This is a genomic window from Butyrivibrio sp. WCD2001, from assembly GCF_000424485.1.
In the GTDB taxonomy this organism is placed as follows: domain Bacteria; phylum Bacillota; class Clostridia; order Lachnospirales; family Lachnospiraceae; genus Butyrivibrio.
The window spans coordinates 1-49,209 of record NZ_AUJZ01000021.1; the positions used below are offsets into that span (position 1 = coordinate 1).

The 49,209-nt window shown below is 42.4% G+C and carries 62 protein-coding genes and 3 tRNA genes; 8 read left to right on the forward strand and 57 right to left on the reverse strand.

Annotation, left to right across the window (positions count from 1 at the left end):
• Positions 1-327: 327 nt before the first annotated feature.
• On the forward strand, positions 328-738 hold the full coding sequence (locus tag G630_RS0114700) for a hypothetical protein (protein ID WP_196805800.1): 411 nt from the start codon (positions 328-330) through the stop codon (positions 736-738).
• 24 nt (positions 739-762) lie between these two features.
• Positions 763-1,365 carry a hypothetical protein gene (locus G630_RS25440; RefSeq protein ID WP_022762672.1) on the forward strand — a complete coding sequence of 201 codons (603 nt, stop codon included), beginning with the start codon at positions 763-765 and terminating at the stop codon, positions 1,363-1,365.
• A gap of 3 nt (positions 1,366-1,368) precedes the next feature.
• On the opposite strand, the gene G630_RS0114710 is transcribed toward G630_RS25440, so the two are convergent.
• The 22 genes from G630_RS0114710 to G630_RS0114825 all read right to left on the reverse strand — a co-directional run bounded on the left by G630_RS0114710 (position 1,369) and on the right by G630_RS0114825 (position 20,481).
• A tRNA-Tyr gene (locus tag G630_RS0114710) sits at positions 1,369-1,451 on the reverse strand.
• A gap of 4 nt (positions 1,452-1,455) precedes the next feature.
• Positions 1,456-1,528 (reverse strand) — tRNA-Glu (locus G630_RS0114715).
• A gap of 92 nt (positions 1,529-1,620) precedes the next feature.
• A complete protein-coding gene (locus G630_RS25105) occupies positions 1,621-1,797 on the reverse strand; it encodes a hypothetical protein (protein ID WP_196805803.1) in 177 nt (58 codons plus the stop codon).
• A 349-nt stretch (positions 1,798-2,146) separates the two neighbouring features.
• Entirely contained in the window at positions 2,147-2,407 is a 261-nt protein-coding gene (locus tag G630_RS0114725) for a hypothetical protein (protein WP_022762673.1), read from the reverse strand.
• A 134-nt stretch (positions 2,408-2,541) separates the two neighbouring features.
• Positions 2,542-4,212, reverse strand: a complete 1,671-nt coding sequence (locus G630_RS0114730; protein WP_022762674.1) for an AAA family ATPase — start codon at positions 4,210-4,212, stop codon at positions 2,542-2,544.
• A gap of 186 nt (positions 4,213-4,398) precedes the next feature.
• Positions 4,399-4,581 (reverse strand): hypothetical protein, encoded by a 183-nt coding sequence (locus G630_RS0114735; protein WP_026499017.1) that lies wholly within the window; start codon positions 4,579-4,581, stop codon positions 4,399-4,401.
• Between the two features lie 176 nt (positions 4,582-4,757).
• Complete coding sequence (locus tag G630_RS0114740) at positions 4,758-5,018, reverse strand: hypothetical protein (RefSeq protein WP_026499018.1); 261 nt, start codon at positions 5,016-5,018, stop codon at positions 4,758-4,760.
• Between the two features lie 150 nt (positions 5,019-5,168).
• On the reverse strand, positions 5,169-5,696 hold the full coding sequence (locus G630_RS0114750; protein ID WP_026499019.1) for a hypothetical protein: 528 nt from the start codon (positions 5,694-5,696) through the stop codon (positions 5,169-5,171).
• A gap of 134 nt (positions 5,697-5,830) precedes the next feature.
• Positions 5,831-5,977 (reverse strand): hypothetical protein, encoded by a 147-nt coding sequence (locus G630_RS24785; protein ID WP_022762679.1) that lies wholly within the window; start codon positions 5,975-5,977, stop codon positions 5,831-5,833.
• Entirely contained in the window at positions 5,977-7,440 is a 1,464-nt protein-coding gene (locus tag G630_RS0114760; RefSeq protein WP_196805801.1) for a leucine-rich repeat domain-containing protein, read from the reverse strand. The genes G630_RS24785 and G630_RS0114760 overlap by 1 nt, the downstream gene beginning before the upstream one ends.
• A gap of 64 nt (positions 7,441-7,504) precedes the next feature.
• Entirely contained in the window at positions 7,505-7,747 is a 243-nt protein-coding gene (locus G630_RS0114765; protein WP_196805239.1) for a hypothetical protein, read from the reverse strand.
• 512 nt (positions 7,748-8,259) lie between these two features.
• Positions 8,260-9,093 (reverse strand): deoxyribonuclease IV, encoded by an 834-nt coding sequence (locus G630_RS0114775; protein ID WP_026499021.1) that lies wholly within the window; start codon positions 9,091-9,093, stop codon positions 8,260-8,262.
• 36 nt (positions 9,094-9,129) lie between these two features.
• Complete coding sequence (locus G630_RS0114780) at positions 9,130-10,554, reverse strand: AAA family ATPase (protein ID WP_026499022.1); 1,425 nt, start codon at positions 10,552-10,554, stop codon at positions 9,130-9,132.
• A gap of 219 nt (positions 10,555-10,773) precedes the next feature.
• A complete protein-coding gene (locus G630_RS24790; RefSeq protein ID WP_155831998.1) occupies positions 10,774-10,932 on the reverse strand; it encodes a hypothetical protein in 159 nt (52 codons plus the stop codon).
• Positions 10,933-11,008: 76 nt separating this feature from the next.
• Positions 11,009-11,947, reverse strand: coding sequence for a phosphatase PAP2 family protein (locus tag G630_RS0114790; RefSeq protein WP_026499023.1), 939 nt, complete (start codon positions 11,945-11,947; stop codon positions 11,009-11,011).
• 45 nt (positions 11,948-11,992) lie between these two features.
• Positions 11,993-12,391: a (deoxy)nucleoside triphosphate pyrophosphohydrolase gene (locus G630_RS0114795; protein ID WP_026499024.1), complete on the reverse strand. Its 399-nt coding sequence runs from the start codon at positions 12,389-12,391 to the stop codon at positions 11,993-11,995.
• 73 nt (positions 12,392-12,464) lie between these two features.
• A complete protein-coding gene (locus G630_RS0114800) occupies positions 12,465-13,739 on the reverse strand; it encodes a hypothetical protein (protein WP_026499025.1) in 1,275 nt (424 codons plus the stop codon).
• A gap of 641 nt (positions 13,740-14,380) precedes the next feature.
• Entirely contained in the window at positions 14,381-14,893 is a 513-nt protein-coding gene (locus G630_RS0114805) for a nitroreductase family protein (protein ID WP_026499026.1), read from the reverse strand.
• Positions 14,894-15,517: 624 nt separating this feature from the next.
• Positions 15,518-17,332 (reverse strand): leucine-rich repeat protein, encoded by a 1,815-nt coding sequence (locus G630_RS0114810; RefSeq protein ID WP_026499027.1) that lies wholly within the window; start codon positions 17,330-17,332, stop codon positions 15,518-15,520.
• A gap of 152 nt (positions 17,333-17,484) precedes the next feature.
• Positions 17,485-18,702 (reverse strand): RNA-splicing ligase RtcB, encoded by a 1,218-nt coding sequence (locus tag G630_RS0114815; RefSeq protein ID WP_026499028.1) that lies wholly within the window; start codon positions 18,700-18,702, stop codon positions 17,485-17,487.
• A 69-nt stretch (positions 18,703-18,771) separates the two neighbouring features.
• On the reverse strand, positions 18,772-20,229 hold the full coding sequence (locus G630_RS0114820) for a DUF2828 family protein (RefSeq protein WP_026499029.1): 1,458 nt from the start codon (positions 20,227-20,229) through the stop codon (positions 18,772-18,774).
• 188 nt (positions 20,230-20,417) lie between these two features.
• Positions 20,418-20,481, reverse strand: a tRNA-Ile gene (locus G630_RS0114825).
• Positions 20,482-20,718: 237 nt separating this feature from the next.
• On the opposite strand from G630_RS0114825, the gene G630_RS0114830 reads away from it, so the two are divergent.
• The 3 genes from G630_RS0114830 (at position 20,719) to G630_RS0114845 (ending at position 22,717) form a co-directional block, all read left to right on the forward strand.
• Positions 20,719-21,705, forward strand: a complete 987-nt coding sequence (locus G630_RS0114830) for a WYL domain-containing protein (protein ID WP_026499030.1) — start codon at positions 20,719-20,721, stop codon at positions 21,703-21,705.
• Between the two features lie 456 nt (positions 21,706-22,161).
• Positions 22,162-22,425 (forward strand): hypothetical protein, encoded by a 264-nt coding sequence (locus G630_RS0114840; RefSeq protein ID WP_022762696.1) that lies wholly within the window; start codon positions 22,162-22,164, stop codon positions 22,423-22,425.
• A gap of 49 nt (positions 22,426-22,474) precedes the next feature.
• The gene (locus G630_RS0114845; protein ID WP_026499031.1) at positions 22,475-22,717 is read left to right on the forward strand and encodes a hypothetical protein; all 243 of its coding nucleotides are present in this window, start codon (positions 22,475-22,477) and stop codon (positions 22,715-22,717) included.
• Here G630_RS0114845 and G630_RS0114850 read toward each other — a convergent pair.
• The 12 genes from G630_RS0114850 to G630_RS0114910 all read right to left on the reverse strand — a co-directional run bounded on the left by G630_RS0114850 (position 22,710) and on the right by G630_RS0114910 (position 29,964).
• Positions 22,710-23,225 (reverse strand): O-acetyl-ADP-ribose deacetylase, encoded by a 516-nt coding sequence (locus tag G630_RS0114850; RefSeq protein WP_026499032.1) that lies wholly within the window; start codon positions 23,223-23,225, stop codon positions 22,710-22,712. The genes G630_RS0114845 and G630_RS0114850 overlap by 8 nt on opposite strands.
• Positions 23,222-23,383 carry a hypothetical protein gene (locus G630_RS24795; RefSeq protein WP_022762698.1) on the reverse strand — a complete coding sequence of 54 codons (162 nt, stop codon included), beginning with the start codon at positions 23,381-23,383 and terminating at the stop codon, positions 23,222-23,224. The genes G630_RS0114850 and G630_RS24795 overlap by 4 nt, the downstream gene beginning before the upstream one ends.
• A gap of 23 nt (positions 23,384-23,406) precedes the next feature.
• The gene (locus G630_RS22150; RefSeq protein WP_049946242.1) at positions 23,407-23,619 is read right to left on the reverse strand and encodes a hypothetical protein; all 213 of its coding nucleotides are present in this window, start codon (positions 23,617-23,619) and stop codon (positions 23,407-23,409) included.
• A complete protein-coding gene (locus G630_RS0114865) occupies positions 23,609-24,958 on the reverse strand; it encodes an MATE family efflux transporter (protein ID WP_026499033.1) in 1,350 nt (449 codons plus the stop codon). Before G630_RS0114865 ends, G630_RS22150 begins: the two co-directional genes overlap by 11 nt.
• Before the next feature lie 11 nt (positions 24,959-24,969).
• Positions 24,970-26,397 (reverse strand): Ig-like domain-containing protein, encoded by a 1,428-nt coding sequence (locus G630_RS0114870; protein ID WP_026499034.1) that lies wholly within the window; start codon positions 26,395-26,397, stop codon positions 24,970-24,972.
• A gap of 33 nt (positions 26,398-26,430) precedes the next feature.
• Positions 26,431-26,790, reverse strand: a complete 360-nt coding sequence (locus G630_RS0114875; RefSeq protein ID WP_026499035.1) for an oxidoreductase — start codon at positions 26,788-26,790, stop codon at positions 26,431-26,433.
• 130 nt (positions 26,791-26,920) lie between these two features.
• On the reverse strand, positions 26,921-27,607 hold the full coding sequence (locus tag G630_RS0114880) for a Pr6Pr family membrane protein (RefSeq protein ID WP_026499036.1): 687 nt from the start codon (positions 27,605-27,607) through the stop codon (positions 26,921-26,923).
• A gap of 19 nt (positions 27,608-27,626) precedes the next feature.
• Entirely contained in the window at positions 27,627-27,842 is a 216-nt protein-coding gene (locus G630_RS0114885; protein WP_022762704.1) for a hypothetical protein, read from the reverse strand.
• A 38-nt stretch (positions 27,843-27,880) separates the two neighbouring features.
• A complete protein-coding gene (locus G630_RS0114890) occupies positions 27,881-28,720 on the reverse strand; it encodes an MBL fold metallo-hydrolase (RefSeq protein ID WP_026499037.1) in 840 nt (279 codons plus the stop codon).
• A gap of 4 nt (positions 28,721-28,724) precedes the next feature.
• Positions 28,725-28,901: a hypothetical protein gene (locus G630_RS0114895; protein ID WP_022762706.1), complete on the reverse strand. Its 177-nt coding sequence runs from the start codon at positions 28,899-28,901 to the stop codon at positions 28,725-28,727.
• A 55-nt stretch (positions 28,902-28,956) separates the two neighbouring features.
• Positions 28,957-29,097, reverse strand: a complete 141-nt coding sequence (locus G630_RS24800) for a hypothetical protein (protein WP_155831999.1) — start codon at positions 29,095-29,097, stop codon at positions 28,957-28,959.
• Positions 29,098-29,280: 183 nt separating this feature from the next.
• Positions 29,281-29,964, reverse strand: coding sequence for a hypothetical protein (locus tag G630_RS0114910; RefSeq protein WP_155832000.1), 684 nt, complete (start codon positions 29,962-29,964; stop codon positions 29,281-29,283).
• Positions 29,965-30,178: 214 nt separating this feature from the next.
• Between G630_RS0114910 and G630_RS0114915 the strand changes: the two genes are divergently transcribed.
• Positions 30,179-30,610, forward strand: a complete 432-nt coding sequence (locus tag G630_RS0114915; protein WP_022762710.1) for a hypothetical protein — start codon at positions 30,179-30,181, stop codon at positions 30,608-30,610.
• Positions 30,611-30,641: 31 nt separating this feature from the next.
• On the opposite strand, the gene G630_RS0114920 is transcribed toward G630_RS0114915, so the two are convergent.
• The 4 genes from G630_RS0114920 to G630_RS25620 form a co-directional block, all read right to left on the reverse strand.
• Positions 30,642-31,418 carry a class I SAM-dependent methyltransferase gene (locus G630_RS0114920; protein ID WP_022762711.1) on the reverse strand — a complete coding sequence of 259 codons (777 nt, stop codon included), beginning with the start codon at positions 31,416-31,418 and terminating at the stop codon, positions 30,642-30,644.
• A gap of 19 nt (positions 31,419-31,437) precedes the next feature.
• Positions 31,438-32,619 carry a MerR family transcriptional regulator gene (locus tag G630_RS0114925; RefSeq protein ID WP_022762712.1) on the reverse strand — a complete coding sequence of 394 codons (1,182 nt, stop codon included), beginning with the start codon at positions 32,617-32,619 and terminating at the stop codon, positions 31,438-31,440.
• A gap of 164 nt (positions 32,620-32,783) precedes the next feature.
• On the reverse strand, positions 32,784-33,023 hold the full coding sequence (locus G630_RS0114930) for a hypothetical protein (protein ID WP_022762713.1): 240 nt from the start codon (positions 33,021-33,023) through the stop codon (positions 32,784-32,786).
• A gap of 15 nt (positions 33,024-33,038) precedes the next feature.
• On the reverse strand, positions 33,039-33,329 hold the full coding sequence (locus G630_RS25620) for a PspC domain-containing protein (protein ID WP_022762714.1): 291 nt from the start codon (positions 33,327-33,329) through the stop codon (positions 33,039-33,041).
• A 339-nt stretch (positions 33,330-33,668) separates the two neighbouring features.
• On the opposite strand from G630_RS25620, the gene G630_RS25450 reads away from it, so the two are divergent.
• Entirely contained in the window at positions 33,669-35,288 is a 1,620-nt protein-coding gene (locus G630_RS25450) for an IS1634 family transposase (protein ID WP_044959460.1), read from the forward strand.
• 398 nt (positions 35,289-35,686) lie between these two features.
• Here the strand turns inward: G630_RS25450 and bcp are convergent, their stop codons facing one another.
• Genes bcp through G630_RS0114965 form a run of 4 tightly spaced genes read right to left on the reverse strand, consistent with a single transcriptional unit; the run spans position 35,687 to position 37,600 of the window.
• Positions 35,687-36,139: a thioredoxin-dependent thiol peroxidase gene (bcp, locus tag G630_RS0114950; protein ID WP_022762716.1), complete on the reverse strand. Its 453-nt coding sequence runs from the start codon at positions 36,137-36,139 to the stop codon at positions 35,687-35,689.
• Positions 36,140-36,161: 22 nt separating this feature from the next.
• Positions 36,162-36,674, reverse strand: a complete 513-nt coding sequence (gene thpR, locus G630_RS0114955; protein ID WP_022762717.1) for an RNA 2',3'-cyclic phosphodiesterase — start codon at positions 36,672-36,674, stop codon at positions 36,162-36,164.
• 12 nt (positions 36,675-36,686) lie between these two features.
• Complete coding sequence (locus G630_RS0114960; RefSeq protein WP_022762718.1) at positions 36,687-37,241, reverse strand: sce7726 family protein; 555 nt, start codon at positions 37,239-37,241, stop codon at positions 36,687-36,689.
• Between the two features lie 26 nt (positions 37,242-37,267).
• The gene (locus G630_RS0114965) at positions 37,268-37,600 is read right to left on the reverse strand and encodes a hypothetical protein (RefSeq protein ID WP_022762719.1); all 333 of its coding nucleotides are present in this window, start codon (positions 37,598-37,600) and stop codon (positions 37,268-37,270) included.
• A gap of 213 nt (positions 37,601-37,813) precedes the next feature.
• On the opposite strand from G630_RS0114965, the gene G630_RS0114970 reads away from it, so the two are divergent.
• A complete protein-coding gene (locus tag G630_RS0114970; protein ID WP_026499041.1) occupies positions 37,814-39,235 on the forward strand; it encodes a sensor domain-containing diguanylate cyclase in 1,422 nt (473 codons plus the stop codon).
• Positions 39,236-39,344: 109 nt separating this feature from the next.
• Here the strand turns inward: G630_RS0114970 and G630_RS22160 are convergent, their stop codons facing one another.
• The 15 genes from G630_RS22160 to G630_RS22175 all read right to left on the reverse strand — a co-directional run.
• Complete coding sequence (locus tag G630_RS22160; protein WP_049946243.1) at positions 39,345-40,025, reverse strand: MBL fold metallo-hydrolase; 681 nt, start codon at positions 40,023-40,025, stop codon at positions 39,345-39,347.
• 106 nt (positions 40,026-40,131) lie between these two features.
• Entirely contained in the window at positions 40,132-40,671 is a 540-nt protein-coding gene (locus G630_RS0114980) for a glutathione peroxidase (RefSeq protein WP_026499042.1), read from the reverse strand.
• Positions 40,672-40,697: 26 nt separating this feature from the next.
• Positions 40,698-41,090, reverse strand: a complete 393-nt coding sequence (locus G630_RS22165) for a flavodoxin family protein (protein ID WP_022762723.1) — start codon at positions 41,088-41,090, stop codon at positions 40,698-40,700.
• 116 nt (positions 41,091-41,206) lie between these two features.
• The gene (locus tag G630_RS0114990; RefSeq protein ID WP_026499043.1) at positions 41,207-42,076 is read right to left on the reverse strand and encodes an NAD-dependent epimerase/dehydratase family protein; all 870 of its coding nucleotides are present in this window, start codon (positions 42,074-42,076) and stop codon (positions 41,207-41,209) included.
• Between the two features lie 4 nt (positions 42,077-42,080).
• On the reverse strand, positions 42,081-42,227 hold the full coding sequence (locus G630_RS25115) for a hypothetical protein (RefSeq protein WP_196805802.1): 147 nt from the start codon (positions 42,225-42,227) through the stop codon (positions 42,081-42,083).
• A gap of 21 nt (positions 42,228-42,248) precedes the next feature.
• Complete coding sequence (locus tag G630_RS0115000; protein ID WP_044959462.1) at positions 42,249-42,902, reverse strand: YczE/YyaS/YitT family protein; 654 nt, start codon at positions 42,900-42,902, stop codon at positions 42,249-42,251.
• A 25-nt stretch (positions 42,903-42,927) separates the two neighbouring features.
• A complete protein-coding gene (locus tag G630_RS0115005; protein WP_155832001.1) occupies positions 42,928-43,212 on the reverse strand; it encodes a hypothetical protein in 285 nt (94 codons plus the stop codon).
• Between the two features lie 148 nt (positions 43,213-43,360).
• Positions 43,361-43,744: a VOC family protein gene (locus G630_RS0115015; protein WP_022762729.1), complete on the reverse strand. Its 384-nt coding sequence runs from the start codon at positions 43,742-43,744 to the stop codon at positions 43,361-43,363.
• 30 nt (positions 43,745-43,774) lie between these two features.
• Entirely contained in the window at positions 43,775-44,323 is a 549-nt protein-coding gene (locus tag G630_RS0115020; RefSeq protein ID WP_026499046.1) for a GNAT family N-acetyltransferase, read from the reverse strand.
• Between the two features lie 28 nt (positions 44,324-44,351).
• A complete protein-coding gene (locus G630_RS0115025; protein ID WP_049946244.1) occupies positions 44,352-45,143 on the reverse strand; it encodes an SDR family oxidoreductase in 792 nt (263 codons plus the stop codon).
• A gap of 5 nt (positions 45,144-45,148) precedes the next feature.
• Positions 45,149-45,445, reverse strand: coding sequence for a GNAT family N-acetyltransferase (locus tag G630_RS24355; protein ID WP_081667980.1), 297 nt, complete (start codon positions 45,443-45,445; stop codon positions 45,149-45,151).
• Positions 45,446-45,461: 16 nt separating this feature from the next.
• On the reverse strand, positions 45,462-46,208 hold the full coding sequence (locus G630_RS0115035) for a nucleoside phosphorylase (protein ID WP_026499049.1): 747 nt from the start codon (positions 46,206-46,208) through the stop codon (positions 45,462-45,464).
• A gap of 384 nt (positions 46,209-46,592) precedes the next feature.
• Positions 46,593-47,687 carry a radical SAM protein gene (locus tag G630_RS0115040; RefSeq protein WP_026499050.1) on the reverse strand — a complete coding sequence of 365 codons (1,095 nt, stop codon included), beginning with the start codon at positions 47,685-47,687 and terminating at the stop codon, positions 46,593-46,595.
• Between the two features lie 351 nt (positions 47,688-48,038).
• Positions 48,039-48,500: an isochorismatase family protein gene (locus G630_RS22170; protein ID WP_081667982.1), complete on the reverse strand. Its 462-nt coding sequence runs from the start codon at positions 48,498-48,500 to the stop codon at positions 48,039-48,041.
• Positions 48,482-49,209, reverse strand: a 728-nt coding sequence (locus tag G630_RS22175; protein ID WP_044959472.1) for a transposase, incomplete at its 5' end; no start/stop codon positions are given. The genes G630_RS22170 and G630_RS22175, both read right to left, overlap by 19 nt.

The window sequence follows — 49,209 nt, forward strand, 5'->3', positions numbered from 1 at the left end:
CTAATACTTTAAAACACCCTACAGCTGTATAATGAAAAAGGCTGTATCGTGGCAGTAAGGGCCTGGCTTATCGCTAATGCGAGTTCACCTCACCCTCTGACGGTACAGCTTTTTGATTGCCGGATAATCCTCTGGCTTATTTGTCATGGCTATATGTTAAATACCTGTTTCGGTTTGTCAAAAATACAAGCTGTCTACTGAAAGTTTATAACTGTCTTATGGAATTCCATATCTGTCATAATTGGTATATCAATTGTCTAATTTGATTCCACCAATTCCATAAATCTGTCTACAAAAAGTCCTTGATTTTTGAACCGGTTTACTGATATGACCAGAATGTACAATTTCATCTACAGAGATACCAATGAATCCGTACAAAAAGGTGATACTATCGTTAAGATAGGTTATTACTTTAACGAAGGTACCTTTGCACAGAGCTCTGTTTTTGATATTACAGAGGGAGTCTTCTATGTTGACGATCTGACAGCTCACAATATTCCTGACGGGGTAAGAGAGGAATTAAAAACCTTTGCAGAAAGATATCATTTGGATGAATGGAATAAAATACCTGTAGATGAGCCTACCGATCCTGATAGCACCGCAAACTATGCATGGCGCCTTGTATTTGTGACCGAGAGCGGCAATACCTGCTCCTACTATGGCGGGCTTGGGTATACAGATCCCAAGGGTTCTTACGATGCTATGTCAGAACTTACAGCAATGATAGAGACAATATGAATTTATTGATTGGAGGAACCGAGGATGGAAAAAAAGAAAAGTAGACATAGTCTGTTATGGGCTGTCATTTTCTTTATTCTTTGTTTTGCAAATAGCTGGTGGAGTGACACGCTGTTTGATAACCTATTTATTTTCGCACTATTGGTATACCCAATACTTTTAATCATACTGATTGTTTGCATTGTCAAAATCATTAAAGACTTAAAGGGAGAAAGGACAGTTCAGGGCGGCCTGGCATTGGTTTTGCTTATAGGAACATACTCTGTGTGTTCCCTTTTCCCTTTTGGGGCAGTCAAAGTAAAGGCTGACTACATGCGCCTTACGCCAATGAGACAGGAAGTGGTGGACAAAATATCTAGCGGAGAAATTGGCGGATCATCAGCTCTGGTCAACCTGCCTGCCAAGTATAAACGGGCATCAAGTGATGGCACGGTCTATGTCTATGAAAATGACAAAGATGGTATAGAAGTGGGATTTTGGGAATTCAGAGGGATGCTATCCGGTTCCAGAATTGTGATGTATGCTGATGGAGGTGAAGCGCAGATCCGAGACAATGAAGGCGGACATCCCGTTGTATCAGTAGAGTCCTTAGGTGGCAACTGGTATTATGTAGTGACAGATTACTAATAGTGGGCAGGGTGAGACTCGAACTCACGCTGTTTCTCTTGTCAGGGTTTTACAGACCCCTGCCTTCGCCGCTAGGCTACCTACCCAAAATGATCCCCACCGGACTTGAACCGAGTATCCCAGCCTTGAAAGGGCTGTGTCCTAACCTTTAGACTAGGGGACCGTGCACGGAGCCATGTTTACTCACAGCTCCACTATATAATTTTATATTAGGCGCTGACTTGCGCCTGAATACCGGTATCAATAACAATAATGTCATCCATAGGAACACCTAAAACACCGATAAGACAATCCGGCATCCTGACGCAACTTTGCTATGTTTTTTCCGGTTGCCACCATATCAATGGCAGGAATTGTAACCATGTTGATCTCCTTTCCTTTCTGCAAAAAAATACCGCCTGCCTCATCAAAGGTAAGCGGTACGCAAAACATGTTTATCTATCTGCTCTGATCCTATTGTCTTTGGATCCGTGCTAAAACAACACTTTCTCGCATTTGCCTATCTTTAAATGAGCGCATGAAATCAAATCCCCACTCATATTTATACTGGAGTGCTGATTCATAACTTTCATTATTCAGGCAATACATGCGATTAATTGTTGTCATGTCTCTTTCCTTTCCGGGAGCCTTCTGTCTGCTCCGCTTATCTCTTTCTATATCATATAGTAACACCGATATACTTAGCAGTCTATTATACTCGTAGTATAAAACTCCTTAGTAAAAAAGCCCCTCCGCCATTTAACACCGAAGCTCACTCCTTCCAAATACAATAGCCCAATCCTTAAACAGAATTATCCTTTTTTAGCTTCTGACTCCGACGATATAAAGCAAAACTGATGCAGATCGCCGCAATTGAAATAATCAGACATGTATACAGAACCGGTCTCAGAAGGGTAGCATATTCTGTTTCCTCAAAGATTCCATCCATATGCAGTTTTATTGAAAAATAGATCCAGTAGGCCGTAGAAGCAAAAGCAACAATCCATAAACCTACACGAATCACAAATAATCTCTTTATCTCTGCACTTATTTTATCCGACATCACTCGTCTCCTCAGAATAAGATATTCAATAATCACGATACCAATATTATAAGCTAATCTAACCTAAATCCCAATGTCAAAAAGAGCTCTCAGATCATATGTCTGAGAGCTCACATAATACCTAATCTTGTTATTTATTTTAATTTCTTAACCTTTGCCTGTTTTTGAAAAAATGCCACGCCATAACACAATATCTGTTCATATCCATATAGGCCTTCAGCATACTTCATGTCAATTATCTGTTGAATTGCTTCATTGCAATCTTTATCCAAATCCGATTCCTTTTTAGACTTCTTCGCCTCAATAATGATTGCCCTTCGATTCTTTTTATCCTTCAATAAGATATCCGGTCTGCCCAAGCCCTTTTCCTTATTAGATTCGACATTGTAGCCTCTTCCAACAAAAATACCTGCAAGGAATGCATGATAATAATCTTCATGATAGTCGTTATAACTAATTGTATTCCATAAAAGATCTGATATTATCTTAGTTGCTTTATCCTGATTGTTTTCCCATAATGCCAATAACAATTCAGAAATTGATTTCTTATCAGCAGTATCATTAAAAAATTCCACGACAGTATCTTCAAAAATCGTCGCTATTTCCATATTTGGAATACGAAGCGATACTGTTTCCGAGGCTTCACTCTGATCAGCCTTTGAAACATATCCGGTCATCAGAAGAACACTCCACAGATTATCTTCTGATGAATGTAATGTATCATATGTTAACTGATCCGTTATCTTTGATATTACAGATCCGCCGTTTAACAATTCTTCAAATTTATCAGCAACATCAAAATCTGTACGTTTAACAAATGTAAGCAAAATGCTGTTATGACTTGTATTTTTCCAATAATTCTTAGGTAATAGATTAGTATCCTTTTTCAGATCTGAAAGATAATTTATCACATCCCAGGGACAATATAGCGAATTGCTTCCAAAAATATATCCGTTATACCATTCTCTAACTGATTCCTTTACATCCTCTCTACCTGCTGCAGCAAGAATTTCATCAACATCCTTATCAAGGAACCCAAAATATTTAGAAAAACCCTCATCTAAAACCGAATAGGATGCAAAATTATTTGTTCCAGTAAATATACTCTCCTTAGCAATGCGAAGGCATCCTGTTATTACAGCAAACTGCAAAAACTCATTATCTTTAAGAGCACTACTCATTATCCCCTTAATCACATCGAGCATCCTTGAATAGTAAGAATTCTCTCTTGTATCCTTTTCACTGGCTTTCGCAAGCGGTACATCATATTCATCAATTAGGAGAATTGAATTCTTACCATAAACAGCATTCATCATTCTCATAATTGTTTTCAGCGAATTCTTTACATCCGCTTCATCAGCTTCCTGAGCCTTAAGCTTCATAAAAATTCGTTCATCATCTTTATCAACTACTGTATCAATAAAAATTGGTGCAAGCTCTTTACAAAGATCTGCCAGCTTGGTCTCCAGCATTTTATATGCACCTTCAAACGTCTCAGCTTCCACGTCCTTAAAGGAGACAAATAGCACCGGATACTGATTCATCCACGTCTTACAAAAGTCTTGATGCCCAGAGATATCAAGACCATCAAACAAAGTATGACTATCCTTCCTAATATTGAAGAAGTTTTCCATCATACTCATCATCAATGTTTTACCGAATCTTCTAGGTCTGGTAAATAAACTTACCGCATTATCAGTATCATGCACAAGCTCATATAAAATCTCGGTCTTATCAACGTAATAATTACCGGATTCTCGGATATCTCTAAAATCGGATTTACCTACACCAACTTTAAACTCCATCTTCTGGCTCCTCTACATCTATCTCTGTTCTATGAAAATTATAAAATTTATACATAGCTCTTTCAAGAAGTTAACTTACCCATATCGGCATTTTTTGCTATTTTTTGCAGGTAATGGTACATTCTCTAACTCCTTTACAATCCCCCATACATATCTGTTTGGGAGAATTCCCCCACTTAATTAACTTTATCTAGCTTCTTCCCTGAATCCAAATATGATTCTGTATGGCTTAACAAATTGATCCTTAGCTTTTAGTACATCGGGCGTTATGGGTCTAGCAATACTACTAGCCTTTACCTTTTCGTACCATGCCTTAACTTCACCATCAAATCTTTCCATTTCTTGTAAATCTGTTTGTATTGCAGTCATTGCGTGCCTCCTAAAAATTTAGATTGCGGTCAACTTCTGTACATCAAAGCACCACTACCACTGCCCACAATTTAACAAATTTGTTGTCCAATAAATACACCTTGCTGAAAATCAATCCAATAGTGAAAATAGCATCCGATCTATATTCATAGCTTGCCTATAGGTTTCCGGTATAGTCAAGAATGTCTCTTTTGCATTATTAAGTATAGTGATCCAACCACGTTTCTCGTTCCATGGTTATCCGTAAGCCCCTGATCATCCATATATGAGAGAAGGGCGAACATCTCCATCCTAGTTGCATTTTGGGGGTCTACATCATTTATACGGACTTCATATTTTCCCACTTTTACCACAGGCTCTGCTTCAGATACTCGATTCACACCATATTGAACACTTTGATTCCAATAGTAATCAGATGCTAGTGCGTTTATTTCCATTATGAAAATCGCCTCCTTCTAGCAAAAAAGCGTGCCCTTTCATAGGATGATCCAATCCATTGAAAAGACACGCATATCCATTGCTATCTATTTTATCGGTAAAAACACTTAGAATCTTTAAAGTATTATTTGTAGTCTGCTCCTTTCCCATCAGTGATGATCATTCCAATAGTCTTCAGCTGCGTCATAAGCTTCGTCTTCATCGTCGTAATCATCTTCGTAATCATAGAATTCTTCGTACTTATCATCAGCAAAATCCTGAGCAGACTTGTAACTGTAAACATCATAGGAATCATATGTCTTCTTGGAGCTTGATGATTTCTTAGAACTCGAATATGACTTCTTGCTGCTGTATGATGAACTGCTGCTTGATGACGTGGAAGGTTTATGTACATAACAGTAGATGCTGCCTGTACTTCTCTTCCTGGTACATCCTGCCTTAGCACAATTACTTACAGTAGTACTTGAATAAGACTTAGAACTGCTCGAATATGAACTACTTGAAGAACTCGTCGAAGGTTTATGCACATAGCAATAGTAACTTCCGGTACTTCTCTTTCTGGTACATCCGGGCTCTACACACTTACTACTATATGCACCTACGCTCATGGGTATACTTCCGAAAATGGTGATTGCTACAGCGACTACTGTAATGAAAGAAATAATTGTCTTCTTCATGATCCCGCCCTCCTGAACTACTGCGAAAACGGTGTGGTATCTCTATATACAAGATAGACCTTTTATATTACCAATTATATATCTGTTTTGGAGAATTATGTATTCCTATTTTTCTTTATCCTAAACTGTGCTAATCATCTTACATTTTTAAACTCTTTCCTCATCTTCTCCACATGCTTTTTCTGCTCTATTCTGTCACTTCCAGTCGTATCGAATTCCATCAGCCCGATAATGTCAATATAAAAATAGAGGGCAGACGAAAAACATCTGCCCTTAGTCATTATCTTTTCTTATATTTTATCCCCTTAACAGGCTTGCTCTTTTTTAAGAGCTTCACATACTTGTCATAAACCTTTTTGGGAATGGATGCGGTTGCCCTCTTTCCAATATTTCCAAAAGCCTTTGTTCCAATCTTATTAACCTTTTTACCCGCAAATTTGATCTTTTTGAGATTTCTGCAGTTATAAAATGCTTTCGCGCCTATCTTCCTTACATTCTTGGGTATTGTTACACTCTTGAGACTGGAGTTGTTACTATAAGCCCCGTCGCTGATCTCAGTTACCTCATATCTGTACTCCCCTACTGCTACATAAGAAGGGATACTGTTTCCACTACCCTTAACAATAGCTGCCTCTGTGCCATTTACGACAATGGTCTCACCCGACACTGCAACATGCTCACCACTATAAAAATCTGACACAGCAGTTGGGTTAACAACAGATTTTGCAGCCGTATTCTGAGAAGGAACATTGGTACTATTAGCCGTATTGCCTTGCGCCGACTCAGGCCCGCCTTCTGATACAGCATTATTCTGCTGTTCCATACTGTCATCATCAGCAGCCACACCACCTTCAGCAGCAGTAGTTTCCGTAGCAGATGATGAAAGCGCATATTTAGTGCCATTTGCAACAGGCGGTATCAAACCACGATAATAAGCGGTAACATCTGTTGCACTCCCATTATAATGAACATGATAATGATTCTCCATCTGTTGATATGTTTTTAAAAAATTATCATAAGCCGGTGGATAGCCATCCCCATTATCATCCCATGTAGCATCTACTTCATACCACTCGCCATCTTGTAACTTCACAAGATTCCATGCGTGGTCCATCCCCATTGACCGTCCATACTGGAGAACACATTCGACATTACTCATATGGCAAAGCAAAGCAAATGCTCTGGCATAACCTTCGCAAACAGCCCCGCCCTCAACTAATGCCCCATACGCCACCTGTTTGTTAGTAGCATTAGAAACATACGAACAATTATTAACCAAATGGTCATGGAGTACCCTAACCTTCTCATTATCCTCACATCCCGCAACAGAAGCTGCAATACCTGCTGCCTGATTCAATGTAGCATTAACAGCATCAGCATCAACAATCATAGCCGTGTTATTCGAATTTACTCTCGAAAATAAAGCCGGATGGTCCATCTCATACGCATTTCTTGATATATTACAGTCCTCATTGCTAATGCCATACTGCTCATCCGTAATACCCATTTTTTCATCAATCTGATAAGCAAAAGGCCACCCATTACCTGTTTCTGCTATTATCTGACCTCTTACCCTATAATATTCCTTTAACTTAGGATCGAGTTGTTCATAATAATACCCCGTCTCAACAGCATAAGTATTCCAAGTCCTGGCATTTGCCATTGCATCAGCCTTAATCGGCCTTGATATAAAAGCTGCTGCCGATAAAACAACTGCGGCAGCAGTCAGTAAACACTTCTTCATAATTCCTTTCCTTAATAAATCACATTCTAAACCATTATCACCACAAATATATAGCTTATGATTGTTATTGTAAAGCCTTTTCATTAAAATCCTCCCGGTATATTATTATCCTAGGCTTTACAGCATTAACAAGATCATCAAACAGTTCGGAGTCCATGTCCAGAAGCTGCTTTGTCATTCCTCCGGTCTCATAACCTTTTCTATATCCAAGGCAATAGTTTGTAAAAAGGATTCTCTTTCCGGGATCCTTCTTTCCAACATCGCATCCCAGGCACTGAAACAGATCCTTTAGATTTCTGTCTGTCAAACTTCCATAATCGTTATAAAAAGTGTCTGTTTTATTATCCTGCAAACACTATACTTCAAAGGCACGCATTAAAGCTGTCGATTATGAAAATCCCTTCAAGTCCGTTTTCGTTGGTGGGAAAAACTACAAGAATATTTTTAACAATCAGAAGTACTCTTACGTGGTTATTACTACTTTGGATATAAAAAAATCACAGGTAAAAAGGCTCTAAAAATAACCATGAAAAATGGATATAAACTTTTAGAAAATAAAAGATGGTCTCACTACCAGGCGAAAAATGGAAAATCAGTACCATCCTTCAAGAATGGAAGAACCATTAATTTTTCAAACATCACGTTCATAAACATTGCTTACAAGGACAAAGAGGGCTACATCGGTTCGGCAGGCTTCAACACACAGCAATAGGTAGTGTTACAGTTCAGACCTTAGCTTGACACACAACCCTAACGATTAAAAATCACATATCAAAACGGTCTTCTTATCTCAAGCCAGGGTCTGAACTGTAACCGAAATCAGGCTTGAAACCATCCCTTCACGATCGCTATCTCCTGCACATATCCCTCATCATCATTAGGGGTCTCCAGGATGAACGGGAGGCCCTCGAAAGCAGGGTGCATCGCAAACCTCTTCATGGGTTCCATGCCTATCATTCCCTGACCGAGTTTTTCATGGCGATCTTTTCCGGAGCCTCGTTCATTTTTGCTGTCGTTGAAGTGAACTGCCTTAAGTCTGTCTAGACCTATGATATTGTCAAACTGTTCAAGGACGCCATCCAGGTCACCTGCGATATCATAGCCGGCATCCCAGGTGTGGCATGTATCAAAGCAGACTCCGATTTTGTCCTTGAGGTCCACGAGGTCAATTATTTTCCTTAGTTCCTCGAAGCTTCTTCCGACTTCGGAGCCTTTTCCTGCCATGGTCTCCAGAAGGACTGTGGTCTGCATCTCAGGCCACAGAGCTTTGTTAAGGCCATCCGCTATCTGCTCTATTCCGACATCCGCTCCCTGTCCTGTGTGTGAACCGGGATGGAAGTTGTAATATTGCCACGGAAGGTATTCCATTTTCTCCAGATCTTTTTTCAGCATATCAAGGCCGTTGGCCCTCGTGTCGGGATTTGCCGAGCAGAGGTTCATGGTGTAGCTGGCATGCGCCACGAGTTTTCCGAATCTCTTTTCAGAAAGGAGCTCTTCAAGCGCCTTAACGTCGGCGGGATCTACATCCTTCGATTTTCCTCCCCTGGGGTTTCTCGTAAACCACGAGAAGGTGTCTCCGCCAAACTCCAGCATCTGACGGCCCATGGCCTCATATCCATTTGTAACCGATAAGTGACAGCCTATATGAATCATTTAAATCTCTCCAAGTATTGTGTTATAGTGTCTTCATCAATCCTCAAACAGCTCATCCCCAACTATTATATTCTGAGCAATTCCGGAGTACTCGTTTTGCTTATAACCATTACCGCAAATAAGTGTGATGTGAATTGCTTCCTTTGCTCCGGTTTCATCCTGAAATTTCTCTATTCTATTCCGGATCTTTTCATATTCTTTTTTATCGAGCATATACTCTTTGTTAGTGAACTTCATTTCACAGATGTTTATTACACCATCCTTGCGGTATATTATGAGATCAATCTGAGCTCCTTTATCTCCTTCCTTACTTCTCCAGGAAAATTCATTTGTCTCAATGCCGCTTATTCCAAGCGCAGCCTTTATCTGATTAATATGATTCAGACATACTATTTCAAAAGAATTATCTCTCCAGGAATTATATCCCGGAGAATTTATATACTCATTCCATGAATCAAATTTCTTATTTTCTATAAACGCTATGGCAAAAAGAGTGAATGGATCTATAAGCTGGTAAACAGCATTATTCTCTTCTTTTGTATAATTGGAAAACCTACGGATAAATCCACACTCCTCAAGCTCACGAAGATTCTTGGTCAGTACCGATCCTCCCCCTATTGCCTTTTGTTTTGAGAGCTCCGTCCTAGTCATGCCTTCTTTCTTTTTCGCCAAAGTCTCAAGGATGGCAATATGCTTTTCAGGCTTAGCAAACAGCGAATGGAACAGATTATAGTATTCATTATGAAGCTCTCCATATTCCTTAAAACACAGTTCATTAATATTCTGTGCCAGAGAAAGCCTCGGATCCAGGCGGTTGAGATAATGCGGAACACCACCAAACACCATATAACTCTCGATCATCTGGCTCCTGGTCATGACCACTTCATTCATCTCAAAAAGTTTCTCACATTCTGCCAGTGTAAAGGCTACTAAATGAATACGTCTTGTAACCCTGTTATGAAATCCCTTTTTGGAAGTCAATAAATTAGTTATTATCCATGAAGTCGCACTTCCGCACACGATCAGCACCAGATCCTCCTGGGCAGATGCCCAGCTGTTCCAGAAATAATCCAAAGCACTTTTAAAGTCAGACCGTGCCGTGTCCATCCATGGCAGTTCATCCAAAAATATCACCCTTTTGTTGTTTATAGGCTCGCGATACACCTTATCACTTTCAAGCAATTCTCTCAGCCATGCAAATGCCTCAAACCAGTCCTTAGGAGGTGTCTTGCTCACATATCCACATGTCTTGAGACTCTCATTAAAGGCACGTAATTGTCCTTTAGTCTTTTCATCCGTAAGACCCGTGGTATAAAACGAAAACTGCTGATTGAAATACTCTCTTATCAGGTATGTCTTCCCTACTCTTCGTCTGCCGTATACGGCAACAAATTCCGGGCTCTTTGACTTGAGGCACTGCAGCAATACATCCTTTTCATGCTTTCTTCCAATTATCTTCATAAGCGCCCTCTTTTGATCATATTGCGCCAAAACATATTCTTATAGTATAGTTTTGGCGATTTATAATGCTTATTTACATTATAAATCGCCAAAATACCATTTTCAAGCATGATTTTCCGCAAGTATAGTCAACTCGATTAGATATCCAGAGCTACGTGGTATCCCCAGTAAACCGCGTTGGTAATTGTTGATACTCTTGAAGCATCGCAGATAACGCCGTCAGCTGTTACCCTGAGCGCCTTGTGGGATGTATTTAGGTCCTATGCATCCGTCGTTGGCGATGTCGGTTCCTCCCATGGGCGCTGAGAACATTCTGTTTCTGAAAGTCGTCCGCCCTATTGTTATCGGCTTTGTAAGATTGGGGAATTTTCGCTCCATATGTGTACCTCTCTAAAATGCAGTTACTGCTACATATTTTCTCTTATACTTGATTTGTTTCTTCGCCTGATCTGTGTCATGCATTCGCATTTTTCCTGATAACAATCGGCCAGATCGCCACAACAAAGAACCACATGATGGCTCTTGAGATGAAGTGTCCCCAGTGTCCGCCGAGGGCCTGAACGATTGTTGCAGGTGCCAGGAATTCTTTCCAGGAAAATACGATCATGAAGCCGATGAATCCGAGAATGGGAAGATTTTTGGAGCCTTCCGGAATCTCGTAGTGAATATAATGGCGTTCAATATAGCTTCCTAACAGAAGTCCGAAAAATGCACCGCATTGTTTGAATGTGTCGTTCATCATTTTTTTCGGATTCACAAGTAGCTCGCCATCCACATAGTCCATGGGATAAGCCTTTACCGAGATGTAGATAAGGGAAGCTATAACCACGAGAACTCCGACGATAGTCAGGATGTCCAGAGTTTTTTCATTGCCCTCGATTTTCTTCTCAACAACTCCGTATACAAGGATGATGATTAAAGTTGCACCAAAGCCAACGACCACGTCCTGCGGGGTATGTACGCCCAGGAAGTTTCTTGAAAATCCGGTCAGCGCGATCAGGATGCCGCAGGCATAGGTCAGCCATTTTCTCTTTTTATGCTGCCACGCTATCGTTGTGCCATAGACAGATGTCGCCTCGGTGGTGTGTCCACTCGGGAAAGAATACCCGGTTGCGGCAGTCTTGGAGTCTCCTGCGGGTTCGATCAGGTCGGAGCGGATCCAGGGTCTGTATGCGCATACCGTGAGCTTTAGAATTCCGTTCACCACGTTTGCGATGCCGAAGGTGTAGATGAAGCGATAGCCCCACTTTTTGTCCACGCACCAGAAAATGATGAACGGCAGGAACGGCATTACATCCACCGCGATTTTCGACAGCGCATTGAAAAATTCGTCAAAAGTGCCGCCTGTTGCGTTCCTAAGTTCCTGAAGCCATAACAAGTACTGAATATCCATTACAAATTCCTCCTCATTAGAATTTTTTCTTGTATAAGTACTTCTTCATATATATTTTTTGATTTCTTGTATTAGTCCTTCATCAGCCGGTAGCCAGTCAAGGGTGTCTATGTCGTCTTTGGTTACCCATTTTGCTGCCTCATGCTCGAGAAGTGAGAGTTCTCCGCTTTTCACAGTTGCAAAGAAGCAGTGCATATGCAGATGGAATGTTGGGTAGTCGTAATCGACGATGCTGATGAGGTCATGCACTTCTATGTCTGTCGCAAATTCTTCCTTTATCTCTCTTATAAGCGCATCCTCCGGGGTTTCGCCGTCTTCGATTTTTCCGCCGGGAAATTCCCAGCCGTCTTTGAAGTCACCATAGCCACGCTGGGTTGCAAATATTTTTGTTTTGTTTTTGTAGTCGTCACAGATTACGGCTGCTACTACGTTTACTGTTTTCATGGGTTATGTCCTGTTATTGGGTTATGTTTTTTGGGCTGGGGCTAGTGTGCCGGGGCTCGATTCTGTTTTGTTGCTAGATTCCGCAGATGCGCAGGGGTTCGCCGGACAGTTCCTCATAGTGGATTCCTGCTTCATCTAGTTCCTTCAGGAAGCAGTTATAGTACTCCTCTGATGAGAACGGCTGCATTAAGGCTATGAAGAAGCTGTGGTTGATGCAGGTAATCTCACAAAGGATGTCTGTAATCTTGGATAGGGCTGTCACGACATATATCTCTTCGATGTAGGGATCAAGCGGGCCAAAGCTTCTGCCGGTTACATAGGATACGCAGATGCTCGCCAACGAAATATCAGGTGCGGGTGGCGTCTGCTGCATCTGCTGAATCTGCTTGATCTCATAAAGCGCGTTTTCAGGCTGAATCTGCAGCATCATCTGTCCGCGGGCTATTGTGCAAGCCTTAGTAATGTCGGTTAAGTCCCTGTTCTTGGGGAAGTCCAGTCTGCAGTCCCCCGCAAACATGCGGTAATTGTCATGATTTCCAAGGATTGCCTTGCGGTCGGTGCATATAGAAACAGTGACCGGCTTTTCATCATTCGTTTTATATCGTCTTGCCGCTTTCGCCAGCATAACTGAGAAGAACACGTTTGGACTTCCGTCTTTGTCCCTGCAATATTGCATGATTTGTTCTTCCGGGAGTTTCAGGTAGAATGCTCTCTTTTCATAGTCTTGTTCATTGACCAGGCGTAGGAAGTCTGTGATTGGTTTCTTTTGGTAGAATGGCTCTTCCACTTCTGTGAAATCTATGTCCTTGAAGGGGTCTCCTGTTTCTGATTCGGGTATCGTGTCGCCGGGCAGCCTGAATCCTTCTGAATTGAAGGTCTTCCCGGTCGCCTTCGAGAGGTACAGATACATTGCACTTTTTATGTAAGGCATGATCCCCGCCCCATCTGTCAGGCCATGATCTATCTCAAATGCAAGTCTTTTATTCTCGTATTTCCAGGCCGCGAGGTGATAGTTTGACTCTGCTGAGTTTAGTTCTATCGGCTCCCAGGTGTTACGTATTGTCATTGGAAGGTCGTTGGGGATGGGGATGAGGTCGGCCGGGTTTGTAGGCTGGCTGCATTTGCCTGCTTCTATTGGCTGGCCGCCGGCTCTGTTTTCTTCTGTTGTCTGGCCACCGCCTCTGCGCCCTACCTTCACATAGAAATAAGGGAACCTCTCTCTGAGCTCCTCTACCACTTGCCTTAGAATCTCACCATCTACTTTCTCTTTGAGCACAACTATCACACCCATGGTGTTGTGAGTCTCTGGTGATGATATATTTATTTGAGGTTCGTAGTATTCCGACATTTATTTCCCCTCATTATAGTGTTTGCTTCAGTCCGTAAATCCAACTCCTAATATTTTAACATTTTTACGACGACTAATTACCATTTCCTCGTAGGTTTTATATTTTTTAATGTATCCTGGTATGGCATATTCCGACCCTCTACCAAGATATTAGTGATAACAAATATTTCTTGGTACAGAAATTCTATTTAATTGCCAAGATAAGTCTATATTAAGATATATCTTGGTATTGCTTGTTCTAGGCACTACCAAGATATTTGTGGAAACAAAAATATCTTGGCATAGAAATTCTATTTCTTTACCAAGATAGAACCAAAACAAGTAATATCTTGGCACAGCTAGTTCCAGCTGCTACCAAGATATAAACAAATCAAAAATATCTTGGCACAAATAAGCCCTTTCCTTACCAAGATAAATCTAAAACAAGAAATATCTTGGTTCAACTTGATCCAAGCACTACCAAAATACTTACGAATACAACATTTTCTTGGTAAGGGGCCAGCTCCAAGATACCCCTGCGCTCAGGCGCGTCTTAAAAACAATGAGCTACAAAAAGCCTAACCAGCTTTTCATAGCTCATACACATTAACCTACATTATTCACATATACTCTCAAGCATGCACAGTAGCATACATTCTACCTTAAATATATGTAACTGTCTCTGACAATTCTTTTCTGCTGTTATGGTTATCGAGCGGACCGGCTCCTTCAGCGGCATATCCGAGATCGAGGAGCATCAGAATCTCTTCGTTCTCCGGAAGGCCGAGGTCTTTTGCCAGCTCATCAGGATCAAAGAAATTGAGCCAGCAGCTGTCGACGCCTTCATTTGCTGCAGCAAGCATAAGATGCGTTGCCACGATGGACGCGTCCTCGATGCCTGAATCTCTCTTGCCGCCGGGATATGTGAACACATTGTTCTTGTCAAAAGCCACAACGAGTACTGTTGGTGCTCCATAGCGGCACGGAGTAGCCTTATCAATTTTAGCAAGATACTCCTCCGACTCGATTACATATACATGCTGTTCCTGCAGGTTCTTTGCTGTGGGAGCAAGTCGTCCTGCTTCAAGAATTGTATTAAGTCTAGCTCTGTCAACTTTTCTGGTATCGTACTTTTTACATGAGTAACGATTCTTTACAACATCACTGAATTCCATATTATAATTCCCCTTTCGCTTGCTTGGGCCCGCCAATGGCAGGCATGAAAAGATACAATTGCATTATATTTTGCACAATGTAATTGCATCACTCTGTAATCATTTTTCAAGTATCGAATTCAATTATGAACTCCTTGCACGTCCAAATGCCAAGATATAGCTCAAGCAAAAAATATCTTGGTTCAGCTTGTTATGGGCTATACCTAGATACTCGTGAAAAATAATATTTCTTGGTTCAAAAAAGTCATTTCATTACCAAGATAAAACTAAAGCACGATATATCTTGGTATGACTTGATCCAAGTTCTACCAATATATTTGTGAAAGCAAGAATATCTTGGCACGAAAAAGCTATTTTATTGCCAAGATAAATCTAAAACAAGAAATATTTTGGTACAGCTTATTTAGACCACAACCAAGATATTCGCTTAAGGCAAAATTTCTTGGTTCCAAAATAGCAGTTCATTACCAAGAAAAAACAAAAATAAGAATTATCTTGGCATATACAGCAATTCCATTACTATTACCATTTCCAATACCAAGATAATTAGTAAGAAGCTCGGAACTACGCCTGCAAAAAAATAGAAAGGGGCTGCCGCGGTAGCCCCTTCCAATGCAATCGTATTTATTTATAACACTCAATAATTTTCTCGTATTTGAATTCAGCACTCTTGGCTCCGGCCTTTTTTATCTTTTTCACCATTCTGTTAAACTTCAACTTCTTGCTTGCGTATATCGTGATGGTTGCACCTTTCTTAATTTTTCCGAAGGCCTTGTCCCTTATGGTAAGATTCTCTGATTTAATGATTATTGTGCCAAGTTTTGAGCACTGGTAAAAGGCCTTTTTGCCAATGAGAGTTACTGTTTCCGGAATTACGACCTTAGTGATTTTCTTATTAGCGTTAAGGGCTTTAGCGGATATAGATGTTACTGTATACATAATGCCGTTTTCATCCGTTATAGTTGCCGGAATTGTGAGCTTTTTGTCCTTCTTATTATTTTTTAATCCCGCGAAAGCTACTGTTGCAGCGCCTTCAGTATTGGAAGTAACTACAAACTTGTAATTATTCATGCCGGCAACTTCAATCAGTGTGCCTATATCTTTGGGTTTCTTAGCCTGGTCATTGTTCTGGTTTTCGTTCTGTTGAACGGTAGGCGGATTCTCCTGCTTGCCTCCATTGGAGGATCCTGACTCTCCGCTATTTCCTGCCCCTGATTCTTTTCCATTTCCTGAACCGGACTCTTTTCCATTTCCTGAGCCGGACTCGCCGTTATTTCCGGAGCCCGATTCTTCCTCGTTGTTATTAGGTTTTTCTTCCGTATCAGAAAGGTTGATTCCAGTATCCTTGGATAGCGGTTTCGGCTTGCCGTTTACTTCAATATCAAGAAGCAAAGCAAACCAGTCATCTTCTGAAGCATAGCCGTTATATTTCACCTTTACGGTTTTGGAATTAGTCTGAGTTATCTTAAAGCATTTCTCAGATTCCGGATCATACCCATCCAGTGACCATTTGTAAGTTATGTTCTTGGAGCCGGCGTTCTTGATATTTGCCGTAATTGTCTTCTCTGCGGCAACACCTCTGACAAAGTACAATTCCTCCGGAGAGTAGGTTACTTCATACAAATCCTCCAGATAAAATTCAAGAGTCATAGTGCGAAGGTTCATCATTGTCTTTCCGGTCTTTGATTCCAAATAAAATTCCATATCTGCCGCATAAAGTGGATAACCGCAATCATCGTTATCAAGGCCATTCTCAGCAACAATGTTTGCAGCGTCATCCATCAGCTTTACAGTAATATCCTTACCTGTTTTGCTCACAGAAAAAATGTCATCTGCATAATCTCCGGAAAGATCCCAGGAAATCATGTCTGGATCTATGTTGTCAGAAACTTCCATTTTTACAGTGCGTGTCGGAAATTCTGTGCTTACTCGGCACGCGTCAGCAATATAGAACGCCGCGTCTAATGCAAAATTAATTGAAATTTCCCTCACCAGGGGCTCTTCCAGATCATCACTATATACAGTCAGAGTCAGCTCTCCGTACGCACATACCTCGCCGCCAAGCTGCCGCAAAGCATCTTCCTTTGTAGCAATAGCTATGGTGTCCCCGGTAGCAGAACCATCTATATACAGATATTTTTGTATGTCCTTGCTAAGTGTCCACTCATACTCAGAATCCGAAACGGTATTTTCAAGCTCCTCATCCATAAACACTGCAGAATAAGTGGGGCCTTCTCCATCACAGATAGTATCTTCATCAATTATCTCGCCAAATTCATTCGCAATTCCAATAGCATAATCAGAAAAACCTATTTCGTACGGATCTTCCTCTTCTGCATGAGCAGTCAAAGTGAAATCTCCGGCCCCTAGAACCCCAGGGCCTGAAAGTGCCAGAACGGCAGCGCAAACAATAGAAACCAGACGTCTCTTTTTCTTCATATTTATTTCCCCCAATGTCACAAAAAGAATCATGACTTAACGCTACAAAAACAATTATAAATTACGCCGGCATCAGAAAAATAGGCTAAACTATTAACAAAATTGCTTAGCCTATATTGTTCATTATTCAGTTTTCACGGCTTATGTACATATCAGTTTGAGGCCTTGAAGTTGTAGATCGGCTTCATGACGTCCACGATCTCCACCGACTCCCCTATCACGTCGATGATGTCGTCAAGGGATTTGTAGGCCATGGGGGCCTCGTCGATTGTCGCCTCGCAGACGGATGATGTGAAAATTCCCTTCATTGACTCCTTGTACTCCTCCATGGAGAGGTTGTTCTTCGCAGCGGTTCTGGACATGATTCTTCCTGCGCCGTGGGGTGCGGAGTAGTTCCACTCAGGGTTACCCTTGCCGATCGCAAGCACGGATCCGTCTCTCATGTTGATGGGGATCAGAACCTTCTCTCCTTTGTGGGCTGCGATTGAGCCTTTTCTTAGGATCATCTCGTCGGTGTCGATGTAGTTATGTATCGTGTGAAAAGACTCCCCGCCTGACAGACCTGATTTCTCAAGTAAAATCTCGGCCATTTTCTCGCGGTTTCTCTTGGCAAATCTCTGGCATATCTCCACGTCGTGAAGGTAGCCCTCAAGATATTTTCCTGTTAAGTAGCAAAGATCCTCGGGCATGGTTGAAGGAAACTCAACATACTTTTTATGGTAGAGCTCTTTAAGTGCAGCCTGGATCTCGCCTCTTCTGCCCTGCTCCTTGTAGGTTCTTATGAGTTCATCCCTCGCCTCGAGATAATCTCCTATACCTTTTGCAAGGTCCACGGCGAGTGTCTGATAGAGCTCAGCAACCTGTTTTCCTAAGTTTCTGGAGCCCGAATGGATTATGAGGTACTGGGTCCCATCGGCAGCTCTGTCCACCTCGATGAAGTGGTTACCGCCGCCGAGTGTCCCGAGGGATCTCTCGAGACGCTTGGTGTCTTTCAGCTGTCTGTAGCAGCGAAGCTCGGTTAAGTCGAATTTCTCGACTCTGCCCTCCCAGACCTCTCTTCCTGAAGGCACGGTAAAAGCCGCCATATCAAGCTTCTCAAGGTCAATGTTCTGTTTTCCGAGATTAACTGTGTACATGCCACAGCCCAAATCCACGCCCACGACGTTGGGCACGGCCTTGTCTGTGATGGTCATGGTGGTTCCGATTGTGCAGCCCTTCCCGGCATGGACGTCGGGCATGATTCTGATCTTGGATCCCTCGGTCATGGGGTAGTCGCACATTCTTCTTATCTGCTCGATTGCCTCGTCCTCGATTACCTTAGCGAAGCAAAGAGCAGTGTTTACTTTTCCTTTGATCTCTATTGTGTTCATTGGTTTTTTCCTTTTTGTCAGAGCCGGGAGTATTGCACGCTCTCGGCTGTTTTCTTTTTTGGGTCCCGGCTATGCGACTATTCTTTCATACCTTTTCGATGAAAGAACGCTCATCATGAATTTGTAGGGTTCCAAATCGCCGTCTTTTAACATTGAAAAGATCTGCGGATTGCAGCCTGATACAAGCGCCACGCCGCGGTCATTCATTTTTACAGGCTGCTGCTGATTGCGGCTCGACACGTTCCAGAAAACTATCTGGGGAAGCTTGAAGCCGTATCTTGCAAACTGCGCCTTCGCGTTCTCAAAATTGGTCATTCCGGAATTATTAGCACAGCAGTCGAACTCCATGTCGGAGATGATGTAGAGTTTCTCCGGCATATCAGCCTGCGTGAGTTTGTTGTTTACGGCAGTTCTTAAGATTAGCATGAAGGTCTTTTCGATGTCAGTGTTGCTGACTTCGTTGAACCGCATGCAGTAGCGGACTTTTTCCACTATGTCGCATCCCTTGATCTCCACGAGTCTCGGGTTCGCCGAGAAGGTGATGAAGTGATTATGAAAAGCGCCTGTATTTTTCTCTGCAAAATAGATGCCAAGTGACTGCGCAACTGCTGCCGGCGTGGGATTGTCCCAGCCGTACATTGAGCCCGAGCCGTCGACAACTACGAGGGAGTTCTCCGCGCCCGCAAAGTTCGGGAGCGCGTTCCAGGTAGCGTTCATCGCCTGTCTCTCTTCCACGCTGAAGTTTTTACCTCTTCTGTCTATCACGGGTGCGATTACATCATAAGGTGTGAGCGCGCCTGTATTCATGACTGAAGGGTCTGCCTGCGCTCTATTTATGAAAGCCTGATATCTCTCGCCGTCATTCCTGATGAAGGCCTGTCTGTACTTGTAGAGCGCCTTGGAGGGCTGCTTCTCGTAGTCAAAGGTGTAGTCCTTCTCACGGAGGTTGTTCTCTATAATCTTGATCTGCGCTCTGAGTGCCGACAGGGTTCTGCGGTACTCGGAGTCAGTCATGCCAAGGGCCTTCGCGATCTTCTTTGCATTTCTTATGGCTTCCTTGTTGCTTGCGTTGATGGAAGGGAGCCATTTTGCCAAGAGAGAGATGTCAGTGGTGGCGTTCATATCTGAGCGAAGTGTTTGCTCTATGTAGTTCATGACTTCTTTTTCCACAGGTGTGTCCATGAGCGCAAGAAGATCGTCGTATCTGCCGTACTCCGCAACGTTCGCGATGTTCTTTTTCACAGACTCAGGATCTGTAGCGGCGAGGTACTTAAGGATTACCTTGAAAACTCGTCTCTCACCGAGGCCGCCTCTGATGTCTCTTGCAAAGAAGAGCATTTTCATCGCAAGGTCCGCATCCTCAGCGTACGCCTTCACGAATCTGGTGATGATGTCTTCCTCGGAAGCTCTTCTGAGCGCGCCTATTGTTGCGAAAAGATCAAGGCAGTCGGACTGTGTTGAAACATAGGTAACTGCGCCGTTCTCTGTATATGTGATGTTTGCTTCTTTCTTTAAGAATGATAACATGTTGGTTTCCTCCTGTTGTTGCTCACAGATCTGTAGCTTCCATGAGCCGCTTTTCAAGATACTGTTTTTTACGCGCCGCGGGCTCTTACCCCGCAATGCCTAAATCATGCTACAGCTGACTTTTCAACGCGTCCCTAGTTAATTGCTGTTAGTATCTTCTTTTTTCAAGACACATACACCCTTCCGGGCTGGAGCGGGATTTGAACCCGCGATCACGGATTATTCATCCGGTGCTTCACCTCTTAGCTATCCTGTAAGTTAGTTGCTGTCTGTGTCTTTGTAACTCGCCAGGCCTGTTGTGACTTGACTTTGTGACTCGCCAGGCCGCTTGTGACTTGGCTTTGTCTTCGTTGTGACTTAATCATAGCGCAGTGTATTGGAGATAAAAAGATGCAGTTTGACTCTTTTCTGCGACCCCAATATAATGTTATAAATGGTTTAAATATGTTTTTTATGATGTAATATACATCCCCATAAAAGAGGCGCAATATGACAGAAAAGTATAAAATCTATCTTTCAGAGGATACAAAATCAAGACTTATAAATGACGCTGAACTCTTCGAGTTCACCAAGAATGACGAAAGCGTGAATCTCAACGCTTTTCTCAAGACGCTGATTGTGAACTACTTTGATCAGTATAGGCACGACAGCGAGGCGCTGCTCGCGAATATTATGCAGGATCTGAGCGAGCTTTCTTCTATTAGTAAGAAGGATGCAGCTTTTCTTGCAGATAAGATCGTGAGCACATATATCAAGGCCGATCACCTCCAGAGAGGCAAAAACTCCGCGCTCACCCTGACTGTGAGCGGGTCTTCTTATGAAATTCTGAAGATAATCGAGAACAATATGCTGGCAGAAACTTCTCTCTCGCAGTACCTCAAGGACATGTTCAATGCTTACTTGTCCATTCCGCGAAGCGAGCGAGAGTCCATCATTTTCAAGGACAGCTATGAGGATATTTCGCGGGCACTGAAGGAGCACCGGGTCCTCTCTTTCACAACCACAACCTCCGGCGACAACAAGGCTTACTATGTTGAGCCCTATATCATTGCGCCTTCCAAGGAGGAGCAGTGCAACTATTTACTGTGCTTTGACAGGCGCGCCAAAAAGCCCAGGACTTTCCGCATCTCCAGACTTAGAAGTGTCTTTGTGACCTCCGATACTTTTGCTGTTAATCCTGACATTCAGGAAGAGCTTCGGGAAAAGGCCCTCCGCAGCCCTCATTCCGTGGGTCTTACCGTGCAGGCTGTCGTCCGTCTCAACCCCTACGGCGTCAGAAAGTTCAAGGCAATCACCAAGAACCGCCCACTTGTCTCCAAGATTGAAGGCGACCTCTATTACTTTGATTGGCCCGAGCTCCAGCTTGAGGAGTACTTCAAGCGTTTCGGCCGCGACGCCATCGTAATCGAGCCGGAATCCCTGAAGGAGAAGATCAGGAAGTTCTATTATTATGGGCTGAGGGAATATAGTAGGTGAGGAGTTTATAGCTTGTTGTGCCAAGATACGATTGCTTTTCTTGTTTTCTTGGTAGTGTTCAAAACTTGTTGTACCAATATATGTTGACTATTCTTTATATCTTGGTAGTGCTTGGAAGCAGCTCTACCAAGATATTTCTTTTTTCCACTTTATCTTGGTAGCAAAAATTCTTTTTCGTACCAAGATTTTTGTATTATTCTTATTATCTTGGTTGCTCATGAAGTAGTCACTACCAAGATATTCTTCATTTTCACTTTTTCTTGGCATCAAAAAATCTTTTCCATACCCAGATCTATGCATTATTTATGTTATCTTGGTAACCCATGATTTCTGCATAAATCCACTTAGCAATTTTCCTTCGGAAGATTTACCTTTTTCCTTCCACATTCCACATTTCACAGTTTTTATGTAGTATAAGAGTCCGAGGGTATGAAAATTTTATAAGGGGAGCGAGGAATGAACAAAATCAAGAGAAATCTTTTATGTTTCACCACAGCTATGCTGTGTCTATTTTCAGTAATCGGATTAACAAACTTCACCGTTATTGCAGCAGAAACATCCGCGGCTCAGACAGAAACGCCTGCAGCCCTGGTTGCACCCACCAATCTTAAATGGAGTGATGATCATCACGCAATTTTCACAGTCGTAGATCAGGAAGCTTACTATTTTGTTTACTTGGAGAAAGATGGCAAAACCATCATGACCTGGCATTGGGGATGACCTGATCCATCCGAGGTTCAACAGTGACGGAACCATTTCATTTACGATCATGCACTTCAGTACTTTTGCCTTTGCTGAGAGACAGACTGTAGGTGCTGTTGAGCAGGGCTCCGACGGAAACAGCTATGAAGTTATCGGTACAAACACAATTGAATTCACTGGTCCGAAGAACAAGAATATTAAGAAGATAAACGCGAACGCAAAAGTAAAGGTTCCGAAGAAAGTTCTTAAAGCCTACAAGAAATTCCTTCCCTCAAAAGGCCTTAAGGGAAAAGGACAGAAGATCAGTTAAACATTTCCGCCGCGGTTTTCTGATAGATCAGATAATCCTCTTCCGAGAAATTCACGATGGTTATCTCTATCTCGTATTCGGCGTTTTCAGCAATCCAATCATTAACAGCGGCGAGGGCAACCTTTGCCGCTTCTTTTTTGGGATACCCGTAAACTCCTGTAGATATTCCAGGAAAAGCGATGCTGTGAAGGTCATTCTTTTTTGCCAGCTCCAGACTGTTCCAGTAGCAGTTACGAAGGTCCTTCGGATCCGAGGCACTGCCGCTGTAAATCGGTCCCACAGTGTGAATGACATGCTTCGCAGGAAGGTTGTAACCTCCCGTGATCTTGGCCTCACCGGTTCTGCAGCCGTTAAGCGTTCTGCACTCGTTCAAAAGCTCCGGACCCGCAGCCCTGTGTATTGCGCCATCAACGCCGCCTCCGCCGAGCAGACTCGAGTTCGCTGCGTTAACAATCGCATCTACTTTGAGTTTAGTTATATCGCCTGCATGATAATTTATGCTGCTCATTTTTCTTCCTTCCCTTCTGTGTTTCCATCTTCTTCAACAAGCACAAACATATCGTCAGGTTGCTTGCATCTCGGGCACACATCGATATCACGGATGCTTTTTCCTTCCTTCTCCTCATCAAAAATGTAACCACACGCTCTACATCTGTAAACTGCCATAAGCACCTCCTCAGTCATTTCCCTTAATTGATTTTGTCCCCATCGAATGCCAGCCATGAGACATAGGTGCCGGCAGCCATATTTTTCATATAAAAATCGCGAAGTGCTGCGTTTAGGTCGACGCCTTCAGGGGGTGTTTTTCCTTCTGAAGTGTACTCCTCCGTCAGCTGATTGATTCTCATGCTGATGATGGTGTCCAGGTACTCCTGCGTCAGTTTCTTGTATTCAATGCTCATGATTTTCCCCCAATTTTCTCTGCAGATAAAACATGCAGATGAAGCACATTATGATCTGAACAATGGTTGAACACGGCGTCGCAAGGCCGATTTTGAAAAGTGATACCGGCTCCTGCTTACTCATGAAATACGACACCGGAATCCTTATAAGGAACGCGCCGGCGATTCCCTGAAGCATGACAAACCTCGTATATTCCATGCCGTTGAAGAATCCAATGAAGCAGAATAAAAAGCATGTAAACAGGCAGTCGATGGCGTACGCCTTCAGATAATCCCAGGCCGCCATGATGACTTCCTTGTCATTAGCAAAAAGTCCCGCCAGAATATCGCCGTGGAAAAATCCCATGTAAAACATGACCACTGCAAAGATGAAAGACACGCCTATCGCATATTTCAGGCCCTTGAAGGCTCTGTCGTATTTCTTTGCGCCTCTGTTCTGTGATACGAAAGCGGACATTGACTGGGCAAACGCCGACGGAATCAGCATAATGAATCCGCATACTTTCTGCGATACGCCAACTCCCGCGGAGGCCACAAGTCCCAACGCATTGACTATTGCCAGGATCACAAGGAATGAAATACCTACGAGAAGATCCTGAAGCGCAACCGGCGTACCTATGAAAAGAATTTTTCCTATAATACTTCTGTCCACGCTGAAGCTCTGCCTGCTGAGCGTGAAGGGCAGCGTCTTTTTCCTGATCAAAACAAGCGAGATTATCACGCTCACAAGCTGCGCAGCCACCGTGGCATACGCCGCTCCGCGGGTTCCCATCTTAAAACCGGCCACTAGAACAAGGTCCCCGACAATGTTGCAAATGCAGGCAATCAGCACAGACACCAGCGGCGTGATGGAATCTCCGAGCCCTCTGAAAATACTGCCGATCAGGTTATAGGCTATTATTATTATGATTCCCATTCCGCAAATTCTTATGTACGCTGAGGTCAGGTCAAACGCCTCCTGCGGTGCGTTCATCGCCTTTGCAAGTCCGCTCGAACACAGGGGAATAAGTATTGTTAGAATCACTCCCAGCGATAGAAAAAGCATTATTCCGTTTGCGACAACGTTTCCGCCTTCCTCTCCTTTTTTTTCTCCAATCTTTTGTCCCAGGAAAACAGTGATGCCAAGGGACAAGGCGGTCATGAGGTTCGTGATTGTCTGCATTATCTGCGAGCCGGTGGAGACTCCCGAAACATCCGCGGACTCTCCGAATTTTCCTACTATCAGAAGGTCAACCGCACCGTACAAGGACTGCAAAAACAGCGCAAACAGCACCGGAATTGCAAACTCCAGCAGTGGCCTTAATATTTTTCCTTCTGTAAAATCTATTTGTTTCTCCATTTACTCCTCACTTATTGCACGGTCACTTTTAATGTCTTCGAAATACCGTTTACAGCATAATAATATATGTCACATGTTCCTGCGCCAACGCCCGTGATATTTCCGTTTTCATCTACAGCAGCAACATTCTCATCAGAAGATTTATAACGGAACATTGGTGCATGCTCTTTCATCTTCTTGGAATTATCATCGAGCTTTACAGATGCCTTAACCTTTGTCGTCTTGCCAACTTCTACGGAAACACTCTTCTTGGAAAGATGTATGGATTTGACATTAGCAAACTCTTTATTGTCTTTTCCGGAAACATGTGCAGTAATGGTTCTCCCGAGTTTCTGACCATTACTATCATAGCCCACAACATAGATCTTGAAGCTCTTTTTAAAATTAATCGGTTTTCCGTTAAGCTTTTTGAAAGTTGCGGTAGTTCTGCCTGTAGTCTTCATATTCCTTTGGGAAAAATCAGTGCCGCAATATGCCGCATAAACATCGAACTTTGATGCAGTGCCTTTACTCCAGCTGACTATGAGTTTTCCCTTCTTCTGTTTTACTTTGACTGATGAAAGGAAACGTGATTTTGCATCAGGTGTTTTTTCCTCGCTTGACTTTTTTATTATCCACTCGGCAGTCGCGGAATCCTTATAGTTGCCTTTGCCGGTGACAGTCACTTTATAAGTGCCGGGTTCTTTTGCTGTGAGATCTCCGGTTATGTCATAACAGTTTTCCGGAAGAACTGTGTCTCCGAGCATAACCTTTTCGACTTTAACGCTCTGGTCAGAACCAGTATATTCGGTGGTTGCAGCACTCAGTGTAACTGTTGCTCCTGCAATTGATTTTTTCGTAATTTCAGTTTTGATGCTCACCGGATTACTGTTGCTGTGTGTAGCATCTCCCCGCACTCTGTACCATACATAGTACACTCCCACCTCTGTTCTCTTTGGAATCTCCGCAGAAAATTTATCATAAGTCGGAGCAGTGTTTGTATCTGTGATAGCATATTGCAAGGTGCCCTCTGACGTTGATCCGCTTGTAATTAGTTCCTGCGCGGAGCCCGAATAGGTCAGCTGTTTTTCCTCAGGACGTGTGGTTACGCCGGCTGCAGGTGCATTAGTCCAATACGCAGTCACGGTTATAGCACCTCCATATACACAATTAGACGCTATCGCAATTGTATCACCCGGATAATGTATTCCATCAACTCCTGTCATTTGCCATTTCAAAAATGTTTTATTCGCGGGTGCTTCAAATTCACATTCGGGAAATACGAAGGTATCTCCTATGGATACCTCAATAGGATCCATAGTCCCTGCGCCTCCGTTTGACTCATATCTTAGAGGATATTGTCCGGTTACAGCATGCGCAGCAATTGCATATTCTGTCCCGGAAAATAATCCGATCAAAAGCGCAATTGTCAGGATAATCGATGGCATAGTCTTTGACACTACTATTCCCCCTTTCTTTATTTCCTGCTTCGTTTAGTTTCCGCAGGACATTTGTGCGGCATCCCGGGTCGGCACAGCTGACAGCGCAATCACTTCGCCCAGCTCAGGGTTTGCATTTAGGCCGGCGTGATTAAGCTGTATGATAACTGCTGCCCCTTCGTCGTGGCATGCCTTAGCGATCTGCACATGGCCATCGATCTGGTCGTCATCCCAGAGCCCCATGTGGTTCTTGCCAAATCTTCCGCCCGGAGTAACCGCCGTCGCCTCCACGCATATGAGCCCGCAGCCATGCTCAGCCCTCTCTCTGTAATGCTCAATGTGCTTCTCTGCTGCCGTTGCAGGCTCAGACTTTTGCTGCAAGAAGAGAGGATCTCTTACTATTTTCTTTACCATGTTGTTTCTGTTCCTTATTATTTTCTTGTATTATATTCTTCGCGTAAATCCAATTAGGATTTTCCTTCCGGTGGATTTACCCTTTTCTTTTCACTTGCTCTACAATATTCCCGCGAGCCAATCAGCCGCCCTAACCTCTATGTATAATCTTCCCAATCAAATCCGCAATAACAAGGTAACAGTAGCCCACAACCATCAGGAAAGCCAGCAGTGCGAGTATCCACCACACAGTGCCCATATATGGGAGCTCGCTTGAGAAGCCAAATGCTCCGGCGGCGCTTCCCCAGTTAAGGAAGAAGTAAGGGTAATTGTTTCCCGGTGAAAACTCCCATCCTCTTACATATCCGATTCCAGCATAGACTGCATAAAGGAGGGGTGGAATGGTGACAAATATCACATTCTTCTTTGCAATCCCTGCACTCGGGGCAATAACAAAGAAATCCAGCACTGCAACAACAGGAACTATCAGGTGCGTCAACGTATTTTGAATATTCCAGGCATTTGCTCCAAGAAGAGGCGCGAGCATGAAGCCAAACACAAAGCCTGTCAGCGTTATTGAAACCGTGCCAACAAACTTGACCACATACCAGGTCTTGCTGATTTTCTTTTTCCCAAGAATCAGGAAAAGACCTATCGCACAGATGATGGCAATAAGAATATTGGACTGAATCGTAAAGTACATCAAAAACCTCGATCCGCCCATGAAGACTTTTCTGCCCGCATAAGCACTGAGAAAAATGCCTACTACCGCCGACAGCACAGTAATAAGTTTAAGCACGCAGCTTATTTTCTGATGTCCCGCAGATAAATCTTTCATATATAAACCTCATGCCGCCTTAGTATATCTTCTCAATATCCCCGCTGATTCCATACGTATCCTTAAACTGAAAAAGATCTTCCGAATCCCTAATCAGCATTACTTCCTCGAAAGTTCCCGTATGAACATCCAGAAAGCCTGCAACCTGTTCCCCATTACAAATACTGGCTTTGATCACGGGTTTCTTGTTTTCCTTATCATAGGTTTTCTTTTCGCTTTTCTTTTTGAAGAACATAACTCATGCTCCTTACTTCTCACCAATCACAAAGAAATTCATCCCAAAACCACTTCATCTCCTGAATGTACGTATCTAAGCTGGTCACCCATGATCTCATGCATTGCATCATAGGCCGGAATTCCGGTGCAGTGACAGGTGTAGAAGATTGTATGATACTTTTGAAGTTCCTTTGCCGTGTCAGTGATTACCCGCATTTGCGCATCCGAATAATCGGTCTTCTTCATCAGGTGAAAACCGCTTATTACCACATCCGGTTCTTCCCCGAACTTCCTGATGTACTCCTTCAGGATATTCACAATGCCATTGTGGGCGCACCCGGAAATCAGAATATGTCTGCCGCCATCCTTGATAACAAGAAAATGCTCATGCCTGAAATCGTCCCTAATATAACCACTATCTTTCTTTTCCAGAAGACGCGCATTGGTAAACGGAACATCCTCTTCGCGCTCCTCTATGGTAAACAAAGTAAGCTCATCATCAATTTCATAATCGCCTTCGACCAGCTTTATCTGAGGCAAGTCAGCGATATTCTTATCGATTCCGATATAAGTGTATCTATCCCGGTCCTCTGCCACTCCATCATCTGCGTAATATTCTCCCGGCGCCGATTTCTGCATATAGATCGCAGCTGTGGAATTTATTGATGAAAAGGGCATAATTCCCCCCGAATGATCATAATGACCATGACTTAAAACAACAGTATCCACTGCCTTCAGATCAATTCCAAGCACTTCTGCATTTTTTATAGTCTCCTCCGAAGGTCCAAGGTCGACGAGAAGCTTGTGTTTTTCTGTCTCCACATAAAACGACAGGCCGTGTGCACTCGCACAACCTTTTACACCCTCGGTATTTTCTATCAGATTTACAATCCGCATATTCTCACCCATCAATAATAGAATACTGCATCAGCTCATACTTAAGCTTTATTCCTTCTGCGATGCCATCCGGCAGGAGCGCTCTCGCAACAAGCTTAAGATCATCGGATTCTATATCCGTTCTGCGAAGATTTGCATAATCGCCGTCTATACTCTCCACAACATAGTACCAAGTCTCCATAACATCCTCCTATTTCCTGTTTTTCTCAATCCATGACACTGCAAAGTCCACTAATTCACGCTGGTTCATCAGCCTGAGCTCCGCCGCATACATATCCAATCCGGCTCAGCGATGCGTGTACCATCACCGTATCCCCGCTCTGAAGCCCTACTTTCCTTAGTGCTTCTACAATATCCGACTTAATAACTGTTTTCATTTTCTCCTCCTCAAATTCATAGTTCTACTATAGCAGAAAAAGAGCCTTTTAACAGTAAACAATCCATAAAGCATGGCTTTTTTCAGACAATTCCACACGTGAGCATTTTCCATTTCCCATAAAACAAATATACCGCCACGCACCAGCATGACGGCATATCCTCAAATCCATATTATATTGTAATTACTCTGATATCTCTCCACCAGCTTCGCTCTCATAGAGTCCGAGATATGAAACAATCTTAAATTCAGGGTTATCAAGGCTAAGGTCTCTGAACCAGATATCTCCGTCGCCGATGCTTGCACCCATGTAATTAGCCCAGAGATCGGAAACGCTCCAAGACTGAAGCTTAGCAAGTGCCTCTTCGTCAAAGCCCTTGTCATTAGCATAAGCAACGAACTCTTCCTTGTTATTGCAAAGGTTGCCAAGCTCCTCAGAACCGATAGGATACTCGATCATATCACCGATTGTGTCCCAATCCTTTGCGTTTGTAGCATCAACAATTTTCTGCGCATATGCCTCAACGTCAGCACTGCTTGCGCTTGTGAAAACTGAGTAATCAACTGCGCTATCCTCGCCGGCATCAGCTGCACCATCTTCTCCGGCATCAGCTGCTTTGTCCTCTCCATCTGCTGCTTCATCACCGGCAAGCTCGCCTGCCTCTGTAACATCACCAACTATATCTGAAACATCTGCCTCTGTTACATCAGAAGCTGCTTCCTCTGCTGCCTCAGAAGCCTCACTCTCAGCTGCCTCAGCTATCTCTTCTTCCTGAACATCAACAGTGCTGTTTGAAGCACCCCCACATGCAATAAGCATAGTACTCATCGAAACCGCAAAACACATAGCTAAAATTCTTTTTTTCATAACATTTATCTCCTTTTTCAAAACTATGCGTTGCATTGTATCATAGATTTTGTTACAAAGTGTGTAATATTTGTGAAAAAAATCTGTGATCTTCTCTGTTTCAATATTTTTTGTACGTTCTGCAACATTTCCCAAAGTCCAACTGTATTATAGATAGACCGGGGCAAAGACAGCTGTCCCGTCGAAAAACAATCGGTTATAAAGGAGATACATCATGATTGACAAACCTACAGATTATATTTTCTTAGCTATACTTGGATTTTTCTTAGTTAGACTCATATGGATGCTGGTATCGGATTTTATCGGCATGTTTAACTATTTCCGCGCATCCGTTTATAGCGGACATATAGTAAAGAGCCTCGGTACTGTGAAGGAAAAGGCTTATATTAGCGGTCACTCCAGCTATTATCATACCTTTGAAAAGTATTGTGTTGAATATAATCTCGACGGTCACTGGCAGCAAAGCGATGTCCTTACAGCAAAAAGGAACCTCCACGCAGGAGATTCCCTTAATGTACATGTTCTGACAAATAATGGAATTCCGGAAATCCAGACAGACACCTGCGGTGCAAAAATAAGATTTATAACACTAATCTTTCTTTTCAGTGTTGCCGCAACCGCTGCGCTTGTTTTCTTCTTCGGCTAAACTCCCCGATGAGCGCGATAAATCATTTCCCTCACCACGCTACAAACATTCCCGGATCTTTTGGGAGTTTCAAAACACCGTCCGCCATATTGGACAGTAGTTTTTCTCTCACCTCTTCTCGTGAGAGAGTACAGGATTTTTCAAAGGTGATGCCTGAATAGATGTAGTCCATGAGATCATCGATATTTGTTATCTCAAGGGAATCCTTGTAACGCTCTATCCGGACATTAGTGAAAAACGGCTCCAGTTTCTCTCCTCCATTTTCCAGAGAGAAATTATTCTCATAGGAAATATCCTGCTCAAGAATGTCGGCAATGGTCTCGAGCACGCCGTTTTGTCCGGATGTTCCGGCGTAGAAACATCCGTCGCTTTTAAGCACTCTTCGAACCTCAGATACCGCCTTGTTTATATCCGGCACATGATAGAGCATGCAGTTGGCAATTACCGCATCAAAAGTATTATCCTCAAATGGAATGTCCTGAATATCAATGACTTCATATTCAATATTGGGAATCTCGCCGAGGTTCTTCTTCGCTTCAGCGAGCATACCTTCACTCATGTCGGATAAAACCAGCTGCGACAGCTTTCCTATAACATCTCTGTTTTTTACCCACATAACTGCGCTTCCGGTGCCGAGCTCCAGAACTCTCATACCCTCTTCCAGCTTCATGACTGTAAAATACCAGTTGTGCAGTCCCATCTTATTGGTGGAATACTTGTCGTGAATTGAGATTCTGGTGCTTAGTCCGTTTGAATTCTTGTACTGATCTTTGACGAATTTCGTATCATCAATGAAAATGTTCCCCATATAGCTCCTCCAACTTTTTTCACTTTTTATAGCAATGCCAGAACTGGCTTCCGGTTTCAAGTGCAAACTCACCGTCCTTTTCAATCTTGTCCTTGAAGTACGAAAGCAGCTTGTCCTCGTAACGAACGATGGCTTTCTCCTGATCCTTGTAGTAGTCCTTCATTTTCTCTACAATTTCTCCGGCCTCGGTATAATGCCAAACGTTTGGCAAAATAACCGACTCAACCCTTGCAAAGTATTTCTCCATCATTGCTATATATTGATTTCTTTTCTCAGTCTGCTTAGCTATCTTTTCATCTATGAAAGATGCATCTACCCCAACAGCTTCTATAGCTTCTTTGAAATATTTATTCCACTTTGCCACGTTGGCACCGTTTAATGAAAAATATCCATCTTCGGAAACCACGCTGCTTGCATGCGCTACAATAGCTTCGATATCTTTTATCTCGGAGTCAAGGTAGTGAGCAACAACAACGTCATACTCTCCGGTAGCATCTATTTTCTGCCAGGTCTTCTCATCCTCAAGATCCTCAAATTCAAGCTCAATACTTACGTCTTCGGGAAGTGTTTCCTTGTTTTCCGGAATGAACTTTGCAAAATCATCAGCCCAGCTTCCGTGAATATCGTATCCCGTAATCTTTGTGCCCTTTGGAATCTCGGTCCAGTTGTTTCTCCAAAGCTTCGCATATCCGCATCCAAGGTCGAGAACCCTGCTGCCCTCTTTTATCTCAAGCGATCTGAAAATCCTTACATACCAGTCGAGCTCTCCGCTTGTGTGCTTAAGTGCATCCCAGTGGCGCTCGTCGGCTGTCTGATCGGCATTCACATACTGTACAATTCCTGCAACATCGTCCCAGTCCAGGTTCTCCTTGCGGGCCAAAGTCCTCTTTATCGCATCAGTGATTTTATCAAGCTGATATTTCTTTTCCTCCATCTTACGAAGCTGAATCTCCATCGCCGACTTGATGTCACTTGCCTCACCGCTCTTTAAATTGTCACGAATTTCTTCAAGAGAAAATCCTATCTGCTTAAGGGCAACGATCTTTTCAAGGATCTGCAGCGCAGCAGCATCGTACAGGCGATAATTCCCCTCTGAATACTCAGTCGGCTTAAGAAGCCCCTTTTCATCGTAAAGACGTATTGCCTTCTGCGATACTCCCGCCTTCTTTGCCATTTCTCCAGATGTCATTTTCTTTTTCATTTTCGAAACCTCCTTCTTGTTGATAAATCAACCTTAAGGGGTTCCCTAAGGGAAGAGTCAACAGTGTTTTTGATAATTATACCCATGAAAAAGGCAGGACACAATTCAAATGAAAAGTACCCCGCCCTTGTAGTTAAAATATTCTTCAGTTTTTCCTTTTTTTATCACGCCGATTTGAAAACTTCCTCTCCGGAAGCTTTTTCCTTTTTCTTTAACGCAATTGTTTTTTCAAGTATATACTTTGCAGCCTGCTTTACCGGGAAAAGGTAGCCCACTCCTATGAGGAAGATTCCTATGCATTCCCACATCAAAAGTGCATTTCCTTCATCAAGCGCATCTCCAAGTAATAAGATGCCACCTACTATTGCACATGCTGCAAACACATTTCGAAGTGTCTTGTTCATGATTTTCTCCCATTCTCATGACATCGGGAACTTGAAGCCAACGGGTTCATCTGTTTCATAATAGTTATTATTTGCCGAGTAACTGTTTTCTTCTTTATAAGTTGTTTTTTCTGCTGCGCCTTCAGGACATTCGTCCATGATGATCGCTGCTATGATGTACGGAAGGATTCCTACGCCCGTAAACATTACTGCCAGAACAAAAATAAGTCTTACTATTGTAGGATCAACGCCGAAATATTCTGCAATGCCTCCGCATACGCCACAGATCTTTTTATCATTACTTTTGTGTATTCTCTTTTCACTCATAACTAACGCCTCTCTTTCTTCTGAAGCACTCACTTGTTTATATAACGAATATAATCCTCATTTGTCTTCATATAAAATCTATTTACAGCAAAAACACTACCCTTATTTTTCTTTTTCTGTGGCTTTCAGATGCTAGTATAAACGCACAAAAAGAACAGGCCTCATCATCCTAAGCTCCCGTGAATTTATACCAAGGATTCGGTATAAACTCATCTGACTAATCATCGCAAAGCCTTGTGCTTACTGGCTTTGTAGCTACAAAATATTGTATCAAAAGTGCCCATTTTGCTTGCGATTCCTTTTAATCCTTGGTATAATTATACCAAGGAGGTAATTGCTATGGAACTGAAAATCAATGAGCCTTGGATCACCAGCAAAGTCAGATGTCAGAACGGTTATGCTTATATCGACAAGCCTTTTTGGAATGCTGAAAAACAGTGTGCGGATCATAAACGCGAATACATCGGTAAGTATGATGGCAAAGTCTTTACGCCAAACAAGACCTATCACCGTCTAAAAGCTGAGTATGAGCAAAGCCTTGTTGCACCTAAAACCGGTCCGGTTCCAACAGAGATATGCCTCAGACAGTTCTATGGCTCTACATATCTTCTCAATGAGATATGTGATAAGACCGGCATTGCCGCAGATCTTGGCAAATGTTTTGGCTCTCTGGCACCTCAGATAATGTCCATTGCTTATTATCTCGTGCTTGAAGAAGGCCAGCCCATGTACAGGTTCCATAAGTGGGGCGTGACTCACAGGCATCCATATGGCAAGGATATTCCTTCCCAGAGAAGCAGCGAGCTCTTTGGTCTCATAACTGAGGACGCAAAGATGGCTTACTTCCAGTACCAGGCAAAACGCCATGGTCTGAATGAATATCTTGCGTTTGATACAACATCTATCTCTTCATACTCTACACTGATAAAGCAGGCGAAGTATGGAAAGAACAAAGAAGGCGATTCCCTTCCGCAGATAAACCTTGCACTTCTGTATGGAGAGGAATCAATGCTCCCTGTTTATTACAGAAAGCTTGCAGGCAACATCACGGATGTTAAGACCATAGAGAACCTCATAAAGGATGTTGATTTCCTTAAACTCGACAAGCTAAAGCTTGTCCTGGACAGAGGCTTCTACAGTGAGAAGAACATCAACGATCTTATGAAGCACCACCATAAGTTCCTCATTGGTGCCAGACTCTCACTCAGCAAAGTGAGCAGCATACTTGATAAGATCCGCGCGGATTTTGTTACCCGCTATAACTATAATTCTGAGTTAAAACTATATGTCATGTCATTTAAAGAAGAATGGGACTACACAGAAGAAAAGCCCCGCGCTGGAGAGATAATCACTGAAAAAAAGCGCATATATCTCCACTTCTATTACAATGACCAAAAAGCAACCGACGACAAGACAAGGTTCAATGCCATGCTTGATCTTCTTGAAAACAACCTGGTAAACGGCACTCCTGATCCAGCTGATGAAAAGCTCTATCAGAAGTACTTTACAATACACGAGACACCTGTGAGAGGTAAAACCTACAGCTTCAAGGAAGATGCTATTCGCAAAGCTGAGAAGAACTATGGTTACTTCGCTCTCATGAGCAATGGAATCAAAGATCCAGTGGAAGCGCTGCGCATCTACCGCCTCAAGGATCTTATTGAAAAATCCTTTGGCAACCTCAAAGAAAGACTTTCCATGCGACGTATGTCCGTCGCATCAGAAGAGAATTTTGAAGGCAAGCTGTTTATTCAGTTCATAGCACTCCAGATGGTGTCTTATATCAAAAAACGGATGGATGAAAACGGACTGTTTAGCAAGTACACGATCCAGTCATTACTTGATGAGCTGGATACCATTGAGTATTATCAGCAGCCCGGCAAGGCACATCATCTATCTGAGATAACAGCAAAACAGCGTGAGCTCTATGAATTCATGGGTGTAAATGTCCCGACATGATCAAACCTTGGTATAAAATGACGGGACTTTAGGCATCATACACTGATTTTGGCCTGTTCTGCACTGATTCGTTCAAAAGAATAACCTGGTCAATTCTGCATTGATCAGGTTACTCAGGTCACATATTTATATTAGGAGGAGTTAAAAAATGAAGAAAATCTCTTATTATCGTTTCGTTTTAATACATCCTCTGAAAGCTCGGGCTTTCTCGGGAGGCTCCCATACAGAAACCGGAGGCTTGTCTCGTTCCCTGTATGATTGTCTTTCTGATATATTTATCGGTCCGGATTCTCAGCCTCTTAACCCTTTTGGGAAAAGTATTAAACTTTCATAATTAAGCAAAATAAGTGGATTTTTTCTTCGCTCCTTCTCCTTGGTACATCCTTACATAAAGCTCATCACAATTCTCCTAGCATCTTTTCGGGATCATCAGCCGCTTTTACTTTATCGTTCGCCCTGATGATTATGCCTTCTTCATCTATCAGATATGTTGTCCGCACCACGCCCATGGATACCTTGCCATAGTTTTTCTTCTCTTTCCAGACATCATAGGCCTCAATCACCTTGCGCTCAGGATCTGCCAGCAGTGTGAATGCAAGTCCGTACTTCTCCTCAAACTTCTTATGGGAAGCCACTGTGTCCTTACTCACGCCAAGTACAACCGCTCCTTTTTCTGTAAACTGCGGATATCTCTCTGAAAAGCCGCATGCCTGCTTAGTGCATCCGGAAGTATTATCTTTCGGATAAAAATAGAGGATAACCTTCTTACCTCTGTATTCTTCCAGCGAATGCATTACTCCGTTTTGGTCCGGAAGTTCAAATGATGGTGCCTTTGTTCCTACTTCGAGCATGAATTATTCCTCCTTATCTTTTTTAGAAAGCTCTCACATAGCCAATCTCCGTGTAGACCATTCCGTGCTTTCCGCGTTCTGATTTCATCAATGAGATTCCCTTTACTCTCATCGATTCCTCGGTAGTAATCTCATATTGCCCGGGGAAATCCTTATTTCCGGTCGCCCGTCTGACAAGTGTGATATGAGGGATAAACTTTTTCCTGTCATACTCAATGTCTTCATCAGACAAAGCTTTTCTAAGGCGCTTCACATAATCATGAAGCTCCTGATTTTCCTCAATGTTCGCAAACACCATATCCTTAAAGCGCCTTGTACCTGAGGCCTTTATGCTAAAGGACTTCAAAGGCACATCCCGCATCACCTCGACGACTTTTTCGGGCTCGTCATTTTCTCCGAGAAATGCCAAAGTGATGTGGAGGTTTTCTGGTCTCGTATAACTGCCCCTGATTCCTTCGCGCATCAGATCATCCTGCATCTCTGTCAGGGCATCCGTCATATTTTCATCAAGGACAATTGCTATAAAAAGACGCATATGGATACCTCCTTACTCAAAAACAGAATAATCTCTTTCGAAAAGTACCTCAAGCATCTGCTTTTTCAGCAGTTCTTTATCAACACTCTCCATCAGATATTTCTTGCGGTACATTTTACTCTTATCGGAGTACTTATACAGTCCATTTTCTTCCTGAAGAACAGCAAGCTCGCTCTTCCACAAAAGTCCCATCTGATTGGTCAGTTTTACCTTCGGACTACGAATCGGGGCACGCATCTCGTAGCAATCAAGGCTTCCGGCATCATCTTCAACAGTGATAATTCCCCAGTGATCAGGCACATGCTCTTTTATGTGCCCTGCATGAGTCGTTCCCACAACAACATAGTTGTAGTCAAAAAACCTGTCATAATCCCTGACCTGTCTGGAAAGTCTTTCATAGGTGTCTGCATCACTTTTAATTTCAACACCATAGAGCCCCTCGTCTGTAACCATGACAATATCCGCTCTTGATTTTCCCATTGTCAGTTCTTCAAAGAAACGTATTTTTCCATATTTTGTTTCAAGATAGTCGCAAAGTCCATCCCTGATATCTGCGTCGCGAAGCATAGAGAGGATCCCCTTATCTCTAATAGTTATTGCTCGGTTTCCTGCTCCATTTTTCTTCTATCGAGCATAGCACCGATGGCCATACCTGCAAGCATTCCAAATGATGTTCCGAGGCACATTCCGGTCGAAACTTTCCCGGAAATACAATAATTTGCAATACATCCTGCTATAACTCCAATGCCCATTCCCCAGCACTGTCCAAACAGCATATATCTGTGTTTGGCCCTGTTTTTTTCATACTCTTCCTTGTTCTTTTCAGACATGTCCTTAATATTCTTGGACGTTGCTACACCAAACAAAAGATAAACCGGTGCAAGTACTGCAATTAATACAATAAAAAGTAATACCTTAGGTGTCATAGTTTTTCTCCTCCTTAGTTCCCCATGAAGATTGCTTGTACATAGCGAATCTTCACTTTTATCCTTTTACTATAACAGAAATATTTCCAATTAACAGTGAATTATCAAACTGTTAAATCGTTATTTCTCCCTACACTTAATATTTTAGGGTTTTTTAATAATTCTCTTTAGCTGAATAACGTATCATTAGAGTTAGGAAGGTGGTAGATGACTATGGATTTTGATTTAATTGTCAATAGCATGGGGGCATTTACATGCGTTCTATCAGTGGAGAAGCTCCCGGATGGAAATATCGGCGACATCCGTATTGTAGCAGGCAATAAAGCATATATAGATTCTATTGAGAATCCAATCCAGGAACTCAACATGGAGAATCGCACCTTTATTCCAAACTCTGTATATACGGACTATATTCCTAAGGATCTCAATTTTGAGACTGCTACTATTCAGGCAGCGGTGAATAAAAAAGTGGTTCATACCTATATCAGTCCCGAAAGGTATGGCGCATGGCTTAATATTGTTTTTATGCCGCTTATGACCGATCATGATAATCTGTGCTACTGCACTTATACCATGGAAATAGATCTCTCTCTCAATACAAAAACCATGTCTGACGTATCAGGGGAAATAGCCACAGCAGTTTTAAATAACTGCCTGGTTCTTAGTGAAAACAATGACTTTGAAAAGGCCATGAATGAAGTTGTTAAGTCCATAAGACAAATGTGCTCAGCGGAAATGTGTGTCATTTTGCTTCTTAACAATGAAGAGCAGTCCTGCAGAGTATTAAGTGAGGATCTGGCAGAAGATACAAAGCTTAACCCCTTTGGCTTCCATATTGAAAAGGGATTTTACAAGGTGGTTTCCACTTGGGCGGATACTATCTCAGGAAGCAGCTGTCTGATTCTGAAAGATGAAAATGACATGAACTATTTGAAGAAAAAGAATCGAGCCTGGTACGATTCGCTTAAAAATGAGAAAATATTTTCTCTTGTCCTTTTCCCTATTAAATCAGGTGATGAGATTATCGGGTATATATGGGCTGACAATTTTGACCCTGAAAAATCAGATACAATAAAAGAAACTCTGGAAATAACTACATTTATCTTAAGTTCGGAAATAAGCAATTATCTGTTATTGGACAGATTGGAAACTCTCAGTTCCCGTGATATGCTTACCGGCGTCATGAACCGAAATATAATGAATAATTTTGTCGACAGGTTAGCTCATGCATCAGAGAAAAAGAGTCATTCTCTTGGTGTTATTTTTGCTGACCTGAACGGCCTTAAACGCGTAAACGATACAGAGGGTCATATAGCCGGTGATAGGCTGATAAAAAAGGCTGCCGATATACTTACGGAAGTATTTGATATTGACCAGATCTTCAGGGCAGGTGGCGACGAATTCTCCGTAATACTTCCTTCCACAACTAAAGAGGAAGTGGCGGATAAAATACAAAAAGTCAGAGACCTTTCGGAGAAATCCGGCAACGTAAGCCTCGCCATAGGAAGCTGCGTTGTAAGTGACGCAAAGGATATAAGATTAGCGCTCAGGAAAGCAGACGAGGACATGTACGCCGACAAGAAGCGTTATTATGCTACTCATCCTGAAGCTGAGCGCAGGAAGCGTGATAATTGAATCCCCATACCATATCCAGACCGCCATCTTTTCTTACTCCCATGATATCAATTGTATTTGTGTCCATTTCTGTTCTACCTCTTAATAATCCCAAATAATCGAAAATTTTTTATTCGCAAAGGAATGTTGCCACCCCGACATCATATGCTTTGACGGTCTGGCCAAACATATCCCTCTCTGTCGAAATAAGCTCACCCTTTTCAACCTTTTTTGCACCCTCGATAAGCTTTTCCACTATTGAAAAATCCACCGGCAAAGTTCCATGATTTGCATATATGCCCTTTATCTTACCCTTATATTTTTCAAGTCTTTTTAGACTGTGAATGTAAGCGCTCATATCACGCATGGGTCCGAACATGAATATTCCGCCATCCTGAATCGGGTCACCACTAAAGAGCATTCCGCTGTTTTCATCAAGTAGCGCTGTGCTTCCGGGCGTATGTCCGGGAAGAGCAATTGCCAGAAGTTTTCGTCCTCCTATATCAATAACATCGCCGTCATATATCGGAATTATCTTCTGAGAAAGGTGCGGCTTGCCATAATTAACAAGCTCAGCGGGATTTATCATAACTTCATCGAATTCATCATTACTGCCGATGTGATCCATGTCCGCATGTGTATTAAACAGTCTGACCGGAAGCTCTGTGATCTCTCCCGCAAGTTCTCTGGCGTTATGAACCTCCATACCGCTGTCAATCAGCAGCGCCTGCTCTGTCCCAAGCAATAGGAAAAATCTCACGCCGCCTTCATCATACTGATATGTACTGTCATCTATCTTTTTCCATTCCATGTTGTATCCTCCAATTTTTCATCCTAAGGGATGTATAGTTTCCGCTCTAGATTCAATCAAAACATCCTTGATATGCCAGAGTCAATACTAATAAATCCAAACACTTTCAAAGAAGAGATTTTATGCACGCCTCAACATCTTCCACATCAGCTGTGGGTTCAAAACGTGCAACTACGTTTCCTTCCCTGTCAATTACGAACTTTGTGAAATTCCACTTAATATCAGGCTTCTTGTCCCAATCAGGATCCGCCTCTGCAAACATCTTCTCAAGTAATTCTCTGTACTGATGATCCTGGAAGCCTCCGAATCCCTTCTGAGATTTAAGGTATGTGTAAAGTGGAAGCTCATTCTCACCGTTTACATCAGCTTTTTTCATCTGAGGGAATGTTGTATTGTAGTGAAGTGTGCAGAACTCATGGATTTCCTCATCTGTACCGGGAGCCTGTCCGCCAAACTGGTTGCACGGGATATCCAGCACCTCAAGACCTTTGTCATGATATTTCTCATAAAGCTCCTCTATTGGTTTGTACTGAGGTGTAAAACCACAACCTGTAGCTGTGTTCACAACCAGAATAATCTTCCCTTTGTAATCAGCAAGGTTAAGTTCTTCACCTGTTCCTGTAGTTACTTTGTAATCATAGATCATCTTTATGTCCTCCTTGGTCATATTCGTCAAATATATTTTTTTGCAAACTTCACTGCTTCATCCCTGCAGCCGTCTACAGCCTTGCTCTTAAAATACAGGGTATCGCTCTCAACCTTGATCCCCTTATTTGTCAGAGCATCCTTAATAAGGTCCAGTGCGTGCTTTGAAAGCCATGATGTTGAAAAAACCACTGCCTTGCCGACTTTATCACCGGATAATGTCTTCAGGTACTGCTTCAGATTTTCATCAATACCGTAAGCGTAGAGCGCCCCACCAATAAAAAGGACATCTACTTTATCTGAAAGTTCAGCATTGTTTGAATCTACTGAGACAGCATCTACACCTGCTGTTTCTGCAATATACTCTGCAACCTTTTTTGTGTTCCCTGATCTTGAATAATATCTGACTGCTGTGCTCATGGCATCCTCCTTTTCGTTCAATCTGCATATTCCATTTTATTACATTTAATTGTGCACAATGTTAATTATAATACTATTCCACAAAAAAACAAGCCCCCTAACTTTAAAAAATAAAGTCAGAGGACCAATTTCCGGATTCTTTCATCCATCAGCGGGTATAACCAATCACCAAGTTCACGGAATCCATAACCGGTCGATTCCGCTTTTTCTGTGCTAAAACTACGTGTATTTTCAAGTCCGTTATACGGAGCAGCATCCCCTTGCTCACTGATAACAGCGTTCTTGCCTAGGCCTTTTTCTATATATCTGATAATCTCCGAGATCTTAACCGTTGCTTTCGAGCAGCCATTTACGGGGCCGGCTATAAAATGATCTGCCAGGTATGCCATAAATTCACCTGCATCTTTCTCGTAGATGAATGCCATCTCCTTATCATAATCATCAATGTTCATGGGCTTCTGATCTCTTATGTGCTCAATATAAAAATCCAGTCTGCCGGTGTAATCATTCTCGCCCATAACAATCGGATACCTGACAAAAGAAATGTTCTCAGGATCCATGAACTCAAACACCGCTCTTTCTGCCTGTCTCTTGGTTTCCTGATAATCCTTGATTCGATCTATCCAATGTAGCTCATATTTTTCAGAGGGGAACTCATCCTCCGTGATATCAGGATGATCCTTGGGATAAACAGAGCACGTAGACATCTGAATATATCTGTCACAGGTTACGTTTTCCAAAAGTGCCTTTACATCCTTGGAGCTATAGGCAATCTTGTCGATTATGAGATCAAAATGCCGACCGCCCAGAGCTTCATTAACACTTTGAGAATCCATCCTGTCCATAACAACATAATCCACAGAGGCTTCAAAATCCGGCTTTGAGTTGCCCCTCGTGGCAATCGTAATTTCATGCCCCTTTTGAAGTAAGCTATTAACCATGGGGATTCCAAAATATCTGGTTCCCCCAACAACAAGAATTTTCATACCATTACCCTCTCATTCCCATCACATCAAGCATTCCAAGAAAGAGCAAATATGCTACAAAGCAGACACCTATTGCAAAAGGTATTCCTGTCACAATTCCTGGGATAATGGTCCTGCTATATATATTTTCATAGTATTCATTCTCCATCATGCACTTAGTCAATAGCCCGTTTTACCTGGTTATAAGCACTTTCGAAACCTCTGTCACCCCTCTGTGATGCAGTTCTCGCGGTTCAAACCTAATAATATTATATACTATCTGCATCACAATTCCTGCACCAAAAGTACTTAGTATTGTACCTATGCCTACCGGTCCTCCAAGCAGCACTCCTGCCACGAGGACTACTGACCAGAGTATAATCTCGACAATTCCAATCGGGATACGCGACATCCGCTTCCCCAATCCGACAAGCAGTGCATCCCTCGGTCCGCAGCACTGTTCACTTTTCATATATACAGCCATTCCAAGCGCCATGAAAACAAAACCCATAAGCATAATGACTATTCCACTCCACAGATTACTGTTGAGAGGTAAAGGATTTACGCTGTTGAAGAATTGGACAAAATTCCCGGTCAGAAGTGCATCTATTATTGTTCCATAGCCTATCTTTTCCTTCATGATCAAATCTATTGCAAGAACGGCAATAGCAACAAGTGTCATGGATACTCCATAATTAAGCGGCGTATGATATGATATTCCCATTCCCAGGCAGTCCCATGGTGCAAGTCCTATATTTGCAAATATTGTCAGATGAACGCCAAAGGCAAATACAAACAAGCCTATGACAATTCTAATCCATCCCAGTATGATTTTCTGTCTTTTCATTTTTTGATGTTTCCTTAATTCCATCCTATTCCCTGACTTTCATGATATACCCTTGGAGTTCCAGCTCTTTTCCGGAATCAGTGGTTACCTTCTCAAGTTCTTGCTCAATGATCTCATATTCATCTTCAAACTTACGAAGGAGTTTCATGCTTCCAATATTGCGGATATCCGCCTCGTAAAAAAATTCTTGTAAAAGCTCCCTGGCATCATCAACACTCTCAAATGGATCCGGCCACTGATACTTTGTTATTTCTTCATCAAACCCTTCAAAATAATCCTGAATGTAGTCCATACTAAATTGTTCTATCATCTCTATTCGCCCAACTCCTCAAAGTATTCTTTCAAAAAACCTTCCATGTATTCGTGTCTCTTCATGGCAATTTCCTTCGCAGCTTCAGTATTCATCTCATCTTTCAAAAGTAGTAACTTGTCATAAAAATGTCTGTATATTTCATACCTCATTCAGTAATTTCTATCTGATTGCCCTCAATACCAACAATGCAGCTTTCATAATATCCATCGCCTGTAGTCCGGGGTCCGCTTACAACCTCGAAGCCATCATCTTTAAGAAGCTTAGTCAGCTCATCAACCATCTGCCTGCTGCCCACAGAAAAAGCTATGTGAATATACCCTGTCCTCAACAGATGTTTTTCGGCATCAACAAGTCCGGGCTTTTTCATGAGTTCAAGCCTTGCTCCATCGTCGAATGAGATAAAATATGACCTGAAATCCGTATTCACATTGTGATAACCATCGTTGGATTTTCCGCCAAGATATTTCACAAAGAAGTCCCTGGCTGCCTCGAGGTCATTAACATACATTGCAACATGTTCTATCTTCATTTTTAACATCCCCCAATTTATCTTCTGTTTTTACAAAAAGAGAACCATGTTGATTTCATCTATATATGTACCATCCTTAAGCCTGAATGCTCTTAGAGTCTTGCCCATCTCCTGAAATCCCATCTTCTTATAAAGGGCTAATCCTTTGTCATTGTCAGCGTATACGCCAAGTTCAACTTGCCCAAAGCCCAGCTCCCTTGCTTTATCTATAGCCTTTGTCATTAGAATTGTCCCCAGGCCGCATCCGCAAAAATCTTGCTCCAATGCAATCGCTAAATCACATCTGTGCTTGAGCTTAACATGCTTGCTATGAGCTGATATAGAACAATTACCAACTGCCCTGTCTCCATCAAAAACCGAGAAAAATGCAGAGCCCTCAGATTCCAGAATATCATTTAAGAACTTCTTTTCGTGTTCAAGATCAGGATTTATCTCCTCAGGATATCTGCATAGGAAATGCGTTTCTTCAGCTGTCTTGACCATATAATCAATCATTGTCTGCGAATCTTTTTCCTCCGCAGATCTCAGGGTAAGCTTTCTTCCATCTTTTAGTGTGATTATTTCTTCTTTGATTTTCATATATCCTCCTGCATATGCCGCAAGCATCTTATTTACTCTCTCTACCATTATCCTCGGCGCACTGTAACAGAGCTTCCGAAACACTGCTGAAAACAACACCGTACTTTTTAGCCTTGGAACAATCCATCCACAGATTATGCCTTGTAGGAGCATCATTTACCTGAATATCCAACCCCAGCGCACTTACAAATTCCTTTGTAATATCATACATGGACTTATCTGTCTCGCTTCCAAAGTTATAAGATCCGCCGGGTAATGATATGACCTTTTCTATATTTTCAGCAACTTCCTTTACATAGGTGATACCTCTGTACTGCATTGAGCTGAACGCTACGGATTCCTTGGCGTTAATGATGTTCATGTAGTAATTGGGCTTTTTTAAATAATAGTCATACATCCATTCCGCGCGAAGCATAACTGCATCAGGGCAGATATCCAAAACTCTCTGCTCCATTTCAAGTTTGTGTTCTGCATAGATATTTGCAGGTTTTACATTTTCTTCTGTATAAGGTCCATCATCCTCAAGACCGCTGTATACCTGATCAGAACTAAAGCATACAAGTTTTCTTCCTTCTGCTGCTTTGGCAATGAAGCATGGTATCTGAACATTTGCTATATAAGACGCCTCCGAATCTGCCTCACAGGCTCCTATATCCGATATGGCTGCCGTATGAACGATGGTATCCGCACCACTCTCTTCGATAATCCGTCTGACCTGCTCCTCAGATGCGTTCCTGAGCGATGGCGCTGCAACGACATCATTGCAGATTTTCATTATTTTATTTCCAACAAATCCCGTAGCCCCTGTAACAAGTATCATTTCAATCAAAACTCCTTAATGAAAGTTTTTGCAGGATACCTTTTGCTCCCATCAAGCTTCACTAACTCGCTGTCATGTGAGTAATGCATCCCAAGCTTTTCCATTACCCGCTGACTTTTGTGGTTCTCTGCTGCAAACTGACCTTCAATAGCTCGAATTTTTCTGGTCTTTGAAATATGATCAATTATTCCCTGCATTGCTTCCGGAACATAACCATGTCCCCACTGGTCTTTTCTGATATTGTATCCAACTTCCCAAACATCTCTGTCTGCATGATATACCAGACCGCCACTTCCTATGATTTCACCCTAAATTAATTTATATCCTTACCGCGATATCCAAGCCAATATAGAACTTGCCCAGATCATGGTTTGCTGCATTGAGTGCCTCCACTTCATATCCGCTATCTGCCAGTACATCACCGGCTTCCAGATAATCATACAGTTCAAGTCCGTAAAAATCACACACAGCCTGGACTCCCGCAAGCTCCATCTCTACTGCTATGCAGCCTTCTTCTATTCTTTTGGCCACAAGTCCCTTTGTCTCTCTGAGCATAGAATCCGTTGTCCAGACACGACCTTTTACATATGGCACCTTGAGTTCTGTGAAAATAGCCTCTAATTTATGACAGCCCTTAATATCAATGTAGTCACTGGCCGGAGCATAGTAAAATGAAGCGCCCTCACCTCTGTAACTCTCTGTCGGGACAATAAACCTTCCGGTGGTCTGTTCCGGATCAAGGCTTCCACAGGAACCGAACATTACAAACTTTGTCGCACCGGTTAACCAGTGTGCTTCATAGCAGGCACTCGATGCAACGGCGGAGCCTATTGATGTCAGGTAAAATGCTATCTTTTCACCTTTATATTCAAGACAATAGATAGGTATACTTCCGTTACATGCCCCTAGCGAAGCGATCTCTTCACAATGAAATTTTTCCAGAATATGGTCATGAATTTCTTTTGAAAAAATAATAATGCACTTATCAACCAAGTGCTTTTGTTCCCCATAAAAATGTTCCAATTTTACTATTGGTTCAGTCTCATCATAAAAGTCCTTCAACATCCGTCGCTCCTCCTATTTTTCTAATATATCAAAAAGGGATGCCCTTTAACAGCAATTAGCCTATTGTACAGAGCTTTCCAGTAATTTGTAGTCTCTTTCATCAACATAATTATCCATCGGCCACCTCCTAAAAAAATAAGCCCCATCAAACTCTCGCTTGATGAGGCTTTGTATACTATGTAAGTTATAAAGCACTAGCTATGCCCTACAATTATCCTTATCCTCATCATACATATCAAAAACAGACCCCTGAATCATATTCACGGATGTTGTAATGACCACGTCTGTTTTGACGAGAATAAGTCTTTCCATAGCGTCTACCTTTCTGAAAATTATTAGTTGTAAGTATAATTGACTGACAAATCACTGTCAAGAAGTTTTTTGTCAGATTACCCCAAGAAGTGCTTCTACTTCATGTCTCTTCTCATAGAGAACACATCCGCCATCATGATCATCCATGAGTACACCTTCTTTCTGAAGAGCTTTGAATAATCTTGAGTTCATGGCTTCTCTGAGAGATGTGTCTTTTACATTTATATCCGAGTATGGTGAAAACGGGCAAGGCTCAGCGCCTCCATGTGAATTGATATGAAAAAATCCTCTACCGGCTGCAATGCATCCACCTGAGCTCTTCTCATCGCCGGGGAAGGACACAAATACCATCTCGGGGTGTTCCTGTCTTAGTCTCATGATTTCATTTTTCAGATATTCTCTATCCTCATCACCCGGTGCAAGATACTTAGAGTCATCAGTCACGGGAACAAACTCAACAAAAATAACAGCTTTGCATCCCTTGTCAGACAGCTTGCCAATAAAACTCTCTGAAGAAACATCTTTAATGTTTTCCGTGGTCACAGTCACTGAAGCACCGAAAATAAGTCCGCGCTCCTTAAGCTCATCCATATTTGATATGAGCTTGTCATAGACTCCCTCACCACGTCTGTTATCTGTAGCTTCTTTCTCACCCTCGATACTCATTATCGGGATAAGATTCCTATTCTGATCAAACATGTCAAAATACTTTTCTGTCATGAATGTACCATTAGTAAAAATCGGAAACAGTATATTCTGTTTTTTTCCGGCAGCCTCTATCACTCCTTTACGAAGAAGCGGCTCTCCACCCGCCAAAAGTATAAAACTTACTCCAAGGTCATCGGCCTCATTGAAGATTTTGAGCCATTCATCGTCAGTGAGCTGTTGTACGGGCTCGGTGTCGTTTGTAGCATTATTGCATCTGGAATAGCAGCCTGCACAGTGAAGGTTGCAGCTGCTGGTTATGCTTGCGATGAGGAACGGTGGAATGTGCTCACCCTCTGCCTCCAGCTTTGCCCTTTTCTTTGATGCTGCCTTTGTTGCCAGAGCAAACTTCGTCATATAAACACTTTCTTTCGGATTCTTGAGAGTAGCTTTTATCGCATCTGAAACTACCCTTTCTACTCCGTGTGTCATATATTCCTGAATGTTAAAATCCTTATTCATAATCCCATTACCTTTGCTATTTTCCTATCCTTCTGCATTATATTTTACACTATTGCATTGTTTCAAATCTTTTCTGTATAATAACCCTACTCCGAAAATAATTCAAGATTTATTTTTTAAATTTTAATAAAACAAAAAGCGCCGCTTCTGATACGTCTATCAGAAACAAGCGCTCTATGTCATCCACAATCATACCTTGCGAATAGTTAATACCGCAAGAATCAAAGAAACTATTGTCCATATGATGTTTTTATGTATTTTCTTTTTGGGCTGCATCTTTTTACTTTCCTACCCCGCACATATCGTAGTCTGCCATGCAGGTAAATCACCGTCCTTTTCCCGTCTGTATAACTATACCAGTTCCCCAATAAGCTTAATAGCTTCATCAACAGGAATGCAGCTCGCAAATCTTTCCGGCCACATCATCTCGTTGTAATACTTATAAGTCGTTTCGCTATTCATGTAATCATTATCGAAAGTAGAATTGGTTCCTTCGGGGATTATTACTCTGTATCCCCTTTCAAAAGCAGATTTAACAGATGCATCAATACAGAAATTAGTCTGCAATCCGACTATCATTAAGTCTTTTACACCCGAGTCACTGAGATAATCTGCTAACTCGGCATTACCAAAACAGCTGTTTACTGTCTTTATAAAAATCTTCTCATTCTCCCTTGGAGCCACCTGATCAGCTACCTCAAAATCCTCATCACCGACAGAAAATCCTGTACCCGGACCGTCATCATGCTGAACATGAACTACCACCACCGACTCTGCGTCGGAAGAGGTTTCTGTTATGCCGCAGAGCGGCATGAACCTTTGGGATGCTTAGTGCATCCCAAAGAACAGGGCATGTCCACTATGCCCCTATCCCATTGGGTTACCTTTGGGAATACTTTTCTTAAGATATTTGCAGCTCCGTTTATGTCTGCATTTGTTATTGTCCCATCGTAGTGCCTGTAGAGTCCACGCTTTATCCTTTTTCCCGAAAAAACATAGTCAGACTTACTGCCCTTTTTATACACAGGGATCTCATCCATCGCAAGGAAATCCGCTTTGGATGTATAGCTCTCCTCCGTAAGGGCAAACATGATACCGTATTCAGCAAGCTTATATCTTAGCATATCTGCAAATATCAGCATTGGTATCTGCACAAAATTCTGGTTACTGATATGCCCCATGTCCGCTTCCTGTTTCTGGAATACGTTATGCCCCATCACTACTGCATCTACGTGGTTATCCCTCGCATAGTCTGCTAGCTGTCTGCTTATCTTATGGAACTCATCCTTTATGCGCCTGTTGCGCTTTTCAGTGAGTATGTTCATTTTCCTGGTGCGGTATCTGTTATTGCACTTCATGGCACATGATGAGAGCCGCCCCATTTCTTTGTTGTAGAACTGGTTTACGGACTTTATCAGTCCGCCCTTTACCACAAACGGGTCTGCCCCAAAGTTGTTCGCTACAGCTGCTATATTGTCCGTACCCGGATCTATCGACATGACCCTGATATCGGAAATGTCAT

Excerpts from the sequence above, each read along its gene's own strand:
- G630_RS0114965 (WP_022762719.1), bottom strand. The coding sequence starts at position 37,600 with ATGACACCTAAGGTATTACTTTTTATTGTATTAATTGCAGTACTTGCA.
- G630_RS0114990 (WP_026499043.1), bottom strand. The coding sequence starts at position 42,076 with ATGAAAATTCTTGTTGTTGGGGGAACCAGATATTTTGGAATCCCCATG.
- G630_RS0114805 (WP_026499026.1), bottom strand. The coding sequence starts at position 14,893 with ATGGAATTCAGTGATGTTGTAAAGAATCGTTACTCATGTAAAAAGTAC.
- G630_RS0115000 (WP_044959462.1), bottom strand. The coding sequence starts at position 42,902 with ATGAAAAGACAGAAAATCATACTGGGATGGATTAGAATTGTCATAGGC.
- G630_RS25450 (WP_044959460.1), top strand. The coding sequence starts at position 33,669 with ATGGAACTGAAAATCAATGAGCCTTGGATCACCAGCAAAGTCAGATGT.
- G630_RS25115 (WP_196805802.1), bottom strand. The coding sequence starts at position 42,227 with ATGATGGAGAATGAATACTATGAAAATATATATAGCAGGACCATTATC.
- G630_RS25440 (WP_022762672.1), top strand. The coding sequence starts at position 763 with ATGGAAAAAAAGAAAAGTAGACATAGTCTGTTATGGGCTGTCATTTTC.
- G630_RS0115040 (WP_026499050.1), bottom strand. The coding sequence starts at position 47,687 with ATGAATAAGGATTTTAACATTCAGGAATATATGACACACGGAGTAGAA.
- G630_RS0114960 (WP_022762718.1), bottom strand. The coding sequence starts at position 37,241 with ATGCTTCGCGACGCAGATATCAGGGATGGACTTTGCGACTATCTTGAA.
- G630_RS0114890 (WP_026499037.1), bottom strand. The coding sequence starts at position 28,720 with ATGCGGATTGTAAATCTGATAGAAAATACCGAGGGTGTAAAAGGTTGT.
- G630_RS0114815 (WP_026499028.1), bottom strand. The coding sequence starts at position 18,702 with ATGAACACAATAGAGATCAAAGGAAAAGTAAACACTGCTCTTTGCTTC.
- G630_RS0114895 (WP_022762706.1), bottom strand. The coding sequence starts at position 28,901 with ATGGAGACTTGGTACTATGTTGTGGAGAGTATAGACGGCGATTATGCA.
- G630_RS24795 (WP_022762698.1), bottom strand. The coding sequence starts at position 23,383 with ATGGCAGTTTACAGATGTAGAGCGTGTGGTTACATTTTTGATGAGGAG.
- G630_RS0114915 (WP_022762710.1), top strand. The coding sequence starts at position 30,179 with ATGATTGACAAACCTACAGATTATATTTTCTTAGCTATACTTGGATTT.
- G630_RS0114875 (WP_026499035.1), bottom strand. The coding sequence starts at position 26,790 with ATGGTAAAGAAAATAGTAAGAGATCCTCTCTTCTTGCAGCAAAAGTCT.
- G630_RS0114925 (WP_022762712.1), bottom strand. The coding sequence starts at position 32,619 with ATGAAAAAGAAAATGACATCTGGAGAAATGGCAAAGAAGGCGGGAGTA.
- G630_RS0114730 (WP_022762674.1), bottom strand. The coding sequence starts at position 4,212 with ATGGAGTTTAAAGTTGGTGTAGGTAAATCCGATTTTAGAGATATCCGA.
- G630_RS0114780 (WP_026499022.1), bottom strand. The coding sequence starts at position 10,554 with ATGAAGATAATTGGAAGAAAGCATGAAAAGGATGTATTGCTGCAGTGC.
- G630_RS0114700 (WP_196805800.1), top strand. The coding sequence starts at position 328 with ATGACCAGAATGTACAATTTCATCTACAGAGATACCAATGAATCCGTA.
- G630_RS0114760 (WP_196805801.1), bottom strand. The coding sequence starts at position 7,440 with ATGAAGAAGTGTTTACTGACTGCTGCCGCAGTTGTTTTATCGGCAGCA.
- G630_RS0114735 (WP_026499017.1), bottom strand. The coding sequence starts at position 4,581 with ATGACTGCAATACAAACAGATTTACAAGAAATGGAAAGATTTGATGGT.
- G630_RS0114980 (WP_026499042.1), bottom strand. The coding sequence starts at position 40,671 with ATGATCTATGATTACAAAGTAACTACAGGAACAGGTGAAGAACTTAAC.
- G630_RS0114775 (WP_026499021.1), bottom strand. The coding sequence starts at position 9,093 with ATGATTCATATAGGCTGTCACTTATCGGTTACAAATGGATATGAGGCC.
- G630_RS0114865 (WP_026499033.1), bottom strand. The coding sequence starts at position 24,958 with ATGGAGAAACAAATAGATTTTACAGAAGGAAAAATATTAAGGCCACTG.
- G630_RS0114830 (WP_026499030.1), top strand. The coding sequence starts at position 20,719 with ATGACAGAAAAGTATAAAATCTATCTTTCAGAGGATACAAAATCAAGA.
- G630_RS0114930 (WP_022762713.1), bottom strand. The coding sequence starts at position 33,023 with ATGAACAAGACACTTCGAAATGTGTTTGCAGCATGTGCAATAGTAGGT.
- G630_RS0114850 (WP_026499032.1), bottom strand. The coding sequence starts at position 23,225 with ATGAGCAGCATAAATTATCATGCAGGCGATATAACTAAACTCAAAGTA.
- G630_RS0114750 (WP_026499019.1), bottom strand. The coding sequence starts at position 5,696 with ATGAAGAAGACAATTATTTCTTTCATTACAGTAGTCGCTGTAGCAATC.
- G630_RS25620 (WP_022762714.1), bottom strand. The coding sequence starts at position 33,329 with ATGAGTGAAAAGAGAATACACAAAAGTAATGATAAAAAGATCTGTGGC.
- G630_RS25105 (WP_196805803.1), bottom strand. The coding sequence starts at position 1,797 with ATGTTTTGCGTACCGCTTACCTTTGATGAGGCAGGCGGTATTTTTTTG.
- G630_RS22160 (WP_049946243.1), bottom strand. The coding sequence starts at position 40,025 with ATGGAATGGAAAAAGATAGATGACAGTACATATCAGTATGATGAAGGC.
- G630_RS0114880 (WP_026499036.1), bottom strand. The coding sequence starts at position 27,607 with ATGAAAGATTTATCTGCGGGACATCAGAAAATAAGCTGCGTGCTTAAA.
- G630_RS0114795 (WP_026499024.1), bottom strand. The coding sequence starts at position 12,391 with ATGAAAACAGTAAACGTAGTAGCAGCCGTAATCTGTGACGACTACAAA.
- G630_RS22170 (WP_081667982.1), bottom strand. The coding sequence starts at position 48,500 with ATGCCGCTCTGCGGCATAACAGAAACCTCTTCCGACGCAGAGTCGGTG.
- G630_RS0114820 (WP_026499029.1), bottom strand. The coding sequence starts at position 20,229 with ATGTTATCATTCTTAAAGAAAGAAGCAAACATCACATATACAGAGAAC.
- G630_RS0115035 (WP_026499049.1), bottom strand. The coding sequence starts at position 46,208 with ATGTTGAAGGACTTTTATGATGAGACTGAACCAATAGTAAAATTGGAA.
- G630_RS0115020 (WP_026499046.1), bottom strand. The coding sequence starts at position 44,323 with ATGAAAATCAAAGAAGAAATAATCACACTAAAAGATGGAAGAAAGCTT.
- G630_RS0115015 (WP_022762729.1), bottom strand. The coding sequence starts at position 43,744 with ATGAAGATAGAACATGTTGCAATGTATGTTAATGACCTCGAGGCAGCC.
- G630_RS0114800 (WP_026499025.1), bottom strand. The coding sequence starts at position 13,739 with ATGTCGGAATACTACGAACCTCAAATAAATATATCATCACCAGAGACT.
- G630_RS0114840 (WP_022762696.1), top strand. The coding sequence starts at position 22,162 with ATGAACAAAATCAAGAGAAATCTTTTATGTTTCACCACAGCTATGCTG.
- G630_RS24800 (WP_155831999.1), bottom strand. The coding sequence starts at position 29,097 with ATGAAAACAGTTATTAAGTCGGATATTGTAGAAGCACTAAGGAAAGTA.
- G630_RS0114845 (WP_026499031.1), top strand. The coding sequence starts at position 22,475 with ATGCACTTCAGTACTTTTGCCTTTGCTGAGAGACAGACTGTAGGTGCT.
- G630_RS0114970 (WP_026499041.1), top strand. The coding sequence starts at position 37,814 with ATGGATTTTGATTTAATTGTCAATAGCATGGGGGCATTTACATGCGTT.
- G630_RS24785 (WP_022762679.1), bottom strand. The coding sequence starts at position 5,977 with ATGACTAAGGGCAGATGTTTTTCGTCTGCCCTCTATTTTTATATTGAC.
- G630_RS0114810 (WP_026499027.1), bottom strand. The coding sequence starts at position 17,332 with ATGAAGAAAAAGAGACGTCTGGTTTCTATTGTTTGCGCTGCCGTTCTG.
- G630_RS0114910 (WP_155832000.1), bottom strand. The coding sequence starts at position 29,964 with ATGAAAAAAAGAATTTTAGCTATGTGTTTTGCGGTTTCGATGAGTACT.
- G630_RS0115005 (WP_155832001.1), bottom strand. The coding sequence starts at position 43,212 with ATGATAGAACAATTTAGTATGGACTACATTCAGGATTATTTTGAAGGG.
- G630_RS22150 (WP_049946242.1), bottom strand. The coding sequence starts at position 23,619 with ATGAGCATTGAATACAAGAAACTGACGCAGGAGTACCTGGACACCATC.
- G630_RS0114885 (WP_022762704.1), bottom strand. The coding sequence starts at position 27,842 with ATGTTCTTCAAAAAGAAAAGCGAAAAGAAAACCTATGATAAGGAAAAC.
- G630_RS0114790 (WP_026499023.1), bottom strand. The coding sequence starts at position 11,947 with ATGGATATTCAGTACTTGTTATGGCTTCAGGAACTTAGGAACGCAACA.
- G630_RS0114920 (WP_022762711.1), bottom strand. The coding sequence starts at position 31,418 with ATGGGGAACATTTTCATTGATGATACGAAATTCGTCAAAGATCAGTAC.
- bcp (WP_022762716.1), bottom strand. The coding sequence starts at position 36,139 with ATGCTCGAAGTAGGAACAAAGGCACCATCATTTGAACTTCCGGACCAA.
- G630_RS22165 (WP_022762723.1), bottom strand. The coding sequence starts at position 41,090 with ATGAGCACAGCAGTCAGATATTATTCAAGATCAGGGAACACAAAAAAG.
- thpR (WP_022762717.1), bottom strand. The coding sequence starts at position 36,674 with ATGCGTCTTTTTATAGCAATTGTCCTTGATGAAAATATGACGGATGCC.
- G630_RS0115025 (WP_049946244.1), bottom strand. The coding sequence starts at position 45,143 with ATGATACTTGTTACAGGGGCTACGGGATTTGTTGGAAATAAAATAATG.
- G630_RS0114725 (WP_022762673.1), bottom strand. The coding sequence starts at position 2,407 with ATGTCGGATAAAATAAGTGCAGAGATAAAGAGATTATTTGTGATTCGT.
- G630_RS24790 (WP_155831998.1), bottom strand. The coding sequence starts at position 10,932 with ATGGAGCGAAAATTCCCCAATCTTACAAAGCCGATAACAATAGGGCGG.
- G630_RS0114740 (WP_026499018.1), bottom strand. The coding sequence starts at position 5,018 with ATGGAAATAAACGCACTAGCATCTGATTACTATTGGAATCAAAGTGTT.